At 70.5% G+C, this 55,547-nt stretch carries 52 protein-coding genes and 1 tRNA gene (1 of these 53 running past the window's edge); 28 read left to right on the forward strand and 25 right to left on the reverse strand.

The genetic code is table 11. The annotated features are described in order from the left end of the window. Positions 1–161: the 5' portion of an ArsR/SmtB family transcription factor gene (locus JAP66_RS07060; protein ID WP_199430790.1), read on the reverse strand. It extends 184 nt beyond the left edge of the window; 161 of the gene's 345 nt are visible here — the first part of the coding sequence; it begins with the start codon at positions 159–161; the stop codon falls past the left edge of the window. Further along, positions 158–592: an SRPBCC domain-containing protein gene (locus JAP66_RS07065; protein WP_199430791.1), complete on the reverse strand. Its 435-nt coding sequence runs from the start codon at positions 590–592 to the stop codon at positions 158–160. The genes JAP66_RS07060 and JAP66_RS07065 overlap by 4 nt, the downstream gene beginning before the upstream one ends. A 100-nt stretch (positions 593–692) precedes the next feature. Between JAP66_RS07065 and serS the strand changes: the two genes are divergently transcribed. Further along, entirely contained in the window at positions 693–1,955 is a 1,263-nt protein-coding gene (serS, locus tag JAP66_RS07070) for a serine--tRNA ligase (RefSeq protein ID WP_199430792.1), read from the forward strand. Here serS and JAP66_RS07075 read toward each other — a convergent pair. Beyond that, positions 1,942–2,706 (reverse strand): maleate cis-trans isomerase family protein, encoded by a 765-nt coding sequence (locus JAP66_RS07075; protein WP_199430793.1) that lies wholly within the window; start codon positions 2,704–2,706, stop codon positions 1,942–1,944. The two genes, serS and JAP66_RS07075, sit on opposite strands and share 14 nt — an antisense overlap. A 174-nt stretch (positions 2,707–2,880) precedes the next feature. Here JAP66_RS07075 and JAP66_RS07080 point away from each other — a divergent pair, with 174 nt between their 5' ends. After that, on the forward strand, positions 2,881–3,867 hold the full coding sequence (locus JAP66_RS07080; RefSeq protein WP_199430794.1) for a DUF3558 family protein: 987 nt from the start codon (positions 2,881–2,883) through the stop codon (positions 3,865–3,867). A gap of 27 nt (positions 3,868–3,894) precedes the next feature. Here JAP66_RS07080 and lhgD read toward each other — a convergent pair whose 3' ends face one another. Beyond that, a complete protein-coding gene (lhgD, locus tag JAP66_RS07085) occupies positions 3,895–5,103 on the reverse strand; it encodes an L-2-hydroxyglutarate dehydrogenase (RefSeq protein WP_199430795.1) in 1,209 nt (402 codons plus the stop codon). Positions 5,104–5,222: 119 nt separating this feature from the next. Between lhgD and JAP66_RS07090 the strand changes: the two genes are divergently transcribed. Further along, positions 5,223–7,178, forward strand: coding sequence for a DUF6541 family protein (locus tag JAP66_RS07090; RefSeq protein ID WP_199430796.1), 1,956 nt, complete (start codon positions 5,223–5,225; stop codon positions 7,176–7,178). 6 nt (positions 7,179–7,184) lie between these two features. Here JAP66_RS07090 and JAP66_RS07095 read toward each other — a convergent pair whose 3' ends face one another. Genes JAP66_RS07095 through JAP66_RS07105 form a run of 3 tightly spaced genes read right to left on the reverse strand, consistent with a single transcriptional unit; the run spans position 7,185 to position 9,182 of the window. Then, positions 7,185–8,084 carry a glycosyltransferase family 2 protein gene (locus JAP66_RS07095; RefSeq protein ID WP_235998831.1) on the reverse strand — a complete coding sequence of 300 codons (900 nt, stop codon included), beginning with the start codon at positions 8,082–8,084 and terminating at the stop codon, positions 7,185–7,187. Further along, positions 8,081–8,497, reverse strand: coding sequence for a DUF2304 domain-containing protein (locus JAP66_RS07100; RefSeq protein ID WP_199430797.1), 417 nt, complete (start codon positions 8,495–8,497; stop codon positions 8,081–8,083). The genes JAP66_RS07095 and JAP66_RS07100 overlap by 4 nt, the downstream gene beginning before the upstream one ends. Before the next feature lie 4 nt (positions 8,498–8,501). Further along, positions 8,502–9,182, reverse strand: coding sequence for a glycosyltransferase family 2 protein (locus JAP66_RS07105; RefSeq protein ID WP_199430798.1), 681 nt, complete (start codon positions 9,180–9,182; stop codon positions 8,502–8,504). 148 nt (positions 9,183–9,330) lie between these two features. Between JAP66_RS07105 and JAP66_RS07110 the strand changes: the two genes are divergently transcribed. Further along, entirely contained in the window at positions 9,331–10,608 is a 1,278-nt protein-coding gene (locus JAP66_RS07110) for a lipopolysaccharide biosynthesis protein (protein ID WP_199430799.1), read from the forward strand. Between the two features lie 38 nt (positions 10,609–10,646). On the opposite strand, the gene JAP66_RS07115 is transcribed toward JAP66_RS07110, so the two are convergent. Continuing rightward, the gene (locus JAP66_RS07115; RefSeq protein WP_199430800.1) at positions 10,647–11,585 is read right to left on the reverse strand and encodes an NAD-dependent epimerase/dehydratase family protein; all 939 of its coding nucleotides are present in this window, start codon (positions 11,583–11,585) and stop codon (positions 10,647–10,649) included. A 1-nt stretch (position 11,586) separates the two neighbouring features. Further along, positions 11,587–13,581 carry a glycosyltransferase gene (locus tag JAP66_RS07120; RefSeq protein ID WP_307849471.1) on the reverse strand — a complete coding sequence of 665 codons (1,995 nt, stop codon included), beginning with the start codon at positions 13,579–13,581 and terminating at the stop codon, positions 11,587–11,589. A gap of 256 nt (positions 13,582–13,837) precedes the next feature. On the opposite strand from JAP66_RS07120, the gene JAP66_RS07125 reads away from it, so the two are divergent. Continuing rightward, entirely contained in the window at positions 13,838–15,526 is a 1,689-nt protein-coding gene (locus JAP66_RS07125; protein WP_307849496.1) for a DUF8728 domain-containing protein, read from the forward strand. 32 nt (positions 15,527–15,558) lie between these two features. Further along, the gene (locus tag JAP66_RS07130; protein ID WP_199430801.1) at positions 15,559–16,284 is read left to right on the forward strand and encodes a lysophospholipid acyltransferase family protein; all 726 of its coding nucleotides are present in this window, start codon (positions 15,559–15,561) and stop codon (positions 16,282–16,284) included. Positions 16,285–16,333: 49 nt separating this feature from the next. Here JAP66_RS07130 and JAP66_RS07135 read toward each other — a convergent pair whose 3' ends face one another. Next, positions 16,334–17,149 (reverse strand): HAD family hydrolase, encoded by an 816-nt coding sequence (locus JAP66_RS07135; protein ID WP_199430802.1) that lies wholly within the window; start codon positions 17,147–17,149, stop codon positions 16,334–16,336. A 66-nt stretch (positions 17,150–17,215) separates the two neighbouring features. On the opposite strand from JAP66_RS07135, the gene JAP66_RS07140 reads away from it, so the two are divergent. The 5 genes from JAP66_RS07140 to JAP66_RS07160 all read left to right on the forward strand — a co-directional run bounded on the left by JAP66_RS07140 (position 17,216) and on the right by JAP66_RS07160 (position 23,128). After that, on the forward strand, positions 17,216–18,097 hold the full coding sequence (locus JAP66_RS07140; RefSeq protein WP_199430803.1) for an LLM class flavin-dependent oxidoreductase: 882 nt from the start codon (positions 17,216–17,218) through the stop codon (positions 18,095–18,097). Positions 18,098–18,323: 226 nt separating this feature from the next. Further along, entirely contained in the window at positions 18,324–19,547 is a 1,224-nt protein-coding gene (gene glf, locus JAP66_RS07145) for a UDP-galactopyranose mutase (protein WP_199430804.1), read from the forward strand. After that, positions 19,540–20,070, forward strand: a complete 531-nt coding sequence (locus tag JAP66_RS07150) for a phosphatase PAP2 family protein (RefSeq protein ID WP_199430805.1) — start codon at positions 19,540–19,542, stop codon at positions 20,068–20,070. The genes glf and JAP66_RS07150 overlap by 8 nt, the downstream gene beginning before the upstream one ends. Continuing rightward, positions 20,067–20,993 carry a decaprenyl-phosphate phosphoribosyltransferase gene (locus JAP66_RS07155; protein ID WP_199430806.1) on the forward strand — a complete coding sequence of 309 codons (927 nt, stop codon included), beginning with the start codon at positions 20,067–20,069 and terminating at the stop codon, positions 20,991–20,993. The genes JAP66_RS07150 and JAP66_RS07155 overlap by 4 nt, the downstream gene beginning before the upstream one ends. Before the next feature lie 17 nt (positions 20,994–21,010). Then, complete coding sequence (locus tag JAP66_RS07160) at positions 21,011–23,128, forward strand: DUF8728 domain-containing protein (RefSeq protein ID WP_199430807.1); 2,118 nt, start codon at positions 21,011–21,013, stop codon at positions 23,126–23,128. Positions 23,129–23,141: 13 nt separating this feature from the next. Here JAP66_RS07160 and dprE2 read toward each other — a convergent pair whose 3' ends face one another. Together dprE2 and dprE1 are read right to left on the reverse strand one after the other, a co-directional pair. Next, entirely contained in the window at positions 23,142–23,897 is a 756-nt protein-coding gene (gene dprE2, locus JAP66_RS07165; RefSeq protein ID WP_199430808.1) for a decaprenylphospho-beta-D-erythro-pentofuranosid-2-ulose 2-reductase, read from the reverse strand. Continuing rightward, positions 23,894–25,282 (reverse strand): decaprenylphosphoryl-beta-D-ribose oxidase, encoded by a 1,389-nt coding sequence (dprE1, locus tag JAP66_RS07170; protein ID WP_199430809.1) that lies wholly within the window; start codon positions 25,280–25,282, stop codon positions 23,894–23,896. The genes dprE2 and dprE1 overlap by 4 nt, the downstream gene beginning before the upstream one ends. An 82-nt stretch (positions 25,283–25,364) precedes the next feature. On the opposite strand from dprE1, the gene JAP66_RS07175 reads away from it, so the two are divergent. Both JAP66_RS07175 and JAP66_RS07180 read left to right on the forward strand, forming a co-directional pair. Then, complete coding sequence (locus tag JAP66_RS07175; RefSeq protein ID WP_307849472.1) at positions 25,365–25,808, forward strand: GtrA family protein; 444 nt, start codon at positions 25,365–25,367, stop codon at positions 25,806–25,808. Between the two features lie 81 nt (positions 25,809–25,889). Continuing rightward, a complete protein-coding gene (locus tag JAP66_RS07180; RefSeq protein ID WP_199430810.1) occupies positions 25,890–27,824 on the forward strand; it encodes a glycosyltransferase in 1,935 nt (644 codons plus the stop codon). Between the two features lie 4 nt (positions 27,825–27,828). Here the strand turns inward: JAP66_RS07180 and JAP66_RS07185 are convergent, their stop codons facing one another. Further along, the gene (locus JAP66_RS07185; protein WP_199430811.1) at positions 27,829–28,080 is read right to left on the reverse strand and encodes a hypothetical protein; all 252 of its coding nucleotides are present in this window, start codon (positions 28,078–28,080) and stop codon (positions 27,829–27,831) included. Positions 28,081–28,192: 112 nt separating this feature from the next. On the opposite strand from JAP66_RS07185, the gene JAP66_RS07190 reads away from it, so the two are divergent. From JAP66_RS07190 to JAP66_RS07205, 4 genes are all read left to right on the forward strand, one after another. Next, positions 28,193–28,966 carry an ESX secretion-associated protein EspG gene (locus tag JAP66_RS07190; protein ID WP_199430812.1) on the forward strand — a complete coding sequence of 258 codons (774 nt, stop codon included), beginning with the start codon at positions 28,193–28,195 and terminating at the stop codon, positions 28,964–28,966. Positions 28,967–29,085: 119 nt separating this feature from the next. Further along, positions 29,086–29,553, forward strand: coding sequence for a hypothetical protein (locus tag JAP66_RS07195; RefSeq protein WP_199430813.1), 468 nt, complete (start codon positions 29,086–29,088; stop codon positions 29,551–29,553). A 2-nt stretch (positions 29,554–29,555) separates the two neighbouring features. Further along, positions 29,556–30,137, forward strand: a complete 582-nt coding sequence (locus JAP66_RS07200; RefSeq protein WP_199430814.1) for a DUF3558 family protein — start codon at positions 29,556–29,558, stop codon at positions 30,135–30,137. A gap of 5 nt (positions 30,138–30,142) precedes the next feature. After that, entirely contained in the window at positions 30,143–31,681 is a 1,539-nt protein-coding gene (locus JAP66_RS07205; protein WP_199430815.1) for a hypothetical protein, read from the forward strand. A 42-nt stretch (positions 31,682–31,723) separates the two neighbouring features. On the opposite strand, the gene glfT1 is transcribed toward JAP66_RS07205, so the two are convergent. From glfT1 to wzm, 3 genes are read right to left on the reverse strand one after another with little or no spacing between them, the layout of a single operon-like run. Next, complete coding sequence (gene glfT1 / locus JAP66_RS07210; RefSeq protein WP_199430816.1) at positions 31,724–32,632, reverse strand: galactofuranosyltransferase GlfT1; 909 nt, start codon at positions 32,630–32,632, stop codon at positions 31,724–31,726. A gap of 1 nt (position 32,633) precedes the next feature. Further along, positions 32,634–33,449 (reverse strand): galactan export ABC transporter ATP-binding subunit Wzt/RfbE, encoded by an 816-nt coding sequence (gene wzt / locus JAP66_RS07215; RefSeq protein WP_199430817.1) that lies wholly within the window; start codon positions 33,447–33,449, stop codon positions 32,634–32,636. A 6-nt stretch (positions 33,450–33,455) separates the two neighbouring features. Continuing rightward, positions 33,456–34,388 (reverse strand): galactan export ABC transporter permease subunit Wzm/RfbD, encoded by a 933-nt coding sequence (wzm, locus tag JAP66_RS07220; protein WP_199430818.1) that lies wholly within the window; start codon positions 34,386–34,388, stop codon positions 33,456–33,458. 129 nt (positions 34,389–34,517) lie between these two features. Here wzm and JAP66_RS07225 point away from each other — a divergent pair, with 129 nt between their 5' ends. From JAP66_RS07225 to pseI, 4 genes are read left to right on the forward strand one after another with little or no spacing between them, the layout of a single operon-like run. Continuing rightward, on the forward strand, positions 34,518–35,147 hold the full coding sequence (locus JAP66_RS07225; RefSeq protein ID WP_199431114.1) for a glycosyltransferase family 29 protein: 630 nt from the start codon (positions 34,518–34,520) through the stop codon (positions 35,145–35,147). Between the two features lie 29 nt (positions 35,148–35,176). After that, on the forward strand, positions 35,177–35,644 hold the full coding sequence (locus JAP66_RS07230) for a hypothetical protein (RefSeq protein ID WP_199430819.1): 468 nt from the start codon (positions 35,177–35,179) through the stop codon (positions 35,642–35,644). Between the two features lie 3 nt (positions 35,645–35,647). Next, a complete protein-coding gene (locus JAP66_RS07235) occupies positions 35,648–36,148 on the forward strand; it encodes a GNAT family N-acetyltransferase (protein WP_199430820.1) in 501 nt (166 codons plus the stop codon). Beyond that, positions 36,145–37,206: a pseudaminic acid synthase gene (pseI, locus tag JAP66_RS07240; protein WP_199430821.1), complete on the forward strand. Its 1,062-nt coding sequence runs from the start codon at positions 36,145–36,147 to the stop codon at positions 37,204–37,206. Before JAP66_RS07235 ends, pseI begins: the two co-directional genes overlap by 4 nt. Before the next feature lie 41 nt (positions 37,207–37,247). On the opposite strand, the gene JAP66_RS07245 is transcribed toward pseI, so the two are convergent. Then, entirely contained in the window at positions 37,248–38,384 is a 1,137-nt protein-coding gene (locus JAP66_RS07245; RefSeq protein WP_199430822.1) for a DegT/DnrJ/EryC1/StrS family aminotransferase, read from the reverse strand. Continuing rightward, the gene (pseB, locus tag JAP66_RS07250) at positions 38,377–39,360 is read right to left on the reverse strand and encodes a UDP-N-acetylglucosamine 4,6-dehydratase (inverting) (protein WP_199430823.1); all 984 of its coding nucleotides are present in this window, start codon (positions 39,358–39,360) and stop codon (positions 38,377–38,379) included. The genes JAP66_RS07245 and pseB overlap by 8 nt, the downstream gene beginning before the upstream one ends. 40 nt (positions 39,361–39,400) lie before the next feature. Between pseB and JAP66_RS07255 the strand changes: the two genes are divergently transcribed. The 3 genes from JAP66_RS07255 (at position 39,401) to JAP66_RS07265 (ending at position 42,975) form a co-directional block, all read left to right on the forward strand. Then, complete coding sequence (locus JAP66_RS07255) at positions 39,401–40,147, forward strand: cytidylyltransferase domain-containing protein (protein WP_199430824.1); 747 nt, start codon at positions 39,401–39,403, stop codon at positions 40,145–40,147. Then, the gene (locus JAP66_RS07260; RefSeq protein ID WP_199430825.1) at positions 40,144–41,118 is read left to right on the forward strand and encodes a spore coat protein; all 975 of its coding nucleotides are present in this window, start codon (positions 40,144–40,146) and stop codon (positions 41,116–41,118) included. The genes JAP66_RS07255 and JAP66_RS07260 overlap by 4 nt, the downstream gene beginning before the upstream one ends. Before the next feature lie 876 nt (positions 41,119–41,994). Further along, positions 41,995–42,975 (forward strand): DUF8728 domain-containing protein, encoded by a 981-nt coding sequence (locus JAP66_RS07265; protein ID WP_199430826.1) that lies wholly within the window; start codon positions 41,995–41,997, stop codon positions 42,973–42,975. Here JAP66_RS07265 and JAP66_RS07270 read toward each other — a convergent pair. Then, positions 42,972–43,541 carry a bacterial proteasome activator family protein gene (locus JAP66_RS07270; protein ID WP_199430827.1) on the reverse strand — a complete coding sequence of 190 codons (570 nt, stop codon included), beginning with the start codon at positions 43,539–43,541 and terminating at the stop codon, positions 42,972–42,974. The two genes, JAP66_RS07265 and JAP66_RS07270, sit on opposite strands and share 4 nt — an antisense overlap. 165 nt (positions 43,542–43,706) lie before the next feature. On the opposite strand from JAP66_RS07270, the gene JAP66_RS07275 reads away from it, so the two are divergent. After that, complete coding sequence (locus JAP66_RS07275; protein ID WP_199430828.1) at positions 43,707–44,906, forward strand: cysteine desulfurase-like protein; 1,200 nt, start codon at positions 43,707–43,709, stop codon at positions 44,904–44,906. A 57-nt stretch (positions 44,907–44,963) separates the two neighbouring features. Here JAP66_RS07275 and JAP66_RS07280 read toward each other — a convergent pair whose 3' ends face one another. Continuing rightward, positions 44,964–45,938, reverse strand: a complete 975-nt coding sequence (locus JAP66_RS07280; protein WP_199430829.1) for an NAD(P)H-quinone oxidoreductase — start codon at positions 45,936–45,938, stop codon at positions 44,964–44,966. 121 nt (positions 45,939–46,059) lie between these two features. On the opposite strand from JAP66_RS07280, the gene JAP66_RS07285 reads away from it, so the two are divergent. The 3 genes from JAP66_RS07285 to JAP66_RS07295 all read left to right on the forward strand — a co-directional run bounded on the left by JAP66_RS07285 (position 46,060) and on the right by JAP66_RS07295 (position 48,721). Next, a complete protein-coding gene (locus JAP66_RS07285) occupies positions 46,060–47,592 on the forward strand; it encodes a M28 family metallopeptidase (RefSeq protein ID WP_199430830.1) in 1,533 nt (510 codons plus the stop codon). A gap of 547 nt (positions 47,593–48,139) precedes the next feature. After that, positions 48,140–48,616, forward strand: coding sequence for a MarR family winged helix-turn-helix transcriptional regulator (locus tag JAP66_RS07290; RefSeq protein ID WP_199430831.1), 477 nt, complete (start codon positions 48,140–48,142; stop codon positions 48,614–48,616). A gap of 20 nt (positions 48,617–48,636) precedes the next feature. Continuing rightward, positions 48,637–48,721: transfer RNA gene (locus JAP66_RS07295), tRNA-Ser, on the forward strand. 81 nt (positions 48,722–48,802) lie between these two features. Here the strand turns inward: JAP66_RS07295 and JAP66_RS07300 are convergent. The 5 genes from JAP66_RS07300 to JAP66_RS07320 form a co-directional block, all read right to left on the reverse strand. Beyond that, positions 48,803–50,059: a tyrosine-type recombinase/integrase gene (locus JAP66_RS07300; RefSeq protein WP_199430832.1), complete on the reverse strand. Its 1,257-nt coding sequence runs from the start codon at positions 50,057–50,059 to the stop codon at positions 48,803–48,805. Between the two features lie 8 nt (positions 50,060–50,067). Continuing rightward, entirely contained in the window at positions 50,068–50,358 is a 291-nt protein-coding gene (locus JAP66_RS07305) for an excisionase family DNA-binding protein (protein ID WP_199430833.1), read from the reverse strand. A gap of 164 nt (positions 50,359–50,522) precedes the next feature. Further along, positions 50,523–51,941, reverse strand: a complete 1,419-nt coding sequence (locus tag JAP66_RS07310) for a DUF3631 domain-containing protein (RefSeq protein ID WP_199430834.1) — start codon at positions 51,939–51,941, stop codon at positions 50,523–50,525. Next, positions 51,941–52,810, reverse strand: a complete 870-nt coding sequence (locus tag JAP66_RS07315; RefSeq protein ID WP_199430835.1) for a bifunctional DNA primase/polymerase — start codon at positions 52,808–52,810, stop codon at positions 51,941–51,943. Before JAP66_RS07315 ends, JAP66_RS07310 begins: the two co-directional genes overlap by 1 nt. Positions 52,811–53,215: 405 nt before the next feature. Continuing rightward, positions 53,216–55,516: an ATP-binding protein gene (locus tag JAP66_RS07320; protein WP_199430836.1), complete on the reverse strand. Its 2,301-nt coding sequence runs from the start codon at positions 55,514–55,516 to the stop codon at positions 53,216–53,218. Between the last annotated feature and the right edge of the window lie 31 nt (positions 55,517–55,547).

The raw sequence follows: 55,547 nt of genomic DNA on the forward strand, positions 1-55,547 counted from the left end.
ACGATCGCCTGCCGGGACACCGGCAGGTCGGCCGCGAGCGCCGACGCGCTGGCCGCACCGCGAGCGGCCAGCGCGTCCAGCAGCGCCCGCCGGGTCGGGTCGGCGAGGGCGGCCAGCACGTCGTCGACAGGCTCGGCGGCCTCCGTGGGTCCCACCGTCATCCGGCGGGCCGCTCCACTCGCCGCCGCAGTGCGTCGAGCTGGTCCGTCCAGCCGTGCGTGTTGTCGTCGAACGCCGGCCGCCTGCTCGCCTCGGGCAACGCCGCGAACCCGCTCTCCAGCAGGTGCAGCCGGGTGCGGCCGGCCTCCTCGGTCAGCGTGAACTCCACTCGCGTCGAGTTGCCCTCCACCGTTTCCTGGCCGGGGAACGCGCTCGCCCAGCGGTAGGCGAGATAGCGGCTCGGCTCCACCTTCTCCACCAGCATCGGGAACTTGCCGTACCGGCTGTGCTCGGCGACCAGCACCTCTCCCTCCCTCGGCTCGAAGGCACCCGGCGCGGTGTCGTTGACCCAGGCGAACTCGACGAGCTTCGACCACACGCGCTCGGCGGGTGCGTCGATCATTATCTCGCGCTCGATCCGGTCGATGTCCATGTTCTCTCCTCCGTTTTTCAGTGCAACCCAATGGTTGCACGAGGATCGACTCTGATGCAACCCGCTGGTTGCACTATCGGGCCGACTACCCTCGACGACCGTGATCGACCCCAGGACACTGCGCGAAGAACCCGGCATCGTGCGCGCCTCCCAGCGCACGCGCGGCGAGGACGAGGGAGTGGTAGACAAGCTGCTCTCCCTCGACACCCGGCGCAGGTCCGCCATCGCGACCGCCGACACGCTGCGGGCAGAGCAGAAGCAGCTCGGCAAGCAGATCGGCAGGGCGGCCGGTGCCGAGCGGGAGGAACTGCTCGCCAAGGGCAAGGAACTCGCCGCGCGGGTCAAAGCGGCCGAGGCCGAGCAGGCGCAGGCCAGCCAGGAGTTCGACGAGCTGCACCAGCGGGTGCCGAACATCGTGCACCCGGCCACGCCCGCGGGCGGCGAGGACGACTTCGCCGTGCTCGAACACGTCGGCACCCCGCGCGAGTTCGGGTTCACCCCGCGCGACCACCTCGACATCGGCGAGCGCATCGGCGCGATCGACATGGAGCGTGGCGCCAAGGTCTCCGGCGCGCGGTTCTACTTCCTCACCGGGGTCGGCGCGCAGTTGCAGCTCGCCCTGCTGAACATGGCGGCGGCGCAGGCCACCGCCAACGACTTCCAGCTGATGATCCCGCCCGTGCTCGTCCGGCCGGAGGTGATGGCGGGCACCGGCTTCCTCGGCGCGCACACGTCCGAGGTGTACCGGCTCCGCGACGAGGACCTGTACCTGGTCGGCACGTCGGAGGTGCCGCTCGCGGGTTACCACGCCGACGAGATCCTGGACCTCACTAACGGTCCGCGGCGCTACGCGGGCTGGTCGTCCTGCTTCCGCCGCGAGGCGGGCTCGTACGGCAAGGACACCCGCGGCATCATCCGCGTGCACCAGTTCGACAAGGTCGAGATGTTCGTCTTCTGCCGCCCGGAGGACGCGGAGGCCGAGCACGAGCGGCTGCTCGGCTGGGAGAAGGAGATGCTCGACAAGATCGAGGTTCCCTACCGGGTGATCGACACGGCGGCGGGCGATCTCGGCACCAGCGCGAGCCGCAAGTTCGACTGCGAGGCCTGGGTGCCCACCCAGCGGGCCTACCGCGAGCTGACGTCGACGTCGAACTGCACGACGTTCCAGGCGCGCAGGCTGGGCGTCCGGTACCGCGACGAGAACGGCCGCCCGCAGACCGCCGCCACGCTGAACGGCACGTTGGCGACCACCCGCTGGATCGTGGCGATCCTGGAGAACCACCAGCAGGAGGACGGCTCCGTGCGGGTGCCCGAGGCGCTGCGGCCGTTTCTCGGCGGCCGCGACGTGCTCACGCCGCGGTAGGCGCCTCGTTCACACCGACATCGTCGAAGAGGCGCTGACCCACGCCGCTGACCTCGACCCCGGCCAGTCGCAGCGCGGCCCACATCGTCACCTGGTTCGCGGTGAGCACCGGCACCGACAGGTGCCGCTCCAGCGGCGCGATGAGGTCGTAGGTGGGTACGTTCGTGCAGCTCACGAACACCGCGTCGGCACCGGTGGTGTCGATCCCGGCCACCGCGCCCAGCACGTCGGAGTAGGACATCTTCCAGATGTCGCCGAGCAGGCCCAGCCCGATGCTCGCGGTGACCGTGACGCCGAACTCGGCCAGGTAGGCGTGCAGCCGCTCGGTCACCTCGTCGACGTACGGGGTGATCAGCGCCAGCTTCCGCACACCGAGCAGTTCCAGGGCGCTGACCAGCGCGCCCGACGTGGTCACCGCGGCGGCGGCGCCCGCGTCGAGCATCCCGGCCACGAGTGCGGCCTCCCCCGCGGCGCCGTCGACGAAACTGCCCGACGTGCAGGAGTAGGCCACGACGCGGGGCTCCGGAACGAGCACGTCCCGGGTCGCCCTGCGCACACCGTGCGGGTCGCCCAGTGCCTCCGCCAGTTGCACCGTCACCGGCTCCGGCAGGTAGGGCAGCCGGGTGGTGTGCAGTGAGACATGGCCGGGCAGCCACCGCCACAGCTCCCGGTCCAGTGCGAAGTCGAAGGGCGCCACGAGGCCGATCCCGGTCTGCTCCACCGCGGAAAACGCGTACGGGCCATCGAACATCGCGCCGCTCCTCTGCTGAACCCCGGCTGTCAAGCTAGGTTTCGCTCGCGGGCCGGTAAACGTTTCACGAGCAGGCTTCACAGGTGGGAAATGCGATGTAACACTCACGACCAGCGGCGGCACACTACGCTGACACGCGTTCATCGGCGGGAAACAAGACGATGGGGGACGTGCGTGCGCGGGAACGTGCTTGGCCTGCTGGCGGTGTGTTTGTTGCTCGCCGCCTGCGGAACCACGGTGGGCGGTACCGCGCAGCCGGTCGCGGCGCCGACCACGAGTGCGAGCGGGGTCGAGTCGGGCGAGCCGTGCGCGCTGCTCACCCCGGAGGAGGCCACCCACCTCGAACTGCGGCCGGAGGGCGAGTTCACCCCCGGTGAGCCGGCGAACCTGCTGCCGCCCAACTGCTACTGGGGCCCGGCCGAGACCGCGGAGGGCGTCGACTCGCTCACCGTCTCCCTCGCCACCGGGATGTCGGTCGCCGAGTACGTCGACGGTGTCGAGCCCGTGGAGACCGGGGAGTTCGGCGGGCTCACCTGGAGCCGCTACCTGGACCCGGTCGGCGGCGAGTCGATGTGCCTGCTCGTGACCGAGCTCTCCGAGACGTCGTTCGTGGCAGTGAGCAGCATGAACGTCACCGAGGAGGCCAAGGCGTGCGACCTGGCGAAGAAGGGCGCGCCGTTCGTCGCCGGGCACCTGCCGGGCGGTGCGCCTGCCGAGGTGCCGACCAGCACGGCACCGGAGCCGAGCGCGCTCGCCTCGATCGACCCGTGCACGCTGCTGACCCCCGAGGAAGCCGAGCAGCTCGGCCGCAGCGGCTCGGCGAAGCCGCTCGACGGCACCGGTGACGGGCCGCCCGGCTGCCAGTGGGACGACACCGACGGGGACGCGGGGGAGAAGGCGCTCGACCTCTACGCGGGCGACCGGCCCGCGGAGGAGTGGTACTACTACGAGGACGAGGGGGAGCCGCTGGAGGTCGGTGGTTTCACCTGGAAGGTCCAGCCCGGCGCCGGCGGCTACGAGTCGGTGTGCCAGGCGATCATGAGCTTCACCGACACGTCGTCGGTCTACATCACCAGCGGCAACCTGGACGACCCCGCGAAGATGTGCGACACCCTCCGCGCGGCCATCCCGCTGATCACCGCACACCTGCCGGAACCATGACGCCGGGGTCGTGAGTGTTGCCGCGAGTTAGAACTCGTGTGCGCACTCACGAGGCCGGTGCACCTGGTCGGCCACGTACTTCGCGATTTCCAGCGCGCCGGTGGCCGCCGGGGAGGGCGCGTTGAGCACGTGCACCTGGCCGGGTGCCGTCTCGATGAGGAAGTCGTCCACCAGGGAGCCGTCCGGTAGCAGAGCCTGCGCCCGCACACCGGAGCCGTGCCGCACGATGTCCGCGGGCCGCACGGCCGGAACCAGCCGCGCCAGGCTTGCCGCGAACCGCCGGGTGGACAGCGAGCGGCGCACCTCGTCCAGCCCGGCCGGGACCGCGTACCTGCGTGCGAGCCGCCAGGTGCCGCGGAACCGGGCGACCTCGGCCAGGTCCCTCGGCGAGATGTCCGACCAGCGGTAGCCCTCGCGGCGCAGCGCGAGCACCGCGTTGGGGCCCGCGTGCACGCTGCCGTCGAGCATCCGGGTGAGGTGCACGCCGAGGAACGGCAGCGACGGGTCGGGCACCGGGTAGACGAGGCCGTGCACGAGGTGCCTGCGCTCGGGGCGCAGCTCGTAGTACTCCCCGCGGAAGGGCACGATCCGCGCCTTCGGTGCCAGCCCCGCGAGCCGCGCGATGCGGTCGGAGTGCAGGCCGGCGCAGTTGACGAGCGCGTCGGCCCGGACCACGCCGTTGCCGGTGGCGACCTCGACGCCACCCCGCGCGCCGGGGCGAATGCCGAGTGCGGGCGTGCTCAGCCGCAGGTCGGCGCCGGCCTGTTCGAGCAGCCGCGCCAGCGCCTCGCAGACAGCGGGGAAGTCGATGATGCCCGTGGACTCCACGCGCAGCGCGCGTACGCAGGAGACCTCCGGTTCGTACTCGCGGGCCTCGGCCGGGCCGACCAACCTGGCCGGAACGCCGTTGGCCTCCGCGCGCTCGGCGAGCACCCGCAGCGCGGGCAGCTCCCGCTCGTCCGTGGCGACGACCAGCTTGCCGCAGACCTCGACCGGGACGCCGTGCTCGCGGGCGAACCCGACGATCGAGCGGTTGCCTGCCACCGACATCCGCGCCTTGAACGAGCCGGGCCGGTAGTAGAGGCCGGCGTGCACCACGTTGGAGTTGTGCCCCGTCTGGTGCGCGGCCCAGCGGTCTTCCTTCTCCAGCACGGTCACGGCGGCGCCCCGCCCGGTCAGTTCCCGGGCGACGGCCAGCCCGATGATTCCGCCACCGATGACGACGACTCGACGCACGAGAGCCGAGCCTAGCGGCGCGCCGGAGGTGCGCGTAAGCAGGCACGACGCGACCCAGTAGCCTACGCGTCAGGTCAGGGGAGTCGTCCTTTTCGTCGTACGAGGCGGTCAATGCCACGATGAACGCTGTTCTCGTCCTGGCTGCCTTCTGGCTGCCGGGCCTCGCCATCGGTGCCGCCATTCGCCTGCGCGGCTGGACCCTCGCGGCCGCGGCACCGGCGCTGACCTTCGGTGCCGTCGCCGTCGGGGTGGCCGTGCTCGGCAGGCTCGGCATCGCGTGGAACCTGCCGAACGCGCTGCTGTGGACGCTGGCGCTCGCGGTCGTGCTCGCGCTCCTGTCGTGGATGCGGGTCCGGCGGTGGCCGGCCCGTACCGAGAGCGAGGAGGACCCGGCGGCACCGCGGCGCCCGCCGCGGGAGCAGCTGCTGATCGGCGGCGGTGTCGCCGCGGGCATGCTCGTCGGCACCGTCACGTTCCTGCGCGGGATCGGCGGGCTGAACAGGATCAACCAGGACTGGGACGCGCCCTTCCACGGCAACCTGGTGCGCTGGATCGCGGAGCACGAATCGGCGCTCTCGTCCACGTTCGCCGAGGTCGGAGCTCGCCCGGACGCGGAGAACTTCTTCTATCCCGGCACCTACCATGCCCTGCTGGCGCTGGTGCTCGACCGGGCGGGCCTGACCATGCCCGAACTGCTCAACCTGGCGGCGCTCGCCGTGGTCCTGGCACTGCCGCTCGGGGTCGCCGCGCTGGCCGCCGCGTGGCGCATGCCGACGCTGGCCGTCGCCTCCGCCGCCGCGGTGTGCACCTGGTTCAGCGCGTTCCCGTACGACTCGCTCTGGCGCGGGCCGCTGTGGCCGTACGTGGCGGGGGTGGCGATGATCCCCGCGGTGCTGGCGATGGCCCGCCACCTCGTCCGGCCGAGGGGTATCGCGGGGGTCGCCGGAGTCCCGATCGGGCTGGCCGGACTCGTGGGGCTGCACACGAGCATCGCCGTTGTCGCCGCCGTCTACGCCCTGTTCCTGCTGGCGGCCCTGGCGCTGCGGTTCGAGCCCGTCGACTGGCGGCTGTCCTGGCCGTACCTGGCCGGCGCCGCCGTACTGGGCGCACTGCTCGTGGTGCCGCTCGTGCTGCCCGCACTCGGCACGGCCGGGGAGGTCGCCGACTTCGTCTGGCCCTCCAAGGAGTCGGTCGCGGGCGGCTTCGGCCAGATGATCACCTTCACGCCGAACTGGCCGTTGCCGCAGTGGTGGCTCGGCCTGCCCGCGATCGCGGGCATCTTCCTGCTGGTCAGGCACCGCAGGATGCTGTGGATGGTCGGCGCCTACGTCGCTCTCGGCGGCCTTTACGCGGCCACGGTGTCCATGGAGAGCCCGCTGATCCACGCGCTCACCAGCCCGTTCTACAACGACCACTGGCGCCTCGGTGCCCTGCTGCCGCTTGCCGGGGCGATCGCGTTCGGCGAGTTCGTGGCCACCGCGGGCGGCGGGCTCGGTGACTGGGCCCGCCGCCGGTGGCCCGGCTGGTCCCCCGCCGCGGCGGCGACCACGGGCGTGGTCGTGGTCGGGCTGGTGCTCGGTCTGCTCGGCAACGGTGCCTACATCGGCCGCAACGCGGGCGAGCTGGCCACGCGGTACACCGACGGCCCGACCGTGACCACCGGCGAGCGGGAGGCGTTCGCCTGGCTGGCTAGCCGCGTCGGCCCCGACGAGCACGTGATGAACGGCCGGACGGACGGCACCAACTGGATGTACGCGCTCGCCGGGGTCAAGCCCGTCGAGTGGGCGTACGCAGGCCCGCTCAGGGGCAGCCCGGCGCAGGTGCTGACCGCCAGGCTCGACGAGCTCGGCAACGGCGGCCCGGACGCCCGGGTACGCGAAGCGCTGAACGAGCTGAACGTCCGCTACGTCATCCTCGGCGAGGGCTTCGTCCGCAAGTTCAGCGTGCGCGGCCGGGGGCTGCGCCAGCTGGCCGACAACCCGAGCTTCCGCGAGGTGTATCGCAACCCGGACGCCGTCATCTACCGGATCGAGAGCAGGCGGATCGCCCCGGCGGCCGCCATCGGGCCCGGCTGACCGGATTCAGGGGCCGCCGACTCCGAGCACGTGCCTGGCCAGGTTGCCGACACCGGTGCGGTGGTTGGCGCGGATCGCCGAGGGCAGCAGGGTCAGCGCGTTCAGGCGGGACGACAGGTGGGTCCGCGCCACCCTGGCCGCCCGCGTCCAGCCCAGTTCCGTTGCCCGCTCGGCGGTGTCGAGAAAGAACTTCCGCTCCTCGATGAACCTGGTGCCCTCCAGCGCGCGCCAGGACGAGTCGCTGGCACTGTGCCGCCGGTACTGGAAGCAGATCTCGGAGTCCACGAGCAGCGATTCGCCCTTGTAGACCAGGTCCATCACCAGGCCCAGATCCTGGATGACGTCGAGGCCCTCGCGAAACGACATGCCCTTGAGTGCGCTCGATCGCCAGCACAGCGACGGGAAGTAGAGCCAGTTGCCGCGCAGCAGGCTGATCGCCGCCCGCTCGCCGGACATGGTGAGCCTGTCGCTGACCCTCGGCGCGTACAGGCGCCGCTTCGCGCCGTCGACGAGGCCGCGCGCCGGCTCGCCGCGCTCGTCGATCACCTGCACGCCCGGTTGCAGTACCGCGGCCTCCGGGTACTCGTCGTAGGCGGCGCGGACGGTGTCGACGTAGTTCGGGAGCATGACGTCGTCGGCTCCCATGATCACGGTCAGCTCGTGCTCGATCAGGCCGAGGCACTTCTGATAGTTGCGGTTCGCGCCGAGGTTGCGCTCGTTGCGCAGGTAGCGGATCCGCGAGTCGCCCAGCGAGTCGAACCAGCCGGGGACGGACTCGTCGGGAAAGCCGTCGTCGACGACGGTGAGCCGCCAGTCCTGGTCCCGCTGGGCGAGCACGCTGCGTACGGTGGCCTGCATCAGCTCGACCGGCCCGTAGTACGGCAGCATGATGTCGATCGTGGTCAAGACCGGAGTCCCTCCGGGTCCACCGGAGCGGTGGCGGCCACTGGGGAGTGCACGTCCTCGGAGGTCAGTACGCCACGCTGGTGGTTTATCAGCTCGGCCTCGCGGATGGCGAGCGTGCGCGCCAGCTCGGTGATCTGCTGGTTCGAGCCGCGGAAGCGCAGGTAGGTGTTCAGCATGCCGAAGATGAACGCCACCACGAGCAGGTAGAGCAGCATGTCCGCGCCGCGGCCGATGCCGAACTGGTTCGCCAGCCAGGTGGTGTGGTTGGGCAGCAGCACCGCGTAGACGTTCAGTGCGAGGAAGAGGAAGAACGCGATGCGCTTGCCGGCCTGCATCCGCACGTTGTGCTTGCGGCTGGCGAAGTACAGCAGCATCCCGGCGACGGCGAGCAGTAGCAGAACCTGTGCCAGCATCAGTTCACCCCCGGTCGCGCAGCGAGATGTCGAAGAGGATGTTCACGCCGTTCACCAGCGACTGCCCCTTGGTCTTCGAGTAGTCGGTGTAGAGGATCGTCACCGGTACCTCCTGGATCCGGAAGTCGCCGTGGGCCAGGAACGCCACGATCTCCGACGCGTGCGCCATCCCGTTCATGGTGATGTGCAGCCGTTCGGCAACCGGCCGGGTGAAGACGCGAAGGCCGTTGTGCGCGTCGGTCAGCTTCAGCTTCCGCGCGGTGCGGCTCATCGCCACGGCGGTCCGCAGCACCGCGCGCTTGAGCCACGGCACGCCCTGCGCCTGCTCGAGAAAGCGGGAGCCCAGCACCGCGTCGGCCGCGCCGGAGCGCGCCACCTCGACCATGCGCTCGGCGTCGCTGGTCTGGTGCTGGCCGTCGGCGTCGAAGGTCACGAAGTACTTGGCGCCCGGCCGGGCGAGTGCGTAGGACAGGCCGGTCTGCAATGCCGCGCCCTGCCCCAGGTTGATCGGATGGCGCACCAGGTGCGCGCGTGTCCCGGCGATCCGGGAGGCCGACTGGTCCGCCGAGCCGTCGTCGACACACACCACGTTCGGGAATGTCTCGCGCACCCGCTCGACGACGTCGGCGATGACCCGGTCCTCGTTGAAGACAGGAATCACCACCCAGACGTCTTCGTTGGCCACTGCCCCGCTCCCAAAGTCCGGCCGAAACGTCGGCTCATCGTATCGAGACCGAACGGCCGGCCTCGCGATGAGGAGGGTACGCGGGTGTGCTCCGGACCTGCTCAGCGCATGCCGCAGCCCGTTCCGGCGCAGCCTCTACGATGCTCCGGTGTCCGAGACCGGAAGCCGGCTCACCTCCGGCGTCGCGATGGCCGTCGGCCTCGGCCTCGTCGGTCTCGCCGGCTACGTGCTGCTGGCGGTCGCGGGCAACACGCTGCCGCCGGCCGACGTCGCCACCGTCGCGTCGGTCTACCTGCTGCTCAACATCCTCGGCCCCGGGCTGTACGTCGCGCTGGAGCAGGAGACCAGCCGGGCCGTGGCGGCGCGGCCCGGCGCCGAGCTCGTCCCCACCGTGCGCACCGCCGCGCTCGTCGGTGCCGCGCTCGTCGCGACGGCCTCGGTGGTGCTGGCGGCCACTTCACCCGTTCTGGTGCCCCGCGTGCTCGGCGGTCACTGGGGGCTGCTCGGTGTCCTCGTGCTCAGCACCGCGGCCGCGGCCGGGCTGTTCCTGCTGCGTGGCGTGCTCGGTGGCCGGCGCCGCTTCTCCGCCTACGCGGGCACGCTCGGCGCCGAGGGCGGCGGCAGGCTCGCGGTCGTGCTCGCCGTCGCCGGGCTCGGCGCGGCGTCGGCGACCGGCTACGGGCTCGCATTCATGGCCGGTTACGCGCTCGCGCTCGTGGTGGCGCTGCCGTGGGTGTGGCCGCGGCGTTCCCCGCGTCCGGCGCGCAGCGGTGGCGGGGAGCCGGCCCGCACGCTGGCGCGCGGCGTAACGCTGCTCGGGGTGGCCACGCTGTTGTCCTTCGCCGTCGCGAACATCGCCCCGGTCGTGGTCACCGGCCGGCTGCCCGGCGAGCCGGCGGTCGCCGCGGCCTTCGCCCAGGCGTTCGTGCTGGCGCGGGCTCCGATGCTGGTGTTCGCGCCGGTGCAGGCGATGCTGCTGCCCGGGCTGACCACGGCCGCGGAGCGCGGCGCGCTGGACCTCATGCGCACCCGGGTGCGGCAGATCCTGCTGGCGGTCACCGCCGTCGGCGTGCCCGGCGCGATCGCGGCGGCGGTCTTCGGCCCGTGGGTGCTCCGCACGTTCTTCGGTGTCGGCGAGCCGCCGTCCCCCGCGGTGCTGGGCCTGCTCGGCGGCGGCACCGTGCTGCTGATGGCCGCGCAGACACTGCAACCCGCGCTGGTGGCGCTGCGCCGGCATCGCACGGTGACCACGGCGTGGACGCTCGGCACCGTGCTGCTGGCCGGCCTGCTCGCGTTACCGGTGCACGCCGTTGCCGCCGCCCTGATCGCCCAGCTCGCCGGGTCGGTGGTCGTCGCGAGCGGTTGCCTGCTCGGCCTGCGCTCCGAACTCCGCAGGAGGGCCCTGGTCGACGCTCGTGAGTGTTGACCCGAGTTAGAACTCGCGCGCGCACTCACGAGGGTTGATCAGCGGCGGGCGCGGAAGTACTCCACCGTGCGCCGCACACCCTCGGCGACGTCCACCACCGGTTTCCAGCCGAGCTCCTCCCGGGCGGCGGTGGAGTCCAGCGCGGAGGCGCGCAGGTCGCCCAGCCTTGCCGGCGCGTACTCGGGGGCGTCCTCCGTGCCCACCGCGGCCGCGACCAGGCGGTGCAGCTCCCGGTCGGAGGTCTGGACACCGGTGCCGATGTTGAACCGGCGCCCGCTGCCCTGCTCGCCCGCCGCCGCGACGAAGGCGGACACCGCGTCGCCGACGTAGACGTAGTCGCGCGTGTTGCCGCCGTCGCCGAACACCTTGGTCGCGCGCCCGGCGAGCAGCGCGGACGCGAAGATCGCGACCACGCCTGCCTCCCCGTGCGGATCCTGCCGGGGACCGTACACATTGGCCAGGGCCAGCGTGGTGAAGTCGAGGCCGTGCAGCTGCCGGTACGTGCCGAAGTAGACCTCGCCGGACACCTTGCTCGCCGCGTACGGCGATTCCGGGCCCACCGGCGCCGACTCGGCGACCGGAAGCTGTCCGGGTGAGCCGTAGATCGAGCCGCCGGAGGAGGCGAAGACCACCTTCCGCACCCCCGCCGCGCGTGCCGCCTCGGCGACGTTGATGGTGCCGAGCACGTTCTTCGTCGCGTCGCCCAGCGGGTCGGCGACGCTGTGCCGCACGTCGATCTGCGCGGCCAGGTGGAAGACCACCTCCGGCTCGGCCTCACCGACCACCCTGGACAGCTCCGGCGCGGTGATGTCGAGCCGGTGCAGTGTCATCCGGTCGCTCTGCCGCGCCTGGTCGAGGTTGCCCTGGGTGCCCCGGCTGAAGTCGTCGACGACATGGACCTCGTGCCCGTCCGCGAGCAGCCGGTCGACGAGCGTGGAACCGATGAAGCCGGCGCCACCGGTGACGAGAGCGCGCATGTCAGGAGGTGCTGTCGTAAAGCTTGCGCCACGCCTCGGTCGAGGTCATCCGGGGCAGTGCCGCCCGGTACTCCTCCTTCATCCGGGGGAACTCCCTGGCCAGCCGGCGGTAGTTCGCCGTGACCTCGCGGACCAGCTTGCGGAACGCCTCCGGGTCACGCTTGCGGAACGCGACCGAGGCACCGTCCGGACTGGACACCGTCGCGGAGTCGAAGTTGCCCAGCACGAACCACAGCGCCTTGTCGGCGGGCACGTTGAGCTGCGGACGTTCCTGCGTGCGGGGGTTGGTCCCCTTGACGTTGTGCACGAGAGCCTGCACCGCCCGGACCGCGATCTTGGCTGGGTGCACCGGCGGCGCGAGCAGCGGCTCCGCCGCCCGCATGTCGAGAATCGGCTGCGGGTAGTCCTGCAGCGACGGCCTGAACTGGGCGTCGTCGTAACGCTTGCGGATCGCCTGTACGTCGCTCAGCGCCGTGGGCAGCTGGGCGAAGAAATGGTCCGGACCGGCCAGGAAGTCCTCGATGGCCTTCTGCTCGATGGCGATCGCCGAGTACTGCATCGAGAACAGCCTGCGTGCCGCGTCCTTCGCCGCCTGCTTGAGCACCGTGGAGCTGATTCCCTCCGGGCTGTGCAGCGCCATCGCGACGAGCTTGTTGCGCAGGTGGAAGTACACCGTCCAGTCGGCGGTGTCGTCCTTGTCCGTCCACGGCATGTGCCACACGCCCGCGCCGGGCAGCGTGGCGGTCGGGTAGCCCATCTCCCCGGCGCGCAGGCCGTACTCCGCGTCGTCCCACTTGATGAACATCGGCAGCGGCAGCCCGCAGTGCTCGATGACCTCGCGCGGGAAGAGGCACATCCACCAGCCGTTGTAGCCGACATCGATGCGACGGTGCAGCCAGGGCTCCTTGCGCAACGGGGTCTTGGCGAAGTCGTGCCCGCCCTTGGCGCCGGGTGCGGGGCCCCAGCGGAACGCGGTCAGGTCCACCGACTCGCCCATCGAGTGCAGTCGCGCGCGGGCCTGGAGATTGAGCATCTGGCCGCCTGCGATGATCGGTTGCGTGGCCGCCGCGCTGAACCGGCTCAACCGCAACACGGTGTCCGGTTCGAGCACGATGTCGTCGTCCATCAGCAGGATCTGGTCGCAGTCGGTGCGCTCCATCGCTTCGAGCATCGCGCGGGTGAAGCCGCCGGAACCGCCGAGGTTGCCCTGCTCGATGACCTCCAGCCTGCCGTCGAGTGCGGCGACGGCCTCGCCGTAGCGGGCATGTGCGCTGATCTTGTTCGTGCCCTGGTCGGCGACGAACACGCGGCCGATCGTCTCCAGCACGGCCGGGTCCTCGCCGAGCGCGAGCAGCGCGGCGACGCAGTCGGACGGCCGGTTGAAGGTCGTGATGCCGACCGCCATCGACTTGGCAGGCAGCACGCTGTCGGTCATCCACGCCGCCTCGGAGATCTCCAGCTCCGCGCTGTCGGTGAACGCGTCGAACCAGATCCAGCCGCCGTCGCCGAACGGGGCGAGGCTCACCCGCAGCTCCACGGTCGCCCACTCGCCCGACGAGTGCACCGGCTGGCCCTGCAGGTGGATGACGTCGCCGTTGACCCGTGAGCGGTAGACGTCGACGCGGCCCTCGCCGCGGACGTAGAGCCGCAGCACGACCTCGTTGAGCACCGACCAGCGCTTCCAGTAGCTGGCGGGGAAGGCGTTGAAGTACGTGGCGAAGGAGACCCGCGCGGACTTCGGGATGACGACGTTGCGCCGGGACGCGACGTGGCTGTGCACGTTCTGCGGCTCGTCGAGGTAGAGCGGGCGGACGTCCAGCGGATCGCTGTCCCTCGGCAGGATCACCCGCTGCAGAATCTGCGTGCTCGTCACCTCGGTGCGGCCACCGGCGATACCCGCCTGCGCGGCGTCGTGCACCTTGCTGTCCTCGGCCGCGTGGGTAGCGGCCCCCGTGCCTGTCGCGCCAGCCTTCGCCTCGACCGCCTGCTCCGCCACGTCACTCCTCGAATAGCTCGGCGGCGCGCTGCCGCATACACCGTTAGCGTCCCCGTTCAGCGTAGAGCGTGCCCGGTACGGGCGACCCGGGGGCCGGGAACGGCGGCGCGCCAGTGGTTGCCGACGGTGTTTCGACTCGGTTTGACTGCATTTGCCCGCTTCGCTTGGGCCGTTCGGGTTCGCTCACCGTGTCGGGTTTGATCCCTCGGCGGCGGCCCGGAAGGCTGCGCATGGAGGTGCGAGCAGGTTGATCTACGTGATGACGGGGGCGTGGCTGGCGCTGGCCGTGTTCGTGCTGGCCGCGTGGCGGCGGATCAACGCGGCTACGGGCTGGCGGACGGCGGCCATGTTGCTCACGTTGGGCTTCTCCCTCGTGCACCAGCTGGTCTTCTCGACGGTCGTGGGCGACGCCTATGTCACTTTCCGCTATTCGCACAACCTGGCCGAGGGCGTCGGCCCGGTGTTCAATCCGGGCGAGCGGGTCGAGGGCTACGCCAACTTCGCCTGGATGGTGCTGCTCGCGCTGCCGAGGGCGATGTTCGGCGCGGATGTCGAGGCGACCGCGGTGTTGTTCGGGGTCGCCTGCGCGCTGACGTCGGTGCTGCTGTCCTACTTCCTGGTGGACCGGATCGTTCGGGTGGCGGAGCCGGAGGGGCCGGGGCTGCCCGCCCTCGGTGTCGCGGGCGCGGTCCTCACCGCGGGCGTCGGCTCGGTCGCCGCCTACGGCCCCTCGGGGCTGGAGATCCCGCTGTTCCTGCTGCTCGTGCTCACCATCTGCTCCGCGGTGGCCGCCCGCAGGCCGGTGGTCGCCGGGGTGTTCGCCGCGCTGGCGATGATGACCAGGCCGGACGGCGCCCTCGTCGCGATCGTGGTGGGGAGCTGGCTGCTGTTCGCGGCACTGCGCGGCCGGGAGAACGGCTGGGCGCCCGCGGGATTCGCGCTCGGCGCGCTCGTGCTCGTCGTGCCGTGGATCGCGTGGCGCGTGACGTACTACGGGTACCTGCTGCCGAACACGGTCGCCGCGCGGCCCGACGGCCCGCTCGGCCGGCAGCTCGAACGCGGCTGGACCTACCTGTCCGGGTTCGCCGTGGCCTACCAGGCGTTCCTGCTGCTCGCCGTGGCGGCGGTCGCGGCCCTGGTGCACCGGCGACGTCCGGGGAACGAGCCGGTCACCCGGGCACGCTCACTGGTGTGGCTGCTGCTGGTGCTCATGGCCGGTTATGTCGTGCTGACCGTGTTCGCCGGTGGTGGCGAGATGCCCGCCTGGCGGCTGCTGGCCGTGGTCCCGCCGCTGCTGGCCGTCGCGGCGACGGCGGCGTACGGCGTGTTCGTGGTGACGGGCACGGCGGACGGCCCTTCCCCGGTGCCGCGGACCCGCAGGCTGGAGCGGCGGCGCGTGCTGCCCGCCGTCGCGGTCGGGGTCTGCGCGCTGTCGTTGCTGGTCAGCGCAACCCACCCGCGGATGCTGCCCGCCATGGAGGAGGAGCGTGCGCAGGCGCGGGAGCTGGGCGAGATCGGCGCGTGGCTCGGTGAGCGGCTGCCCGCGGGCTCCGTGGTCAGCACCTACACGAACGGAGCGCTGGCGTACCGGGCGGGCCCCGGGCTGATCGTCGTCGACGTGCGGGGCCGGACCGACGAGCACATCGCCCGCAAGGGCGAGCCGGACGCGGCCGGGCTGGCCACGGCCGACTACGACTATGTGGTGAACGTGCGCAGGCCTTCGGTGGCCGTGACCTCCGCGAGCGGCTACGCCGACCGGCAGCGGTGCGGCGCGGACCCGGCCTACGCGGGCCTGTACGAGGTGGCGAACTTCAAGCGCGCCGGCTCGCAGGAGTGGGTCGCGCTGTACCTGCGGCGCAACCGGGCGAGTGCGCTGATCGAGGCACTCGACGCCGATCCGGCGTTCGGCTACGAGCCGTGTGCCGACGAAGATACGCAACCGTAGGTTCGGCCGTTACCGTCCGGTAGCGTGGGAGTGTGGCTGAACTCGTGTACCCGCCCGTCGTGCTGGCGGCCAAGACCATGTTCCGGGTGCTGGACAACCGCCTGCGGATCGACGGCACCGAGCACATCCCGCGCACCGGGGGCGCGGTGATCGCCTGCAACCACGTCAGCTACCTCGACTTCATCTTCTGCGGGATGGGCGCGCAGCCGGCGAAGCGCCTGGTGCGGTTCATGGCGAAGCGGGAGATCTTCGCCGACCGGATCGCCGGTCCCCTCATGCGCGGCATGCACCACATCCCGGTGGACCGCACCGCGGGCCGGGCCTCCTACGACGAGGCGGTCGAGCGGCTGCGGGCGGGCCAGGTCGTCGGGGTGTTTCCGGAGGCCACGATCAGCCGGTCGTTCACGGTCAAGCCGATCAAGTCGGGCGCGGTGCGCATGGCGGCCGAGGCGGGCGTGCCGGTGGTGCCGATGGCGCTCTGGGGAACGCAGCGGCTGTGGACGAAGGGCAGGCCGCGCACGCTGACGAAACGGCACGTGCCGGTCCTCATCCGAGCGGGCGAGCCGTTCCGTCTTGGCGCCGACGACGACCCCGAGGTGCTGGCGAAGGACCTGCGGCAGCGGATGTCGGCGCTGCTCGAACGCCTGCAGGCGGAGTACCCGGAGCAGCCGTCGTCGGCCGAGGACCGCTGGTGGCTGCCCGCCCACCTCGGCGGCACCGCGCCGACCCCGGAGGAAGCCGCCGACCTCGACTCGTGAGTGCGTACCCGAGTTAGAACTCGTGTAGGCACTCACGAGCCGGGACCAGCTAGAACCAGCGTTCGAGGACCTGCGCCACGCCGTCCTCGGAGTTGGGAGCCGTGACCTCGTCGGCCGCGTCGAGCACGTCCGGGTGGGCGTTGGCGACGGCGACGCCGTGCCCAGCCCAGCGCAGCATCTCCAGGTCGTTGGGCATGTCACCGAACGCGATGGTGTGCTCGGCATCGACCCCGAGCCGGCGACCGACCTCCGCGAGGCCGGTCGCCTTGGTGACGCCACGCGCGGCCAGTTCGATCAGGCCGCCGCCGGAGGAGAACGTGATGTCCACGGCGCCGCCGAGTGCAGCCCGCGCCGCACGTGCCATCTCGTCCGACGTCATCCGGCCGTGGCTGACCAGCAGTTTCACCGCCGGATGGCCGAGGATCTCCGCCCTCGGCGCCGTCGAGCCCTCGCCGTCGCCCCACGGGTTGCTGTAGTGGGGCTCGATCACGAAGTGCTGGACGTCCGGGTCGATGGCGGACCTGCCGATCCGCTCCGCCGCGAGCCGGCAGCCGGGGAGCGCGTGTTCGAGTGCCTCGGCGACGTCGTTCAGCAGCACCGGGTCGAGCAGTCCGTGCACGTCGAGCACCCGGTCGTCGCCGATGTCGTAGAGCACCGCGCCGTTCGCGCACACCGCGTAGCCGGTCAGCCCGGCCTGCTCCGCGACCGCCGGGATCCAGCGCGGGGGACGGCCGCTGACCAGCAGCACCGGGACGCCGTCGTCGACGGCCCTGCCCACCACGTCGATGGTGCGGTCGGTGAGCCGCTCGAGCGGCGAGAGCAGCGTTCCGTCGACGTCCGAGGCAACCAGCCGGGGTTTCTCCACGCCTACAGTTTCCCAGAACAAACCCGTCCACCAGCGTGTCGTACGGCACCGCTAGCGTGGGGCGCCGTGCGTGTAGGCATTGTGATCCTTCCGGAAGACCGGTGGTGGGCGGCGGAACCCAAGTGGCGGGCCGCCGAGGAGTACGGCTTCGACCACGCCTGGACCTACGATCACCTGGGCTGGCGCACGCTCGTCGACAGTCCGTGGTTCAGCGCCGTGCCCACCCTCGGCGCCGCCGCGATGGTCACCTCCCGGATCCGGCTCGGTACGTTCGTGGCCTCGCCCAACTTCCGGCACCCGGTGCCGTTCATGCGCGAGCTGGTCACCCTCGACGACCTCGCGGACGGCAGGTTCGTGCTCGGGGTCGGCGCAGGCGGAGTCGGCTACGACACCGGCGTGCTCGGTGAGCCGGAGATCTCCACGCGGCAGCGGACCGACCGCTTCGCCGAGTTCGTCGAGGCGCTCGACGGTCTGCTCCGCATAGACCGCTACGACCACGAGGGTGACTTCTACACCGCGCGCGGCGCCCGGAACCTGCCCGGACCGGTGCAGCGCCCGCGGCTGCCATTCCTGGTCGCGGCGAACGGGCCGCGCACCATGCGGGTGGCGGCCGGGTTCGGCGCAGGATGGGTCACGACGGGCAGGCCGGCCGAGCGCCAGGACGACTGGTGGGACTCGGTCGCCGAGCTCGCGAAGACCTTCGACGAGGTGCTGGAGCGCGCGGGCCGGGACCGCGCGGACGTCCACCGGTACCTGTCCCTCGACGCCGCCCCGGTGTTCTCGCTTTCCAGCACCGAGGCCTTCGCCGACGCGGCGGGGCGGGCAGGCGAGTTGGGCTTCACCGACATCGTGGTGCACTGGCCGCGCAGCGGCACCCCGTACCAGGGCCGGGAGGCAGTACTCGAACAGGTCGTCGAGGAACAGTTGCCCGCACTGCAGGAGCGTTAGCCCGGACGGGTGGTGTTCCGCGGCCGTGGAACCGGGTCGCGCCGGGCGGCGTCGATCCTGTCGCAGGCGCGGGGAGGACGCCCGGGGGTGCTGAGGGCGGGACGGTCCTCGTGCGGCAGGCAGGGGCAGCCACGCCCTACGAGGACCGTCTCCCGAGTTCCTGGTCAGCGGCATTTGCGGATGGGCGGTGAAATGGCCGCCAGGCACGCCGGTAGCCTTTTCGCCCGTGAGCGCGCACACGAACTCCGCAGAGATCACCCGAGACGATTTTGCCGGATTCGACCTGATTGTGGTCGGTTCCGGTTTCTTCGGCCTGACAATCGCCGAAAGGGCCGCCACCCAGCTCGGCAAACGTGTCCTCGTGCTGGAGCGGCGGCACCACATCGGCGGCAACGCCTACTCCGAGCCCGAACCGGAGACCGGTATCGAGGTGCACAACTACGGCGCGCACCTGTTCCACACCTCGAACAAGCGGGTGTGGGATTACGTGAAGCAGTTCACCGAGTTCACCGACTACCAGCACCGGGTGTTCGGCAAGTACCAGGGCCAGGTCTACCCATTGCCGATGAACCTGGGGCTGATCAACCAGTTCTTCGGTAAGTCGCACAGTCCCGACGAGGCGCGTGCGCTGATCGCCGAGCAGTCCAGCGAGATCGACACCAGGGAAGCGCAGAATCTCGAGGAGAAGGCGATCTCGCTGATCGGCCGGCCGCTTTACGAGGCGTTCGTGCGCGGCTACACGGCCAAGCAGTGGCAGACCGATCCGAAGGAGCTTTCGGCGGCGATCATCACCAGGCTGCCGGTGCGCTACAACTTCAACAACCGTTACTTCAACGACACCTACGAGGGGCTGCCCGTCGACGGCTACACCGCGTGGCTGGAGCGGATGGCGGACCACCCGAACATCGAGGTGCGGCTCAACGTCGACTACTTCGACGTGCGGGACGCGATCCCGGAGGGCACGCCGACCGTCTACACCGGGCCGCTCGACCGCTACTTCGGTTACTCGGAGGGCAGGCTGGGCTGGCGCACGCTCGACTTCGAGCAGGAGGTCGTGCCGACCGGTGACTTCCAGGGCACCTCGGTGATGAACTACAACGACGCGGACGTGCCCTACACCCGCATCCACGAGTTCCGGCACTTCCACCCCGAGCGGAAGTACCCGGAGGACAAGACGGTCATCGTCCGCGAGTACTCGCGCTTCGCCAAGGACGACGACGAGCCGTACTACCCGATCAACACGACCGAGGACCGCGAGAAGCTGGAGCGCTACCGGGAGCTGGCGAAGGCCGAGGCCCGCGAGCACAACATCCTCTTCGGCGGCAGGCTCGGCACGTACAAGTATCTCGACATGCACATGGCGATCGGCTCGGCGCTGTCGATGTTCGACAACAAGATCGGTCCGCACCTGTCCGACGGCGCGCCGCTGGACGGGTCGATCGATGCTTGAGAAGGAGCCGCTCGCAGGCGAGGTCGCGCTGCTGGTCGGCGTCCAGCGAAGGCTCACCCGGCCCGCGACCGTGCGGGCCGCTCGCGGGCTGTCGCACTTCGGCGAGCACAGCGCGGGCTGGTTCGCCCTCGGCCTGCTCGGCGCCGCCATGGACCGGCCACACCGCAGGGACTGGCTCACCGCGGCGGCCGGGGTGGTCGGCGCGCACGCCGCGTCGATCGCCGTCAAGCGCGTGGTTCGCCGCGCCCGCCCGCGGCACCCGGGCATCGAGGTGGGTGTAGGCACGCCGAGCAAGCTGAGCTTCCCCTCGTCGCACGCGACGTCGACGACGGCGGCGGCCGTGCTGTACTCCGGACTGACCGGACACAACCTCGTGCCCACCCTCGTTCCGCCGATGCTGGCCTCCAGGCTCATACTCGGCGTGCACTACCCGTCCGACGTGCTCGCCGGAGCCGTCCTCGGCGGGGTGACCGGCGGTCTGTTGCGCCGCAAGCTCCAAACACGGAAGCCGAAACCACGATGAGCGAGACGACCGAGCGGGCTGAACTGCACGAAACCCCTGCCAGGCGGGGCCCTGTCGGCACGGTGCTCGGTGTCGGCAAGACGGCGCGCCCACGGCAGTGGGTCAAGAACGTCCTCGTCTTCGCGGCGCCCTTCACCGCGGGCCAGATCGGCAACGGCCAGGTCCTGCTCGACGCACTCGTCGCCTTCGTCGCGTTCTCGCTGGTCGCCTCCTCGGTCTATCTCATCAACGACGCGGTCGACGTCGAGGCCGACCGCGCGCATCCGACCAAGCGCAACCGGCCGATCGCGGCGGGCCTCGTGCCCGTCCCGCTCGCCTACGGCGCGGCCGTGGCGTTCTTCGCGGCCGGCGCGGCGGTCGCCCTGCTCGCCGACTGGCGGCTGCTGATCGTGCTCGCCGTCTACCAGGCCATCCAGCTCGGCTACTGCTTCGGCCTCAAGCACCAGCCGGTGGTCGACCTCGCCATCGTCGGCTCCGGCTTCCTGATGCGGTTGATCGCCGGTGGCGTGGCCACCGGCATCGCCCTGTCACAGTGGTTCCTACTGGTGACGGCCTTCGGCTCGCTGTTCATGGTCGCGGGCAAGCGCTACGCCGAGATCATGCTCTTCGAGCGAACGGGCGCGAAGATCCGCTCTTCGCTGAAGAAGTACTCGGCGAGCTACCTGCGTTTCGTGTGGGCGACCTCCGCGGCCATCCTGATCATGTCCTACTGCCTGTGGGCGTTCGAGCAGCAGCAGATCATGCCCGAGTCGATCTGGTCGGTCATCTCGATCGTGCCGTTCGTGGTGGCGGTGCTGCGGTACGCGGTCGACGTCGACGGCGGCAACGCGGGGGAGCCGGAGGAGATCGCGCTGCGCGACCGCGTGCTGCAGATACTCGGGGCATCATGGGTCGTCACCCTCGTGCTGTCGATCTACCTCTAGCCGGGCACGCCAGCCTCGTGAGTGCCGACACGAGTTCTAACTCGTCTGCGCACTCACGAGCCGGCCGGGGCACGCGGGACCGCACGGCCTGGCTGATCGCGGCGCTCACCCTGCTGCTCGGCGGCGTCTTCGTGGTCGTCGACCTGGCGTACAACCAGGGCAAGTTGATCGCCCCGCTGGACGATGTCTACATCCACCTGCAGTACGGCAGCAGGCTGGGCGCGGGCGATCCGTTCCAGTACCACCCCGGCGAGCCGGTCAGCACCGGTGCGAGCAGCGTGCTGTACGCGCTCATGCTCGGTGCCGGTCACCTGCTCGGGTTCCAGGGCAACCTGCTGCTGCCGTTCGCCGTGGTGCTCGGCATCGGCTGCCTCGCGGCGACGGCGGCCGTGGTGTACCGGCTCGGCCAGGCCCTCGTCGGCCGGGCGGTCGGCGTCTGGTCCGGCGTGCTCGTCGCGGTGAGCGGGCCCCTGCTCTGGGGTGCCGCCAGCGGCATGGAGATCGGGCTGACCGCCCTGCTGCTGATGACGACGCTGCTCGCGTTCGTCCGCGAGCGGCCCCGGCGACGTTTCGTGCTCACTCCGGTACTAAGCAGCCTGCTCGCGCTGGTCCGCCCTGAGGGGTTCGTCTTCGCCGTGCTGGTCTGCGGCGCGATGGTGTGGACCCTGCTCGCCGCCCGGCGGGCCGGGCAGGCCACCACCCGGCGGACCCTGCGCTCGGCGGCGCTGAGCCTGCTGCCGGTCGCGGCGGGTCTCGGGCAGTACCTCTTCTACCTGCTGGCCACCGGCACGATGACCGCCAACGGAGTGCGGGCCAAGTCGCACCTCTACGACCGCCCGCAGTTCTTCCTCGGTGACTTCGTCGACCGCACGACCGCGAACGTGCGCGGCTTCGTCGACGCGCTGGTGGGGCTGAACAACCAGGACTTCGCCTTCCCCGGCGCGCTGGTGCTCTGCGTCGGCGGGCTCGCCTACCTGCTCGTCACCCGCCCGGTGTGGCGCCCGCTGACCGTGGCCGTCGGGCTCGGCCTCGGCGCGGTCCTGGTGGCGGCCTCGACGCTGAACACCGCGCTGATCCACGAGATGCGCTACATCCAGCCGTTCCTGCCGCTCGTCGTGCTGCTCGCGGCGTGCGGCGTGTACGCGCTGACGCGACCGCTGGTCCGCGAGCGGACCCGGCGGATCGCCCTGCACACGATGCTCGTCGTCGCGCTGTTGTTCTCACTTCTGGCGCTGCCGGCGTGGGCTGTGAAGCTCGGCAGGCAGGCGGCCACGATCCGCGACACCGACGTGTCCGTCGGCGCCTGGATCAGCGGGAACCTGCCGCCGGATGCGGTGGTCGCGGTGAAGGACGTGGGAGCCATCGCCTACTTCGGCGAGCGCCGCACGGTGGACCTCATCGGGCTCACCACCAACGGGTTCGCCGAGCCGAGCAACCACGGCACCGGCGCACTGTACGAGGCCCTGCGGCGGCTTCCCGCCGACCGGCGACCCGGCTACTTCGCCGTCTACGCCGAGGAGCCGGGCCCGCCGATGCAGCCCCTCGTCGACGGTGGTGTGCTCAATCCCCAGCCGTTGATCACCTTCCCGGTGCGGACGCCTCCCGCGCTCGACGGCTTCAGCATCGTTCCCTTCACCGAGCTCCACGTGTACCGGGCGAACTGGGCGCTGGCGGGCAGCGGGGACCGGGCGCCGGTGGCCGGTGACGTCCGCGACTACCTGAACGTCGGTGATGTGGCCGCGGAGGAGGAGCACGGCTACGAGCCGCGGATGGCGCAGCCAGGGCTGCAACCGGACACGGTCCTGCGCAGGCAGGGCGACGTGCTCGACAGCGGCCGGATCATCGTCGGTGGCGAGCGGTTCACCGTCGACGGCCTGAAGCCCGGCGAGCCGCTCACGATCAGTTCCCGGACCCTGGCGCCCGGCGTCGAGCGCGAACTGCGCGTGCGCGTGAACGGCGCCGACGCGGGGATCTGGCGGCACGCGCCCGGCCACCGTGGCTGGACTCAGGACACGTTCACCGTGCCCGGCGACGCGATCACGTCGCCGGAGGTGAAGCTGGAACTCGAGCCCGTGCGCCCGCTGCTGAGCCCGTACCCGGAGTACACCTCGTTCGGGTACTGGCTCAGCCAGTGAGCGGCCCGGCTCGCTAGATCGGCAGCTTCCGGAAGATCGGCCGCGGCACGTGCCGCAGGGCCGACATCACGAACCGGAACGGTGCCGGAGCCCAGACGAGCTCCTTGCCCTTGCGCACGGCGTCCACCGCGATCTCGGCCACCTGCTCGGCGGTCTGCTCCAGCGGCGCCTTGCCCATGCCCTCGGTCATCTTCGTCCTGACCTGGCCGGGGCGGACCACGGTGACCTTGACGCCGTAGGGCCGGAGGGCCTCGCCGAGGCCGAGGTAGAAGCCGTCGAAACCGGCCTTGGTGGAGCCGTAGAGGAAGTTCGACCGGCGCACCCGCTCGCCGGCCACGGAGGACAGCGCGACCACCGCTCCGTGCCCCTGCTTCTTCAGCTTCTCGGAGAGGGCGACGCCGGCCGAGACCGCGGCGGTGTAGTTGACCGAGGCGAGCTCAACCGCCTTGGCGTGGTCCTGCCAGACCTCTTCGGCGTCACCGAGCAGGCCGAAGGCGACCACGGTGACGTCGATGTCACCGTCGGCGAACGCCTTGTCCAGCACCGCGGGATGCGAACCGGTGTCCGTCGCGTCGAAGTCCACTGTGGACACCGCGGCGCCCGCGTCACGGAGCCGCCGGGCGGCTGCGTCGAGCCGGTCCGAGGGGCGCGCGGCGAGCACGATCCGCAGCGGCCGCGCCGAAAGGTACTTCTCGGCGATCGCCAGCGCGATGTCCGAGGTGCCGCCGAGCAGTAGCAGCGACTGGGGGTTGCCCACCGCATCGATCACAGTTCCAGCCTCCTGGCCATGTCTGACTTGAAAATGCCGTCCGGATCGACGGAATGCCGGATCTTGCGCCACTCGTCGAGGCGCGGGTACATACGGGCGAACTCGGCGGGTCCGGTGCGGGAGTCCTTCGCGGTGTAGAGGCGGCCGCCCATGCCGAGCACGGCCTCGTCGAGCTCCCGGCAGAACCGGCCGAGACCGTCCTTGATGGGGAAGTCGACGCAGATGTTCCAGCCCGGCATCGGAAACGACAGCGGCGCTCGGTTGCCCTCGCCGAAGCGCTTGAATACGTTCAGGAACGACACGTGCCCTGACTCCGCGATCCGCCGCACGATCCGGCGGAACTCCGCCTCGGCGGCGAACGGCACGATGAACTGGTACTGCAGGAAGCCCTTCGAGCCGTAGGCCCGGTTCCACTCCCCGAACATGTCGAGCGGGTGGTAGAACTGCGTCAGGTTCTGGATCTGACCGCGCGCCCGCTTCGGTGTCTTGCGGTAGTAGAGCTCACCGATCGCACTGAACGTCAGCTTGTTGGCGAGCCCGTTGGGGAAGATGTCCGGCAGGGTGGCGAGCTGCGGTGCGTCGAACCTGAGCGGATCCGCCCGCAGCTTCGGCGGCAGGTCGTCGAGCTTTGCGAGCGAGCCGCGGCCGAACGCGGCGCGGCCCAGCTTCGGGCCGGTGGAGATCGAGTCGAACCAGGCGGAGGAGTAGTCGTACTCGTCGTCCGAGCCGTCGCTGAACAGCTCGATCGTCTCGTCCAGGTTCGCCGTGCGATCGAGATCGGCGACGAAGTACGCCGTCTCGGTGTGCGTCATCGCGATCGTGGCTCGCAGGATGATGCCGGTCAACCCCATGCCGCCGACGGTGGCCCAGAACAGGTCGGACTCGGCGCCCTCGGGGGTGAGCGTCCGCACGGCGCCGTCCGCGGTGAGCAGGTCCATCGACACGACGTGGTTGCCGAAACTGCCGGCGGTGTGGTGGTTCTTGCCGTGAATGTCCGATCCGATCGCGCCGCCCACCGTCACCTGCCGTGTTCCCGGCAGTACCGGTACCCACAGGCCGTGCGGCAGCGCGGCGCGCATCAGCGCGTCGAGGCTCACACCGGCGTCCACCACGACGTGCCCGCTGTCCGGGTCGACGGAGTGGATGGTGTCCAGCGCGGTCATGTCGATGACCAGGCCACCGGCGTTCTGCGCCGGGTCACCGTAGGACCGGCCGAGGCCGCGGGCGATCACGCCTCGCTCACCGGCCTCCGCCACGGCGCGCGCGATCACCTCCACCTCGGGGGTGCTCAGCACGTTCGCGATCGTCGGCGCGGTGCGGGCCCAGCCCGTCAGCGTCCGCCGCTCGATGTGGGGTCGGGAGGTCACCTGAGCCAGGGTAACCATCGCGAAATGTGGCCCGCCGGTGACCGCTTCTTCATATTTCCTAGACTCGACCCGAATAGTCCCCGGCCGATGAGGTAGTGCAGTGGTGACGACGGATCCACAGGCGAACGCGGCGGCCCGCCCGCCGAGTCCCGGCCTGCTCACCCAGGTCATGCGGTTCGTCCTCATCGGCGGTTTCTGCGCACTGGTGGACTCAGGGATCTACTGGGCGTTGCTGCAGGCAGGCACCTGGGTGCACCTGGCGAAGGCGCTCAGTTTCATCGCCGGAACCACGACGGCGTATTTCCTTAACCGGCGTTTCACATTCACCGGAGCCCGGAATGGCGGCGCTGGCCAGGTCGGCGGATTCATGCTGCTTTACACGGTGACGTTCTTTGTCAACGTGGGCACGAACGCACTCGCGCTGCACCTGCTGCCGGACCTCACCTGGCGGATCGCGCTCGCCTGGGTCATCGCGCAGGGAACGGCCACCACCATCAACTTCGTCATGCTGAAGTGGGTCGTGTTCCGCGAGCCGCGCGGGTGAGCGGTCCGTGCCGATATGCCGGAAGCCGACCGGTACCTTGCTGGCATCCCGCTGAACACTCCCCCGGAGGACTGAGGTCACATGCCCGGCAAAGCAGCATCGGCCACCACGCGGCAACCGGCGAAGAACGGCAGGGCCGTGGGCGGTGATCAGGCGCTGTTCTCCGAACGCGCGCCCGGCGCCGGGCTGCTCGCGCAGCGGGGGCTCTACGCCGGGCCGTCGGCCGTCGTCGGCAAGGACCTCTACGCCGAGGTGCTCGGCGGCGCGGTGGCTCGCAAGCGTGACAGCGTGACCCTGGAGCCCGCCGCCAGGGTGTCGGGCAACACCTACTTCGGCCGCTTCCCGGCCGCCTACTGGCAGCGCTGGACGAACGTCCGCGCGGTCACGGTCACGGCCGCCGTCGAGGGCACGGGACGGCTGGTGCTGCGAGCCTCCGACATGGACGGTGAGCCGCGGACGGTTGCCGTGCACTCGGCCGAGGAGGCCGACGGCGGCACCGTCACGCTGGAGGCCGCGCTGGACAAGTTCCTCGACGGCGGCGCGCTGTGGGTCGATCTGGAGACCGAGGCCGGTGAGCGGCTCACCGTGTCCGGCGTGCGCTGGACCGTCGAGCCGCCGGAGCGGCTCCGCCCGACCGCCGTGACGATCTGCACGATGAACCGCGCCGACGACTGCCTGCAGAACCTGCGGGCGCTGGCCGACTCGCTTTCGGCGCTGGAGACCGTGGACGCGATCTACGTGGCGGACCAGGGCACCGACACGGTCGACTCCCGGGACGCCTTCGCCGAGGTCGCCGAGCGGCTCGGCGACCGGCTGCACTACATCAAGCAGCCCAACCTCGGCGGCGCGGGCGGGTTCACCCGCGGGCTCTACGAGGTGGCGGGCCAGCCCGGCACCGAGCACGCCAACGTGCTGTTCATGGACGACGACGTGCTGCTGGAGCCCGACCTGGTGATCCGGCTGACCGCGTTCGCCAACCGCACGGCCGACCCGCTGATCGTCGGCGGCCAGATGCTCAACCTGCTACACCCGAACCAGCTCCACGTGAGCGCCGAGTACGCGAACCTGAACGCGCTGGAGCCGGGCAAGCCGGTGCCGCACAGCCTGTCGACGGCCGACCTCCTCGGCGTCGACGAGGAGACCGGCAAGCCGAACCGGCAGGAGCGGCGGCTCGACGCCGGGTACAACGGCTGGTGGTCGTGCCTGATCCCGTACGAGGTCGTCAAGGAGGTCGGCTACCCGCTGCCGTACTTCTTCCAGTGGGACGACGCGGAGTACAGCTACCGGGCGCGGGCGCACGGCTTCCCGACCGTCACCCTGCCAGGGGCCGGCGTGTGGCACGCCGACTTCCACTGGAAGGACTGGGACGAGTGGCACCGCTACTTCAACCTGCGTAACTCCATCATCACCGCGGCGCTGCACAGCCCGTTCGACCTGAACCTGCTCACGCGCGTGCTGCTGGCCCAGCTGGTCCGGTACCTGCTCGGCATGCAGTACGGGCTGGCGGCGACGCTCGTCAAGGCGGTCGAGGACTTCCTCGAGGGGCCGGAGATCCTGCACGACGGCGGGGTCGCCGCGATGAAGGAGATCCGCGAGATCCGCTCGCGCTACCCGGAGACCAAGCGGCACCCGGCCACCGAGGTGCCGGGCATCCCGTCCAACGACATCACGATCTTCAACACCGCGCCGCGGCCGTTCCTGCAGCGGTTCTACCTGGTCAAGCGGATCATCGACCGGATCGTCGGAAAGCACAAGCACGCGCTGGGCATGATCCCGCACGATGAGTCGAACTGGTGGCACGTGTCGCAGTTCGAGACGGCCGTGGTCACCGACGCCTCACAGGAGGGCGTGCGCGTGCGGCGCTACGACCGGCAGCGGATGTTCGAGCTGGCCAGGCGCGGTGCGAAGGTGATCAACCGGCTGCGGAAGGAGGGCCGCGGCGTGCAGGCCCAGTACCTGCGGGCCCAGCCGAAGCTGACCAGCCGCGAGAACTGGACCCGCCTGTACGAGCTGTGACCGGTCAGCGCAGCCCGAAGGTCTTGCCCCTGCGCTGGAGGTCGTCGACGTAGGCGACCGCCACCTTGCCGAAGTCGATGTTCACGTCGAAGCCGTCCTTCGTGCGGACGGTCTCCACGGTGCCGTCGCCCAGCAGGCCGTGGAGCCGTCCGGTGAGCACGGCGTTCTGCTCGGTGGCCTCCGGTGGGAGCTGGAAAAGCAGCGGGTCCCCGCCCGTGGCGAGGTGGATCACGAGTGCGGGTTTCTCATCGGCCATGCGCTCAGAACAGCAGCCGTTGATCGGCCGGGCAAGCGGGTTCGCTCAGGGCGGATGCCGCTGAGCTGCTAACGTGCGACTCCGACGTTCTGGTCATCCGGGGGGATCGGCGATGCCGTACTCGTTCTCGCTGTCGTTGGCGGCGGTGGACATCTTGTTGGAACACGCGCGGCTCGGCCGCGCCCCGTTTCCGTTCGAGGTGCCGCACATCGGCACCACCCACGAGCAGCGTGCCCAGGTCAGGGAGGCGGTTTTCCGCGATCTGGAAGGCCGGGGACTGCTGCGGGGCGGCCGGCTCGACGGGGACACCGAGCTCGCCCTCCAGACCTTCGTCCGCTCGCCGGTGGCCATCACGGCCGCGGCGCAACTGGAGGGCGAAGACCGGTTGTTTGCCCGGGCATGCTCGAACGGGCAGTTCGCGGTGGTCGTCCGCCAGAACCGAAACCTGCTCGTGTTCGAGGAGGCCCGGCCGACCGGTATCGTCAGCGCGATAGTCGACCTGCTGCCACTGACGCCCGCCGCGGCGGGCCAGTCGGTGACCATCGCGAAGCCTGCCCGCCGTGCCCGGCACGCCGCCGCCGCTAGCGGCTACGACCCTTTCGCGGGCGTCTCGGCGCCACGCTCGCAGTCGTCGTCGCAGCTACGGGCCGTCGAACGCATCTTCGAGAAGCCGAAGCGGCGCATCGGCCAGTTCAGCGCGTTCGTGCGCGGCCAGGACGGCAAGGAGGGCGGGTTGGACCCGATCGCGTGGTTCGACACCGAGGACGGGCGGTACTTCTGCACGATGCGTGCGGCCGAGGACGGTCAGCAGTGGCTCACCTACGCGCCCGCCGACAACGCACGGATCGCCCAGCAGCTCTACGCGCAGCTCGAGGGCTACCTGTAGGAACCGGCCGGAGGGCGGCCGCGTCATAGCGGCGGGCAGTTCTTGGTGAAAGAGTCATCCGGGCCGTTGATCGGCTAGTAAACTGCCCACCGGATGACAGGCGAGGATGTGGGGTAGCGATGCCATTCGTACCGGACTCGGGGGCCGCTGGCGCGGGTGCCGGCGCGGCCGTCGGCGCGGGCATTGGGCAGCTCATGCCCGCCATGAGCAAGCAGGCGATCGCGGCGACGGCGGCGGAGACGCGGAAGCTCGTCGAGGCGGCGAAGTCGGGCGGCTTCCGGATCAGCGAAGAAGGTATGAAGCCGTTGCGCGACGCCGTCATGAAGATGCAGGGGCAACTCGACGAACTCGGTTACACGATCGACGCGCTCGAACACGAGCCCAAACTGGGCAGCCACGACTACGGGCGCGAGGTGGCCGCACACGACCAGAAGGCCGCGAACGCGGGTGCCGGATCGGCGACGGCGGTGGTGGACCAGTTCCGGCAGGTTCTCCGCGACGCGGACGAGGCACTGCAACGGGCGGCGGGGATCTACCAGGAGAACGAGGGAAACACGGCGGGCAACATCGGGTCGGTGCAGATCTGATCATGCGAACGCACCTGATCCGGGGCGCACTGCTACTGCCTGCCGCCCTCGCCCTCGTCACCGCCGGCGCGTGTTCCGATGCCGAGCCCGGTGCGGCCGCGCCTGCCACGAGCGCCCCGGCCGACGGCGGTGAGTCCGTGCCGAACACGGCTCCGAGCTCGCCCGGGGATGCGGCGGCGCCGACGGCTTCGCTGGACCCGTGCACGCTGCTGGAGGCCGGGGAACTGGCGGAGTTCGCCACGTTCAAGACCGGCGAACAGAAGGACATCGCTTCGGCCAGGGCGTGCGTCTGGCTACCTGAACGCGAAGGCGGAGAGAGCCTGCCGACGATCGGTCTCAACGTACGGGACAGCCAGGGCATCGACAGTGTCAACGACACGGGGCAGGGCACGACCGCCGGCGAGCTCGAGGGCAGCGGCCGCAAGGCCGTCCAGGCTCCCACCACCGGAGGCTGCACGCTGGCGCTGGCCGTGGGTGAGACTTCCCGGGTCGACGTCCAGGTCTCCGGCGTGGACACCGATCAGGCTTGTGACATCGCCGGCAAGGTCGCCGATGTCGTCGATCCAAGACTTCCCGAGGGGTGAGCGAGATGAGCAGTCCTGATGCGACGCCGCCGCGAGAGCTGAGCGACGAGGAGTTCCTGTCGCTGTCACCGTCCGACCGCCAGGACTACCTCATGGCGCGCGCCGAAGCCGGTGTCGACAACACGGGTTTCATCGGCCTGCTGCAGCGGGCGGTGGCGCGCTCCGGCGCCGACGCGCGAGCGGACCAGGTCGGTCAGGAACGCGTGCAGGAACTGTCGTCGAGCGGAATCGAACGGCAGGAGGGCCTGAACCCGTCCAACGCCGACTACCAGGGCCACGATCACGCATCGCTCACCCGGTACGTCACCGAGGATCTCGAGCCGGCACAGGTGACTGAGGCGTCGGACGCCTACCACAAGCTGCACCTGGCTTTCGAGGAGTTCTCCAAGGAGCTGAGCTCCGCGGTCTCCAGGTCGAGGAACGAGTGGGAGGGCGACGCGGCGAACAGCGCGCACGGCTACTTCTCGAGCCTGACCACGTGGGCCGACGGGAACTCGCAGAACGCGCAGCTCGCCTCCGAGGTCATGTTCCAGCAGGCGGAGGCGGGTAGCACCGTCAAGAACAGGATGCCGGAAGAGATCCCGTTCAACTGGGAAACCGAGATGAAGAAGTGGGGGAGCAACCCACTCGACATCGTCGACAACATCAACAACACGATGGAGACCCATCGGGCGAGCCAGGAGGCGCACGCCCAGGCCGCCAGCGTGATGACCCAGTACGACAACGACCTCTACACCGCGGCGTCCAAGCAGCCGGTGTTCGCCGAGCCGCCGAAGTTCGGCGAGGGCGACGGCCGGGCCGGGATAGTCGGCGGCCCGATGCCCGGTCCTGCGGCGCCGGCAGGCAACGGCGGTACCGACGCCTCGGGGTACGTCGGCGGCGGCGTTCCCGGCGGCTCGGTTCCGGGTGGCGGCGGTAGCGGGTCGATACCTGGTGGCGTCGGGTCCGTTCCGGGAGGTGGCGGGTCCGTTCCCGGTGGTGGCGGGTCCGGCGGAGTCGCTCCGGTACCGACGCCGTTGCCCGCAGGCCGCGGAACCGGGTCCGGCTCGCTGCCCGGCGACAGTGGCACGCGTCCCTCCGGATACCGCCCGCCGACCACCGGCGTGCCGCGCGGTTCGTCGCCCGGCGGCCAAGGGCCCATGGGAATGGGCGCCATGCCGATGGGCGGGATGGCCGCCGCGGGCGGCGCCGGCGGTGGCAGTGGCGGTGACTACAGCAGCAAGATGGGCCGTGGGATGGGCGGCTTCGGCCCCGGCGGCAGCGCCGGAGCGGGGGGCGCGGGCACGCCCGGCGCCGGAACGGGTTCGGGCGCGGCCAAACCGGGTGGCGTCGGCGGTGTCGGCCCCGGTGCGGCCGGTGGTGCCGGTGCGGCGGCCGCCGCAGGTCGCGGTGGCATGGGCGCCGGAATGGGCGGCGCAGGCCGCGGTGGGGCCCAGGGTGGTGGCGACGAGGAGCACCAGCGTCCCACCTACCTCGTCGAGGGCGATCCCGACGAGGTCTTCGGCACCGACCAGCGCACCGCGCCGCCGGTCATCGGGGAGTAGCGCGCTCGGCCTCCACCCTCGCCGAACGGCCGGGGTGGAGGCTCAGTAGCGGTAGAATCGCTCCTTGCGGCCCTGCCGGACGAGTCGCAGCCAGCGCACGAACGCCTTCGGGTCGCGCTTGACGCCGACGAAGTACAGGCCGAAGCGCAGCACCTCCAGTGCGCCGATCTTGCGCATGCCCGGCTGGGACAGCAGGTAGCCGCGGTTGCGGTAGGTGTAGTACCGCTTGACCTCGTTCTCCGGGTCCTGCGCGTGAAACCGGCCGCCGAGCATGGGCTTGAACTCGTCGGACCCGTTCGGATGCAGGTAGGCCGTCTTCAGCGACGTGCCGAACGGCAGGCCGGAACGGACCAGCCGCCGGTGCAGCTCCACCTCGTCACCGCGGAAGAACAGCCGCAGGTCCGGCACGCCGGTCACCTCCAGCGTGGACGCCCGGAACAGGGCGCCGTTCATCAGCGAGGCGATACCGGGCAGGAAGTCGGTGCCCAGCTCGGCCGACGAGCGTTTCCAGGTCAGCCCGCGGCGCAGCGGGAACGCCAGTTTGTCCGGATCGTCGATGTTGGCGACCACGGGAGAGACCTCGGCCAGCCCGCGCCGCTGCGCCTCCTCCAGCAGCACCGCGAGCACGTTCTCGTCGGCCGGCCGCCCGTCGTCGTCGGCGAGCCAGACCCACTCGGCGCCAAGCGCCAGCGCGTGCAGCATGCCCAGTGCGAACCCGCCCGCGCCGCCGAGGTTGCGGTGCGACGGGAGGTAGGTGAACGGCAGCGGAAACGCCTCGACGACGTCCCTGGCAGGCTGGTCCGGGCCGTTGTCGACCACGACGAGGTGGTCGACGGGATGCGTCTGCGTCCCGATGATCTTCAGCGAGTCGGCGAGCAGGTCCCGCCGGTGCCGGGTGACCACCACGGCCACCACGGAGTTCTCGCCCAGCGGTGCCCGCTCGTTGCTCATGTCATTCGCCGCCCTTGACCGACACCGGACGTTCGATCCCGAGCCGTGCGGCGGTCTCGGGGCTGATGTTCTGGAACGGGTCCTTGCCCTTGTACGCCTTGAGCACGTCCCGCAGCGAGCCTTGCATCCTCATGTGGCCCTCGTCCATCCAGATCGCCGAGGTGCACAGTTCGAGGAGCAGGTCGTCCTGGTGCGAGGCGAAGACCAGCAGGCCCGAGCGGCGCACCAGGTCCACGAGGCGGTCCCTGGCCTTGTTGAGGAACCGGGAGTCCACCGCGCCGATGCCCTCGTCGAGCAGGAGGATCTCCGGGTCGATCGACGTCACCACGCCCAGCGCCAGCCGCACCCGCATACCGGTGGAGTACGTGCGCAGCGGCATTGAGAGGTAGTCGCCGAGCTCGGTGAAGTCGGCGATGTCGTCGACCCGCTTCTCCATCTGCTTGCGCGTCATCCCCAGGTAGAGGCCCCGGATCATGATGTTCTCGTAGCCGGAGATCTCCTGGTCCATGCCGACACCGAGGTCGAAGACCGGGGCGACGCGGCCCTGGATCTTCGCCGAGCCGCGGGTCGGCTCGTAGATGCCCGAGAGCAGGCGGAGCAGGGTCGACTTGCCCGCACCGTTGTGCCCGACCAGGCCGACCCGGTCGCCGGCGTGCACGGAGACCGTGATGTCGTGCAGCGCCTCGATCACCGGCACCTTGCTGTCGGTGCCGATCTTGCCGCCGACCTTGCCGAGCACCTTCTTCTTCAGCGAACGGCTCTTCGCGTCGAAGATCGGGAAGTCGACGGAGGCGTTCCACACTTCAATGCTGGTCATCAGTTCTCACACCCAATAGGACACGCGGGACCGGTAGTTGCGCAGTACCACCAGTGCCAGGCTCCAGCCGACGACGGCGATCCCGGCGACGATCACCCAGTGGTGCCAGCTCTGCTCGTTGCCGATCAGCGGCGCGCGCACGATCTGCAGGAAGTGGTACAGCGGGTTCAGCTCCACGACCCACAGGTCGCGCCAGCCCGCCGACTCGCCGAACTTGGACTTGAGGATGTCCGTGGTCCACACGATCGGCGTCATGAAGAACATCAGGTTGATGAGGCTCGTGATGACCTGCGGGATGTCCCGGAACCGGGTGGACACGATGCCGAGGAGCAGGATCACCCAGCCGGCGTTCAGCGCGAGCATCGCGAAGCCGGGGATGGCGAGCAGCGCGCTCCAGCCGAGGCCGGGCTGCGGAATACCGGCGTCAGTGAGGACGTAGCCGGATTTCGTGAGGCTGCCCCAGAAGATCGTGACCACGATGAAGTAGATGATCATGTTGTGGGCGAACAGGATCGTCTGGCGCCACAGGGTGCGCAGCACGTAGACCGAGAGCGGCGCGGGCAGGTGCTTGATGAGCCCCTCGTTCGCAATGAACGTGTTGGTGCCCTCGGTCAGGCTGCCCAGCATGAACTGCCAGACGATGAAGCCCGTGGTGATGTAGGGCAGGAACGTCCCGATCGACGCGTCGAACAGCTGCGAGTAGAGCAGGCCGAGCCCGAGGGCGGTGACGCCCATGCTCAGGGTGATCCACAGCGGGCCGAGGACGGAGCGACGGTAGCGCTGCTTGATGTCCTGCCAGCCGAGGTGGCTCCACAGCTCGCGCTGCGTGAAGCCGTCTCTCAGGTCGGCGAAGGCGCGTTCCCAGGAACGGCGGTCCGGGGTTGGCTTGGCTGTCGCGGCGGACTCGTCCGCGGCATCAACGGTGCTTGTGGCGTGCACGGGAACGAGGGTACTGGCGGCCGATCCCGCCGCTTCCGCGCGTCCGGTTAACCGGTGACGCGGACGGTGACCTGGGCAGCCCTGATAACTTCCACCGCTATGGATTCTGATGTCCTGGCGCCGAGCCTGATGGTGAGTCTCCTGCAGGCTTACGCCGACCGGCCCGATCCGCGGGCCGTTGCGGTCGTCGGCAACCAGCCGCTGCCGCCGGATGAGCAGCGAGCCAAGGCGGTCGACGCCTGTGACCTCGTCATCCGGGTGAACGGCTTCGTGCGCGACGACCCCGGCGCGCCGCCGACGGTGGGCAGCAGGACCCATGTCGTCGTGTTCAACCGGGCACTGCGAGCGACCAGGTACGTCTTCGAGCACTACCGCTCGCGGCTGTACCTGATGGTCGAGCCGGGCAGGCTGCACTGGGAGCCGGAGCCGATCCCGGAGTGGTGGCCCGCGGACCTCGGCCTCGTGCCCGTGTCCAACCGCGAGGTGACGCTGCCGCTGTCGGAGGCGATGGGACTGCCCTCCCGCGAGGCCGCGACCTGGGCCACGACCGGCACCATGGCCGCCTGGATCGCGCGGACCTCGTTCCCGGACGCCGACCTGGTGCTCACCGGGTTCTCCTTCATCGACGATCCGCATCAGACGTCCTGGGAGCACGCCGCAGGCGATTCGTGCAAGGTGGGACCCGAGCACCAGATCGCCGCCGAGGGCAGGCTGCTGGACTCCTGGACGAAGACCGGCAAGACCAAGCTGCTCCGCTAACCCCCGGCACGGACCCGAAGGAACGTTCAATGACGTCAGCCAACCCGTTCAGACTTCTCCGCGAGGGCGCCGCGGCGAGACTCGCCCGGCTCGTGGACTTCCGCATCGACGACCGTGTCGCGGGCCACGTCCGGCGTATCGACGAGCAGGGCGAGCGCCTCGCGGAGCAGCAGCGCTGCACGGCGGAGCATCGCCGCAGGCTGGACGAGCTCCAGAAGCGGCTTGACAAGCTGAACCAGGACCTGCACTGGACGGCAGGCGAGGTGAAGCGGCTGATCCCGGCCGTCGCCGCGCAGGAGGGCGAGCTGGAGACACTGCGCGAGAAGATCGCGCTGACGCCGCCCGCCGACAAGCCGGAGCTGGCCGAGGCGAGGTCGCTGATCGAGGAGGTGCAGCGGCAGCACGCCCGGATCCGCGTGCGTCTCACGGGCATCGCCCGCTACGAGGACCGGCTGCGCAAGCTGGAGGAGCGGGCCGGCGCCACCGCCGGGGACTGAGCGGTGCTCCGTCCCGCCACCGAGGCCGACCTGGAGTCGATCCGGCGCTGGCGCAACCATCCGAAGGTCCGCCGGGCGAGCTTCACCACCCACGAGATCGGGCCGGAGGAGCATCGAGCCTGGTGGAACGCCGTCTCCGGCGACCCGGCCCGGCGGGTGCTGGTGTACGAGCGGGCGGGTGAGCCTGCCGGTGTCGTCGTCTTCACCGGCATCGGTTCCGAGCTGGTCGAGTGGAGCAAGTACGTCGACGTGGCCGGTCTCGGCGACCAGCGGGCCGCGGCATGGGCCGATCTCGAACACGAGGCCATCGCGTACGCCTTCGACGTGCTCGGCGCCCCCCGGATCGGAGCGGCCACGCTGGCGGCCAATACGCCGGTGCTGAGCCTGCACGAGCAGGTCGGCTTCACCGAGGTGCGCCGCTTCACCCGCGAGGTCGACGGGCAACCGCGCGAGGTCGTGTGGAACGAGCTGAGCGCAGCCGACTGGAAGGGAGGCGGAGCATGACGGCGCCCCGCCCGCAGGTGCGCTTCGGCGCACACCACATCGGCCCCGATCACCGGCCGTTCGTGATCGCCGAGATGTCCGGCAACCACAACGGCGACCTCGACCGCGCGCTCGCCATCGTGGACGCGGTGGCCGACAGCGGCGCGCAGGCGCTGAAGTTGCAGACCTACCGCGCCGACACGATCACCATCGACGTGGACACCCCGGAGTTCCGGATCACCAACCCCGACTCGCTCTGGGACGGCGAGAACCTCTACGCGCTCTACGACCGGGCACACACCCCGTGGGAGTGGCACGAGCCGATCTTCCGCCGGGCCCGCGAGCGCGGGCTCGAAGCGTTCTCCAGCCCGTTCGACCCGACCGCGGTGGACCTGCTGGAGTCGCTGGACGCCCCCGGCTACAAGATCGCCTCTTCCGAGATCGTGGACCTGCCGCTGATCGAGCTGTGCGCGCGCACCGGCAAGCCGCTGATCATCTCCACCGGCAAGGCGACGATCGCCGAGATCGACGCGGCCGTGCGGACCGCCCGCGAGGCGGGCAACGACCAGCTCGTCGTGCTCGGCTGCACCGCCTCCTACCCGGCCCCGGCGCGGGACAGCAACCTCCGTGCCCTGCCCGTGCTGGCGCAGGCGTTCGGCGCCGTGGTGGGGCTCTCCGACCACACGATGGGCATCGGCGTGCCGCTCGCGGCGGTCGCGCTGGGCGCGTGTGCCGTCGAGAAGCACGTGACGCTGTCCCGGGACGACGGCGGGGTGGACTCGGCGTTCTCCCTCGAGCCGCACGAGCTGGCCGCCCTGGTGACCGAGAGCGGGCGCGCCTGGGAGGCGCTGGGGGAGCCGAGCATCGGTCCTCGCGAGAGCGAACGGGGTGGCCTGCGGATCCGCCGCTCGCTCTACGTCGTGGAGGATGTGCGGGCCGGTGACCTGGTGACCGAGCGCAACGTGCGCTCGATCCGGCCTGCGGGCGGCCTGCCGCCCGCGGACATCGGGAAGGTGCTCGGCCGTACCTTCCGCACCGACGCGGCGAAGGGCACCCCGCTCAGCTGGGACCTCGTCTGACGCTCGTGAGTGCCTACCCGAGTTCTAACTCTGGTAGGCACTCACGAGCCGAAGAACGCCCGGATCTCCTCGATCACCCGGTCGACGTCGGCGTCGGTGAGGTCCGGGAACAGGGGCAGCGACAGCTGCTCGCGATAGAACCCCTCGGCGGCAGGGCAGAGGCCACGCCGGTACCCCAGGTCCTCGAACACCGGATGCCAGTACGCCGGGATGTAGTTGACCTGCACGCCGATCCCGGCGCCGCGCAGATGCTCGTACAGCGCGCGCCGCCGGCCGTCGAGCACCCGCAGCGCGTACAGGTGCCACATCACCTCGGCACCGGGGCGGGTCACCGGCGTGCGCACCTCGGCGACGTCGGCGAGGCCCCCGTCGTAGCGGGCGTGGATCTCCGCCCGCCGCCGCCCGAACTCCCCCAGCCGCCGCAGCTGGCTGCTGCCCAGCGCGCAGAGCACGTCGGGCAGCCGGTAGTTCAGCCCGAACTCGTGCACCTCCTGGTGCCAGGCGCCCTCGTCCGGGTGGCGCTGCGCGGCGCGGTCCCGGACCAGCCCGTGGTTGCGGAACGCCCGTGCCCGCTCCAGCAGCGGGCCGGCCGGCGTCACCACCGCCCCGCCCTCGGCGGTCGTCAGGTTCTTCGTCGGGAAGAACGAGAACGTCGTCAGGTCCGCCATGGAGCCGACCGGCCGCCCTTGCCAGGAGCCACCGACCGAGTGGGCGGCGTCCTCCAGCAGGAGCGCACCGGAGGAGTCCGCGACCGCGCGGAGCTCGTCCAGCTCGGCGGGGTGGCCCGCGTAGTCGACCGCCGCGACGACCTTGGTCCGCTCGGTCAGTGCCGCCCGTGCGGCGGCGGGAGCCAGGTTGCCGGTGTCGGGCTCGACGTCGGCGAACACGACCTCGGCGCCCTGCAGCGCGGCGGTCGCCGCGGTGGCCACGAACGTCATCGGGCTTACCACGACCTCGTCACCGGGGCCGACACCGGCCGCCGCGTAGGCCACGTGCAGCGCGGCGGTGCCGGAGGTCACCGCGACGGCCGGGTTGCCGCCGGTGTGCCCGGCGAGGTCCGCCTCGAACCGCGTCACCGCAGGTCCGGTGGTCAGCCAGTCGCCCCGCAGCACCTCGGTGACGGCCGCGATGTCCTCTTCGGTGACCGACTGCCGGCCGTACGGGAGAAACTCACCCATACTGTGCGATCAGCTCCTGCAACTGGTCCGTGTCCAGCCACAGGTCGTTCGAGTCGGAGCGGTAGGCGAAGCCCTCCGGCACCGGCAGGCCCTCGGCGGGCGGCTCGTAGCCCCAGCCCGCGATGTGCGGCTGCACGACGTAGCGGTCGGCGAGCTGCAGGGTCCGGCGCGAGTCGTCGGGCGCGATCATCTCCTCGTGCAGCTTCTCGCCGGGGCGCACCCCGACCTCGTGCATCGGGCTGCCCGGCGCGACTGCCTGGGCCAGGTCCACCAGCCGCATGCTGGGAATCCGCGGTACGTACAGCTCGCCGCCGTTCATCAGGTCGAACGAGTCCACGACGAACCGCACCGCCTGCGGCAGCGTGATCCAGAAGCGGGTCATCTCCTTGTGCGTGATCGGCAGTGACTCGCCCCGGTCGGCCAGGGAGCGGAAGAACGGGATCACGCTGCCGCGCGAGCCCATCACGTTGCCGTAGCGGACGACCGAGAACCTCGTCGGATGCGTCGCGGCGTAGTGGTTCGCGCTGATGAACATCCGGTCGGCGCACAGCTTGGTGGCGCCGTAGAGGTTGATCGGGCTGGACGCCTTGTCCGTCGACAGCGCGACGACCTTCCGCACGCCGGTCTCGATCGCGGCCTCGATGACGTGCTGCGAGCCGACGACGTTGGTCTGCACGAACTCGAACGGGTTGTACTCCCCGGTGTCCACCTGCTTCAGCGCCGCCGCGTGCACGACGTAGTCCACCCCGTGCATCGCGCGCTCCAGCCTGCGGCGGTCTCGCACGTCACCGATGAACCACCGCAGCCGCGGGTCGTCGCCGAACAGCTGGCGTGCCTCGTACTGCTTGAGCTCGTCCCGCGACAGCACCACGAGCCGCCGCGGGCCGAGCTCGGCCAGGGCATGGGTGATGAACGCCTTGCCGAAGGAACCAGTTCCCCCGGTGAGCAGGATGCTCGAGCCCTCGAGCTCGGCCATCGATAACCTCCGCACTTGGACGTCGACGTCGCAGGCCATCATGTCACTCATGGCCGAGTCACCTGTCGTGAGCGCCGTCATTCAGGCGCGCTCCTCCTCCACCCGGCTGCCGGGCAAGGTACTGCGCCCGCTGGCCGGCCGTAGCGTGCTCGGCTGGGTCGTCCGTGCCGCCGCCGCGACACCCGGCATCGACCGGGTCGTGGTCGCGACCTCCGAGTCACCGGACGACGACGCGGTGGTCGAGGAGGCGCTGCGCCGTGGCGCGGAGGTGGTGCGCGGGCCGCTCGACGACGTGCTCGCGCGGTACCTGCTTGCGTGCGAGCGGTACCCGGCCGACGCGGTGGTGCGGCTCACCGCCGACTGTCCGCTGCACGATCCGGAGCTGCTCGGGCAGATCGTGGCCCTGTGGCGGGCGCAGCCACACCTCGACTACGTCAGCACCACGCTCGTGCGGACGCTGCCGCGGGGGTTCGACGCCGAGCTGGTGCGCGCGCCGGTGCTTTTCGAGCAGGGTCGCGAGCCGGCAGGCCCGCATCGCGAGCACGTCACCCCGCGCATCAAGAACCAGCCCGACCGCTACACCTGCTCGGGCGTGGTCGTCGCCCCGGCGGCCGACGACCTGCGCGTGACCCTGGACACGGAGGCGGACTGGGCGGTGCTGGAAGGCGTCGTGGCGCGGCTCGGGGACGCGGCGCCCCGGTGGCGCGACGTCGTGACGCTGCTGCGGTCCCGTCCTGACCTGGTGGCCCTCAACGCACACGTGGAGCAGCGGAAGGTCGGCCGGTGACGCGGTTGCTGCTGCGGGCCGACGCGTCGGGCACGATCGGCATCGGGCATCTCGCCAGGGTCGTCGCGTTCGCCGAGGAGGCCGCAGGCCGGGGCTGGGAGACGGCGGTGTCCGGCACGCTCGGCGACGCGGGCTGGTTCGCCGACCGGCTGGACGAGCTCGGTGTCCGCCGCCTGCCCCCGGCCGACGAGACCGGGCTCGGCGAGCTGGCCGCCGATGCCGATGCCGTCCTCGTCGACCACTACGGCCTCGGCCAGGTGCGCGCCCAGGTCAACGCCGCGGGTGCGGTGCTGGTGTCCATGGAGGGCAGGACGTTCGGCAGGCGGGCGGCCGACATCGTGGTCGATGCCGGTCTGCACGGCGAACAGCGACCGGCCGACGGCTCACCGGTGGTGCTCGCCGGGCCCCGCTACGCGCCGATCCGGCGTGCGGTGGTCCGGGCGCGGGAGCAGCGGAACCCGCAGGGCGACCCGCCGCGCGTGGTCGTCGTCCTCGGCGGGGGCACGGTGTGGCGGGACACGGTGACCCGCCTGCTGTGCGCGTTGCGCGACACCGGGCGGCCCTTCGTCGCCGACGTACTCGCCCACGGTGACCCGGAGATCCCGGATCCCGCACCGGGCCAGCGGTTCGTGCCGGCGAAGCCCGGCACCGACCTGCCGCGCAGGCTCGCCGAGGCCGACCTCGCCGTGAGCGCGGCCGGGGTCACCCTGCTGGAGCTGTGCTGCATCGGGGTGCCCGCGGCGCTCGTGCGACTCGTGGACAACCAGGCCGCCGGGTACCGCGCGGCGATCGAACGCGGGTTCGCCGCCGGGCTCGGCACTGCCGGGGCGCTTGAGGACGCCACCCCGGTGCTGGCTCGCCTGCTCGCGGACCGCCCGGCACGGGAGCGCATGGCGGCGGCGGCCGCGGCCGCCGTGGACGGCCGGGGTGCCGCCCGCGTGCTGGACGTTCTGGAAGGATCCCTTCGATGACCACTACGGCGACGGCGCCGGCGCCCCGGCTGCCGCGGCTCCGGCTCGGCACGGTGGCTCCGCTCGCGGGGCTCGCGTTGGTCTTCGTGGTGGGTTGCTGGGCGGCGTGGTCGTTCACGGTGGATGACGCGTATATCACGTTCCGGTACAGCGCGAATCTGGCGGCGGGGCATGGGCCGGTGTGGAACGTGGCCGGTGATCCGGTGGAGGGGTTCACGAATTTCGGGTGGATGGTGTGGCTGGCGCCGTTCGCGGCGCTGGGGCTGGAGCTGGCGTTCGTGGCGAAGGTGACGTCCTTCCTCCTCGGCGCCGCGATCATCGGCATGCTGCTGCACCACGCCAACCGCACCGCGGGCCGCGGCCCGGCCGTCGTCGCCGGTGCCTGCTTCGTGCTCTTCCTGCCGATGTACTTCCACGTCACCGCCGGGCTGGAGACCGTGGCGTTCGCGGCCGTGGTGCTGCGGGTGGCGATCGTCGGGCTGAACGTGGTGCGGGGTCGGCCGGTGCGGGACTGGGAGCCGCCGCTGTTGCTGCTGGTCGCGGGGCTGCTCCGGCCGGAAGGCGTGCTGGCCGCCCTGCCGGTTTTCGCGGTGTGGCTGTGGCGCGAGCGCAGGCGGGCGGCGGCGCTGTTGTGGACGGGCCTGTTCGTCGCCGTGGGGCTGGCGTACTTCGGGTGGCGCTGGGCGTTCTACGGCCAGCCGCTGCCCAACACCTTCTACATCAAGTTCGGGAACCTGGACGCTGGCCTGGTGTGGGTCGAACAGACGGCGGCGGTGTTGGCGCCGCTGTTGCTGCTGACGGCCGTGCTGGTGTTCCGGCGGGGCACGCGGGCCGCGGGTCTGCTGTTGCTGGCGACGGTGGCGTTCACCTACGGNCGTGGTCGGCTACTGGTTCTGGCAGGCACGGGGGCGGTGGGTACCGCGCCTGTGGGCCGGTATGGCCGCTGCCGCGGGGCTGGCGTACTTCGGGTGGCGCTGGGCGTTCTACGGTCAACTGCTACCGAACACCTTCTACGTGAAGTTCGGCAACCTCGACGCCGGATACGCCTGGCTGGAGGAGACGGTGGCGGTCTTCGCACCGCTGCTGTTGCTGACGGCTGTGCTGGTGTTCCGGCGGGGCACGCGGGCCGCGGGTCTGCTGTTGCTGGCGACGGTGGCGTTCACCTACGGCACCTATGCGGTGTCGGGGCCGACGATGGACTACGTGCACCGCTTCGCCTTCCACGCCTTCCCGGTGCTCTGCCTCGGCGCGGGGCTGGGCGCGGCCGCGCTGGACCGCCGCTGGCTCAAGGTGTCGGCGGCCGCGCTGACCGTCGCCTGGACCGGCCTCGCCGGACTTCTGCACACGGGCCTGCCGGTCGTCGCCAACTACGGGCATGACCTGCACCGCGCGCACGTCCCGATCGGCGAGGGTCTCGCCGCGGCCGAGGTGCCCGCGGAGTCCCGAACGCTGGCGGTCAGCGACGCGGGCGCGATCCCGTACTTCAGCGGGTGGGAGACGATCGACTACATCGGGCTGAACGACGAGGCCATCGCGCACGGCGCCGACCCGACCGACGTGGTGCGCGAGGCGAACCCCACGGTGATCGTCGTGACCGCGGCCGGACCGCGGATCCCACCGGTCGTCTACGGCATGCGGGTCGGCGAGGCGACGGCAGGCTACGTCCACGTGGCCCAGGCCCGGATGCGGGAGAACTACTGGCAGCACGTCTTCGCGCTGCCGGAGTGGGCACCCCAGGTGGGAACGGCGGTGACGACGAGCGTCGAGCGGGCGCAGCGGACCTACGACCCCGGCCGGTACGGGCTCACCTTCGACCGCTGGCTGGACCGCCTGCGCGGCCAGCTGCCGGGGACCTAGAGGTACTGGCCGGTGTTGCCGATGCCGGGCGCGGGCTGCTCGCCGCCACCCGTACCCGGTGGCAGGCCGCGCCGCATGTGCTCTAGCTGCACGCGGGCCGCCATCTGCTGGGCGAACAGCGCCGTCTGGATGCCGTGGAACAGGCCCTCCAGCCACCCGACGAGCTGAGCCTGCGCGATCCGCAGCTCCGCGTCCGACGGTGTGGTGTCCTCCGTGAACGGCGCGACCAGCCGCTCCAGCTCGTCCTGCAGCTCCGGCGCGAGCGCCTGCTCCAGCTCCTTGATCGAGGTCTCGTGGATCTCCCGGAGGCGGTTGCGGCTGGCGTCGTCCAGCGGTGCCGCACGGACCTCTTCGAGCAGCTGCTTGATCATCGTGCCGATCCGCATGACCTTCGCCGGCTCTTCGACCATGTCGCCGACGGTCTCGTTCTTCTCCGCCTCCTCGCTCGGCGCGATCCGCGCCGTGCCGACCGGGGAGCCGTCGGGGCCGACGACCACCACGTGGTGTGATTGTTCGCCCTCACGGTTACCGGCTGTGTTGGAATTGGGGGAATTCGGCTCGGTCATGTGCTCCATCCTGGCCTATTTTCGAACTGACTCGCAGCGTCGAGTTGCCCGTTCTCCGCGTGCACCGCTCGATTCCGACACAGGGTAGCGGGAACGGTCGCTGGGCGTGTTCACCAGGCCAACCCCGAACGCACAGCACAAGTCCACCTCCGTACGGTGTCTCCCATGGCATTCGACGTCGCTCGGATACGCGGGTTGTTTCCCGCGCTGGGTGATGGCTGGATTCACTTCGACGGCGCCGCCGGAATGCTCGTACCCGAACAGGTCGCGTCGGCCGTTTCCACGGCGATGCGTGCACCGGTTTCCGGGCCGGGTGGCGCGTTTCCGGCCTCCCAGCGCGCGGAGAGCATCGTGGCCGCCGCCAGGCGCGCGGTGGCGGACCTGGTCGGCGGTGAGCCGGAGGGCGTCGTACTCGGCCCGAGTGCGTCGGTGCTGCTGAGCAGGCTCGTGGACGCCCTCTCCGACCGGTGGACGCTCGGCGACGAGGTCGTGGTGTCCCGGCTCGACGAGCCGGCCAACCTGGCGCCCTGGCAGCGGGCGGCCAAGCGGGTCGGGGCGAACGTCCGGTGGGGCGAGATCGACATCGAGACCTGCGAGCTGCCGGCGTGGCAGTACGAGAACCTGGTGTCGGCCAGGACCAAGGCGGTGTCCGTCACGTGCGCGTCCGGTTCGGTCGGCACGCGACCCGATGTGGCCACCATTGTCGAGTTCGCCAACCGGGTCGGCGCGACCGTGGTCGTGGACGCGACGTACGCGGCGCCGTTCGTGCCGCTGGACCTGAACGCGCTGGGTGCCGACGTGGTGGTGGTGTCGGCGCAGTCGTGGGGCGGCCCCGCCGTCGGCGCTCTCGTCTTCCGTGACCCGGAGATGCTGGAACGGCTGTCGTCGGCGTCGCTGGAGCCGAACGCGCGCGGCCCGGCCCGGCTGGAGCTGGGGCCGCATGCCTACCCGCTGCTCGCCGGGCTGATCGCCTCGGTCGACTACCTGGCCGGCCTGGACGACGCGGCCACCGGCTCGCGCCGGGAGCGGCTGGTCACCTCGCTCGGTTCGGCGAAGTCCTACCACGCCGGCCTGCTCGCGCAGCTGTCCACGGAGCTGCGCTCACTGCGGCACGTGATGGTCATCGGCGACGCGATGCGGCGAATCCCGGCGCTCGCGTTCACCATCGCCGACCGCAAGGCACCCGAGGTCGCCGAGTACCTGGCGTCGCAGGGACTGTGCGCGTTCGCCGACGAGGGCGCGAGCGGGGTTTTCGCCTCGCTCGGGGTGGGCGAGGTCGGCGGCGCGGTGCGCATCGGCCTCGCGCATTACTCGAACGTGTTCGAGATCAACCAGCTCATCCGCGTGCTCGAAGAGCTCGGCTAGGCGACCCGGCCCTCGTGAGTGCGCACACGAGTTCTAACTCGTGTCGGCACTCACGAGTCAGCGGGCGGCCAGCAGGAGCTTGCCGAACACGCCGCCTTCCTCCAGCCTGCGGTGGGCATCGGCGGCCTTGGCGAGCGAGACGACCTGGTCGATGACCGGCCGTACCGATCCGCGCTCGACGAGCGGCCACAACTCCTCGCGCACGGCGGCCACGATCCGGCCCTTCTCCTCGACCGGTCGGCCCCGCAGCCCGGTCGCCGCGACGCTGGCGCGCTTGCCGAGCAGCTTGCCCAGGTTGAGCTCACCCTTCACGCCGCCCTGCATCCCGATCACCACCAGCCTGCCGCCGGTGGCGAGCGCGTCGACGTTCTTGCCCAGGTACTTGGCGCCCATGTTGTCCAGGATGACGTCGGCGCCGCCGGTCTCCCGCCGCAGCTCCTCGACGAAGTCCTGCTCGCGGTAGTTGATCACGATGTCGGCGCCGAGCTGGCGGCACCTTTCGAGCCGCTCCGCCGAGCCCGCGGTGACCGCCACCGTCGCGCCGAGTGCCTTGGCCACCTGGATGGCGTGCGTGCCGATGCCTCCGGCGCCGCCGTGCACGAGCAGCAGGTCGCCCTCGGCCAGCCCGGCGTGCATGACGACGTTCGACCACACCGTGCACGCGACCTCGGGCAACCCGGCCGCGGCGATCAGCTCGACCTCTCCCGGCACCGGCAGCAGCTGCACCGCGGGCACGACGACCTTCTCCGCGTAGCCGCCGCCGGCCAGCAGCGCGCACACCTCGTCGCCTTCCCGCCAGCCCTCGACGTCCGGGCCCAGCCCGGCGACGGTGCCGGAGCACTCCAGGCCGAGAATCTCGCTGGCGCCCGCGGGCGGCGGGTACTTGCCCTGCCGTTGCAGCAGGTCCGCACGGTTCACCGCGCTCGCGGTGACGTCGATGAGCACCTCACCGGTGCCGGGTACGGGGTCGGGCACTTCGGTCCATTCGAGGTTCTCCGGGCCGCCCGGCTCGCGGATCATGATCGCGCGCATGAGGCGACTGTATGCCACCGCGCAAGAGCTGCCCCGGGCGATACCTACGAACGGACCTTGACCAAGCGGGGCGAAACGAACAAAGGTGACCGTCTCTCTCTCACGAAGGGGAAACGTGCCTATGTCATCCCTCAGACGGAAGCTTGTACCCGGCGTCGCGATCGCGGCGTGTGCGGGACTGGCGCTGACCACGGCTCCGGCCGTTGCCGCACAGCCCGACCCCGGCGACAAGCTCGCCCGGAAGCTGGTGAAGAAGGTCGACGTCGGTAACACCAACCGGCATCTCATCGCGATGCAGCGGATCGCCGACTCCAGCGGCGGCGATCGCGCGGCGAGCAGCGAAGGTTACAACCGCTCGGCCGAGTACGTCGCGAACAAGCTCGAGGCCGCTGGCTACGACATCACGCGCCAGGAGTTCCCGTTCGTCTACACCGAGACGCTGGCCGAGCGTCTCGAAGTGGGCGGCGAAGACGTTCCGATCATCATCATGAGCTACAGCCCGTCCACCCCGGAGGGCGGCATCACCGCGCCACTGGCCGTGATCGAGCCGGACGAGACCCCCGGTTGCGAGGTCGCCGACTTCGGCGACGTGACCGGAGAGATCGCGCTCATCCAGCGTGGCGCCTGCACGTTCGCGCAGAAACAGCAGTCGGCCGCCGAGGCCGGTGCCGTCGGCGCGATCGTCTACAACAATGTCGACGGCCCGGTCAACGGCACTCTCGGTGACCCGGACGCCGGTGTGATCCCGACCGGCGGCATCTCGAAGGCGGCCGGCGAGCAGCTGGTCGCGGAAGACGGCACGACGACGACCCTGGAGTTGCGGGCTCTGGAGGAGGAGCGCACCACTTACAACGTCATCGCGGAGACCAAGACGGGCCGCGACGACAACGTCGTGATGGCCGGGGCGCACCTCGACAGCGTCACCGAGGGAGCGGGAATCAACGACAACGGCACCGGCTCGGCCGCGCTGCTGGAGACCGCGCTGCAGCTCGGCGGCAGCCCGAAGGTCAACAACACCGTGCGGTTCGCCTGGTGGGGTGCGGAGGAGTTCGGCCTGGTCGGCTCGACGCACTACGTCAACTCGCTGTCGTTCGAGCAGCAGCTCGACATCGCGCTGTACCTGAACTTCGACATGATCGGCTCGCCGAACGCCGGGTACTTCGTCTACGACGGTGACGACTCCGACGGCGTCGGCGCGGGTGAGGGCCCGTACGGCTCGGCGCAGATCGAACAGCGGTTCGTCGACTACCTCGAGAACCGTGCGGGCGTGCCGACGGAGGGCACGGACTTCACCGGCCGTTCGGACTACGGCGAGTTCATCGAGGTCGGTATCCCCGCCGGTGGCCTGTTCACCGGCGCTGAGGTGGTCAAGACGGAGGAGCAGGCCGCCAAGTGGGGCGGTGAGGCGGGTATCTCCTACGACCCGTGTTACCACCAGGCCTGCGACAACCTCGGCAACGTCGATCGCGTGGCGCTGGACCGCAACAGTGATGCGATGGCGTGGGTGACCGCGCAGTACGCCATGAGCACCGAGGACGTCAACGGTGTGGCGCCGCAGGCGAGGAAGGACAGGGCGAAGCTGGCGCAGCAGCGCTCCGCGCAGCGGACGCTGATGGCCTCGGTGGACGAGCACCACCACGGCGACGCCGCCTGACGAAACTGCCATGAACGACCCGTTACTGGCACTTTTTTGCCAGTAACGGGTCGTTCATGGCAAAGGGTGTTGAAAAAGCCCGGGTGCGGGCTGCCGGAACAGCACCGCACCCGGGTCTACCGAGGTTGTCCAGTTATCGGCGGTCGGCCGCGTATCGGGCCGGCGAGGAGCGCTGCGGCACGGTCATCGAGGCCGCGCCGAGACAGGCTCGAGACGCCGTCATGCGCGAGAAAACGCTTGAACACCCGCGCTGCTCACAGTCGCGGCCGGGTTGGAACCATGCCACCCCAGCCGTGGGTACACAGCGGGCGGTCAACCGCAAGCAAACCATTCGTCACGGCATCACCTGACCCTTCCCGGCGAATGACCGAACCGGTACTCCGGGGCGGAGTTCCGAAGCTCAGCCGAACTCCTCCGTCACCTTCAGGATGCGCCTTTCGAGGCCGAGTCACAACCATCTCGTAACCCACCATCCGGTGAAGTCGGGCCTCCGCCACATACAGCACCACGTGAGCCCGCCCGGGCGAAGCGGCCTACTCTGCGGGGCATGAGCGAGAACCCCGGCGAAGTGCGCTGGTTGTCCGATACGGAGATGCTCGCCTGGCGCTCCTACATCGTCTCGACGCTCCGGCTGCGACAACGACTGCACCGCGAGCTCGTCGAGAGCCGCGACGTCTCGCTGATCGACTACGAGGTGCTGGTGTGCCTGTCGTCGGCGGAGGACAACCGGCTGCGCATGACCGAGCTCGCCAGCATGCTCGGCTCGACGAAGAGCCGGTTGTCGCACCAGGTCGGCCGCATGGAGCTCGCCGGATACGTCCGGCGCGGCAGGGACCCGGAGGACAAGCGAGGCGTCACCACCGAACTGACCGAGAAGGGCGCCGCGCTGCTCACCACGTCCGCGCCGACCCACGTCCGAGGCGTCCGCGAACATCTGATCGACCTGCTCACGTCCGAGGAGCAGGTGATGATGGGCACGGCGTTCTCCCGGGTGCTCGCACACCTGGCGGACCTCGACGACTGAGGCGTTACCCTGATCGGCAGGGAAGCGTGGCAGAGCGGCCGAATGCACTCGCCTTGAAAGCGAGCGTCCCGCGAGGGACCGGGGGTTCAAATCCCTCCGCTTCCGCGTCTGTGACCAGGGCGAACCGTCGAGCGTGGTACTCGAACCACATAGCGACGGTTTGCCCTGGTCTCATTCTTGGTCTCATTAGCTCGCGATCGGCGGCTCCTCTGGCCGGTCCTTGCCCTCCGCTTGCTCCCACAGATGGCTCCCGACCTGATCGGCGATGGAGCGCCTGACTTCATCCGTCACGTGCTGGTAGCGGGCAGCCATGCTGGCGTTGGACCAACCCATGACATCCATCGTCGCGCGCTGGTTGATGCCCAGCTCCAGAAGAACGGTCGCCGCTGTGTGCCGAGCGTCGTGCAGCCGTGCATCCCGCACACCGGCAGCTTCCAGGAGTCGCTTCCAGTGGAACTGATCGGTGCGTGCGTTGAGCTTCCTGCCGAGCGGGTCAGCGAAGATCCAGCCTTCGTCCTGCCAGAGCTCTTGCGCGGTGGCTCGCTCGATTTCCTGCTCTTCGCGGTGCCGCTGCAGCTCGGCTGCCAGCGGAGTCGGTAGTCCGATTGTCCGTTTGCTCGCCTTCGACTTCGTGTCCTTGGTGTCCTTCCTGGTGTTGATGCGAGCGGGGCAGTGCCCGGCGTGCTTCCTCCCGCACTCCGTCTTGCAGCCGTGCTTGTACTTCGGTCGCAGTCGAGACCTCCGCACTCGCAGAGTTTGTTCCTCGAAATCGAGGTCACCCCATTGCAACCCAAGTGCTTCTCCTTGGCGGAGTCCAAGTGCGATCGCGACGATCCAACGGGTCGAGTTCCGATCCTTGCGTGCCGCTGTGAACAGCGAGCGGACTTCATCCTTGGTGAGTGGCTCCACTTCTTCCTCGTCCGGCGTGGGAGTCTTGGCGATCGTTGCTACGTTCTTGGTCACGAAGTCTCGGTTCTTCGCCTCGTTGAGTGCAGCTCTCACCGTTCGATGAACCCCGTGAACAGTGCCCTTCTTCGCTCCTTCGGCGAGCATCCTTCGGTAGAGGCTTTCCAGGTGGTTGGGAGCAAGCTTATTCAGTTTGTGCGCGCCGACCCCGCGCTTGAGGTGCTTCACTGCGTAGAAGTAGGCGTCCCATCCGTTCTCAGTCGTCGTCATGACGGCGATGTTGTGCAGCCAGTGGTCGAGCCACTGTTCTACGGTCCACTTCGTGCCCGCTTCCTGAACAGTTCCGGCGTCTCGCATCTTCTCCAGATCGCGGACCTTGCGCACAACGTCCGGTCGTTCCTTGGCGCTGACGTGGCGACGATCGGGCTTGCCGTTGTCCTTGACTCCGACAGTTACGCGACCGTGGTAGCGCCCGTCAGTGCCGAGATAGATTGACGACTCTCCGTTGGAGTTTCGTCCTTGCTTGGTGCGCGGCATTTCGTCTCCTAAGCGACGTTCTGCGCTGCGCAAATGCGAGCGGCGTAGGTGTCGACTGCCTCGCGCGGAACACGGCGGAGGCGGTGAATCTGGACTGTGGCGATCTCCCGGGTCTTAATCAGCTCGTACATGAGCGTTCGGCCGACGCCGAGGTACTCGGCGGCTTCTTCAACGGTCAGTAGCGCTCGTCCAGGTTTCGCCCGTGCCGGTTCAGGACACTCGGACTCTTGCGAGGCGAGGGCTTCGGCGAGCTTGGCGAGGTTCGCGGCGAGTTCGGCGATTTGGTGTGCGGTAGCCATGCGGGTGTGGTCCCCTCGGTCGCGGTGCGGCGGCTGGCGGGTACGGGCATGGGTCGGGCTCCGTTCGTTGGCTGGCTGGTGTGTGCCGCGACTTCCGCGACTGGCGCGACTTGCCTGGTCAGGGTGGTCGCGGTTGGTCGCGTGGTCGCGCTTGTATCCGCGACCTACGCGGCTCTGCTCGGTCGCGAGGGCGGGTCGGTCGCGCTTGTATCCGCGACCGCGCTTGTATCCGCGACCGGTGTGACCTGCGTGGTCGCGGAAGTCGCGGCAGTCGCGCCAGCAGGCAGGTAGCGGCTCCACGCGTCGGCGAGGCCGCCGTCGCCGTCGAGGCGGTAGCCCTTGCGGGCGGTGGTGTCGCCGGGTTGTTTGATGTCGCGGGACTTGACGCCGTACTTGGCGAGCAGACTGCCCAGCCTGCGGGCGTCGAGTGGCTTGCCTTGTAGCTCGGCCCAGGGTGCTTCGTCCAGCTCGCAGAGCGCGGCGAGCATGTCGGCGGTGCTCATGCGGTCGGTGTCGCGGGTGGTGAACAGCTCGCGCAGGTCGGCGAGCAGGCGGATGCCGAGGCTGTTGGGTTGGGTGGCGGCGTGGGCAACGAAATGCGAGCAGGCGGCGCGAGCGGTGGAGGGCCAATGGCCACCTGCTTCGTCGGCGAGGGCGAGTAGGGGTTCCCAGATTTCGGCGGCGCGGTCGGTGACTCCGTCGGGCATGTCAGGCAGCGCGTCGGCGAGCCGGGCGCTGATCGAGGCGACCCAGGCGGCGAGGGTTTCGCGCACCGGTGTGGCTTGGCGGGCGACGTGGCGTTCCTTGAACGGCTCCACGGTTTCGTCGGGGCGGCGGCGTTTCATGTGCACGGTGATGGCGCGGGTGGTGATGGTGGCGGGCATGTGCCCGGCGATCCCGGCGAGCACGGCGGGCGCGTACACGGGGAACCGTTCGACCTTCATGGCGCGGGCGTCGCCGACGCAGCGGGCGATGGTGGCGGTGCGCTTGTACCCAGCGTTGAGCAACGCCCGCAGGTCTTCGTAGTTGCCTCCCGCCTTGGGGTTGAAGATCGCGTCGACCTCATCGAACAGGATCGTGATGGGCCCGTCGGTGACCATGCGAAACAGCGCCGCCGTGGTCACCGAGATCGTCATCTCCGGGGCACACACCAGGTGTTGCGCTACTTCCAGGACGCGGGTCTTGCCGCTGCCGGGCTCGGCCGAATCCAGGATCAACCTCGGGGTGACGTAGAACGACTCGGCGGCGTGCGTGTGGGCGTACCACAGCGCCAATGTCGGTACGCAGTGCTCGCTCGGGAACACGTTGAATCGCGCGATGAACGCGGCCACCTGGTCGAGTACCTCATGCCCGGGCCGGTCGACGGCCCCGGGCGGCGGGCCGAGCCAGGCCAGCGACCGCACGGGCGCGGCCTCGGGCACGTCCCGGTCGGGTGCCCGGCCGCCGTCGTCGGCAGTGGCGTGGCCGGCCTGCTCGGTGTGCCACAGTCCTTGGCAGACCTCGGTGCAGAAGTCGGGAGAGGGTGAGGCGCCCAGCTCGGACCCGCACACGACGCACCGGCCGGGCGTGGTGTCGGTACTCATCAGGCGGCGTCCTTCCTGCCGTGCCCGCGTGGATGCCGGGCACCGGCCGCGAGTCCGGCGTCGGTGACGCGGGCGGTTTCGGTGGGTGTGCAGTCGCAGTCGGCCGACACGAGTGCGGTGGCGGCGTCGAGCAGCGCGGAGCGGGTGGGCGTGTGCTCCAGCAGTCCGGCGCCGATGAGTTGGCCGAGGTTGAACGCGGCACTGGCGAGGGTGGCGTTGTGTTGCCCCCTGGCTGCCTCGCTCACGCGCTGGCATTCGCCGCGCAGCGCGGCGGCGGCGTAGCCGGTGCGCCGCTCTACGGTGATCTCACGGGGCGCTGAGATGGCCGCTGCGGGCCTGACGGCCAGTGCCTGGACTAACCAGGCCGGGAGTTCGGCGGGCTCGGTGTCGTCGGCGAGTTCGTAGCCGCCGCTCGGCAGGATCGAGCCGGGGGCGACGACGTAGCCGCCCTCGGCGCGGGTGTCGACGCGCGGCGCGAGGTGGCTGGCGGTGTTGCGCAGGTGCACCCCTTCTGGTGCGCGGTAGTAGCGGTGGGTGCCGCCGGACGGTGTGGTGACGGTGTAGGTGGGTGCCAGCTCGACGCCGCGTGCGGCGGCCAGCTCGGCGAGCGCGACGGCGCCGTCGTGGCCTGCCTCGCCTTCCTCGAGGGTGTCGAGGTCGAGTACGACCAGGCCGGAGGGTCCGGTGGCGAGTCCGATGTTGTAGCCGCCGGTGGCCCAGCAGCGAGCGATGCGGTCGGTGTCGGTGGTCGCGCGGGTCTCCCACTGGGACACGGCGGGCCGCTTGCTGCCCGGCTTGAGCGGGAACACGCGCCAGCCCTGCCCGGCGAGGTAGAGGGCCCAGTCTTGAAGTGCGTTGCTGCTACCCATTGCGGGCGGTCCTTCCAGTCGATGTGCTTCGGTGGTTGGGGGCTGCCGGGCCGCGCGGAGTCGGTGTCGGCGCACGGCCCGGCAGCGGTCGAGGGGGCGGCTACTGTCGGTCCTTGCGTCCCATTCCGGGTCCCTCCGGTTGTGACGGTGAGTAGCTGAATGTGGGTGTGTGGTGCCGTGGCGAGAGCCGCGCGGGCATCTCGTCGAGGGCGGGTGTGTGGGTTAGCTCGGTGGGTTAGCTGGCCGGTTTCGGGTTAGGTTCCTAACTCCCGGCGTGAGTTCGGTGCGCTGACCTGCTGACCTGCGTGGAGTTAGCCAGTGAGCCGAGTGAGGTCCGGCCCGGAACGGGCCTCGCGAGCCCCGCAGGACGCGGGTTGCGCCGCGCGGGCCGGACCTCACTCGCACCTAGCCGTCGCCGTCCAGATCCTCGGTCGCGCGGACGGCGAGAACTTCACGCACGGTGACCGGGTCGACGGGCCAGCGGTTGCCTGTCGACGGCACCTTGATCCCGTAGTCGGCGGCCAGCACCTGCCGTAGGGCCTTACCGGTCAGCCGCCGGTACGGCGCCCACTCGGGCGCGTGCCGGGACAGCAGGGCGGGCACGTCGGCCGCCGGGACCGGCTCGGTGCCGAGCACCGCGTCCAGGTCGGCCAGCAGGTCCCGCGCCTCGGGTGTGGGTGCCTGCCGCCCGTTGCCGGGCAACTCTCCCCGCTCGCGGATCGCGGCCAACGCGCGGTCGATGATCGGGGTGATCTGGTCGTTTCGGCGGTCGACGTCGACGTAGTAGACCTGCACGATGTCCGAGCGCTCGCCGGTGAAGCCCTTGACCACGGCGGTGCCCTTGTCGGTGCCCGGGATCAGCTCCGTGGCGCGGTGCCCACCCTGGTAGGCGCCCTGCCCCAACAGGGCGTCGTTGGCCACGTGATCGCCCACGGCGAAGGCGATCCCGTTGGAACAGTTCCGCGTCACATCACGCGGCATCGAATCCTTCGTCGGCGCCTGCGTCGAGACGATCAGGTGAATCCCGCGCTTACGGCCGAGCCGCACGATGTCGACCAGCAGCTTGGCCACGTCCTTGCCGTAGGTCGGGTGCTGAATCGCGACGTGCGCCTCTTCCAGCAGGCACAACAGCGGATGCAGCCCGACGTTGCGGTTGGCCAGCTCGCGCGTGACGGCCGGGGTTTCGTACTGGATCAGCAGCTCACCGCGTGCCTGGACCTCGGCGTGCAGCTCCCGCAGGTGCTCGGTGATCTCGGCGATCCGCTCGTCCTCGGCGCCCATCACATACCGGCTACAGCGGGGCCGGAAGGCCTCGAAGTCGAAGTTCGCGTCCGGCACCCAGATCCGCAGCTCGGCCGCGGGGTCGAGGGCGGCCCCAGCCATGATGACCCGCGCCGCGCTCGACTTGCCCTGCCCGGGCATGCCGCCGGTGAGCGTGTTGCGCTCCATCAGCGGCGCGGTCAACGGCGCGCCGCGCAGGGTCTTGCCGAACGGCACACCCTTGAACACGTCCGTGCCGCCGTCCTCCAGCAGCGGGTACGCCCCGGCGCCTTCGGCGAGTGCGCCCTTGTCGGCGACCCACAAGTCGAGGATTCCGGCTTCGGGCCCGGTCGTGGGCCACACTTCCTTGGCCAGGCGGTGCAGGCCGGTGGCCAGGTCGGCGCGGCGGCGGGCGATCTTGTCGGCCGTGACACCCGCCGGCAACCGCAGCACCGCATGCGTGCCGCGCCCATCGATCCGGGCGGGGGTGAGGTACTGCAGCGGCAGGCCTTGTTTGATGTAGGCGGTGATCTGCGGGATGCGCAGCGCCTCCAACGCGCGGGCGATGGTGGTCTCATCGATGGCCACGTCGGCCTCAGCCTCGGCGCTCGTGGCCAGCCAGCCCGGCGCCTGGCCTCGGCGACGACCCTCCCGCCAGGCGGCGAGCATGAGTAGCCACGGGGTGGCCATCACCAGCGGTGTCCACGCGAACGCCACGGCGGTGAACACCCACCGGATCGCGTCCAGAACACCGGTGACGACGTTCACGAACTCGCCGGTGCCGGACAGTTGCACGAACAGCCCCACCAGCAGCACGAGAACGGTCAGCGCCGCCACCGAACCGACGGCGACCTTGGCCAGGCCGAACGCGAGCCCGGGTAGGTCCTTCAGCCGCTGGTGACGGCGCTCGGTCTCGGCCTCCTTGCGCTCGGTCCACTCCTGCAACTGCTCCCGATCGCCCGAGGCTTCGGCGGCCCGGATCTGGCGCCGGTACACGCCGAGCGTGCCCGCGTCCCACGCGCGTTTGGCCCAGGACTCCACGCCCTGCACCACCGTCACGCCGTGCCGGACCAGCGCCTTGCTGCTGGTCACGGTGTACTCATGCGTCGCGGCCGTGCGCACCAGCCGCCCGGAGACGACCGTGGCGCGCTTGGCCACCCGCGCCGACTCGGCAGCCCGGCGCTGCACCGCGCGGGCGGCCGCCCACCGCCGGTCCAGCTCGGCCGACTCTTCCTCGGTGACGAGTTCGCCCTCCAGGGCGTCTGGCACGACCTCGGTGCTCCACGGGGTCTGCGGCGGGATCTCGGCCGGGGTGCGGGCGGTGTTCGCGCGGAAGGTGAACGGCACCACCGTGCCGCCACCGGCACCGTTCGCGGGCGCGTCGTGCTCGGTGTTCGCGGACGGGCCCGGGTGCCCGTTCGTGGGCTCGTTGTCCGGGGTGTTCATCGACCCTCCCTGACGGTCGGTCTGTCGGTGT

Source organism: Qaidamihabitans albus, assembly GCF_016464705.1.
In the GTDB taxonomy this organism is placed as follows: Bacteria; Actinomycetota; Actinomycetes; order Mycobacteriales; family Pseudonocardiaceae; genus Qaidamihabitans; species Qaidamihabitans albus.

What these genes read in the sequence shown, in the direction of transcription:
- JAP66_RS07300 (WP_199430832.1), bottom strand. Translation starts at nt 50,059, where the DNA reads ATGCCGCGCACCAAGCAAGGACGAAACTCCAACGGAGAGTCGTCAATC.
- JAP66_RS07280 (WP_199430829.1), bottom strand. Translation starts at nt 45,938, where the DNA reads ATGCGCGCGATCATGATCCGCGAGCCGGGCGGCCCGGAGAACCTCGAA.
- JAP66_RS07275 (WP_199430828.1), top strand. Translation starts at nt 43,707, where the DNA reads ATGGCATTCGACGTCGCTCGGATACGCGGGTTGTTTCCCGCGCTGGGT.
- pseI (WP_199430821.1), top strand. Translation starts at nt 36,145, where the DNA reads ATGACGGCGCCCCGCCCGCAGGTGCGCTTCGGCGCACACCACATCGGC.
- JAP66_RS07090 (WP_199430796.1), top strand. Translation starts at nt 5,223, where the DNA reads ATGAACGCTGTTCTCGTCCTGGCTGCCTTCTGGCTGCCGGGCCTCGCC.
- JAP66_RS07290 (WP_199430831.1), top strand. Translation starts at nt 48,140, where the DNA reads ATGAGCGAGAACCCCGGCGAAGTGCGCTGGTTGTCCGATACGGAGATG.
- JAP66_RS07075 (WP_199430793.1), bottom strand. Translation starts at nt 2,706, where the DNA reads ATGTTCGATGGCCCGTACGCGTTTTCCGCGGTGGAGCAGACCGGGATC.
- JAP66_RS07320 (WP_199430836.1), bottom strand. Translation starts at nt 55,516, where the DNA reads ATGAACACCCCGGACAACGAGCCCACGAACGGGCACCCGGGCCCGTCC.
- wzt (WP_199430817.1), bottom strand. Translation starts at nt 33,449, where the DNA reads ATGACCAGCATTGAAGTGTGGAACGCCTCCGTCGACTTCCCGATCTTC.
- JAP66_RS07190 (WP_199430812.1), top strand. Translation starts at nt 28,193, where the DNA reads ATGCCGTACTCGTTCTCGCTGTCGTTGGCGGCGGTGGACATCTTGTTG.
- JAP66_RS07230 (WP_199430819.1), top strand. Translation starts at nt 35,177, where the DNA reads ATGACGTCAGCCAACCCGTTCAGACTTCTCCGCGAGGGCGCCGCGGCG.
- glfT1 (WP_199430816.1), bottom strand. Translation starts at nt 32,632, where the DNA reads ATGAGCAACGAGCGGGCACCGCTGGGCGAGAACTCCGTGGTGGCCGTG.
- JAP66_RS07270 (WP_199430827.1), bottom strand. Translation starts at nt 43,541, where the DNA reads ATGACCGAGCCGAATTCCCCCAATTCCAACACAGCCGGTAACCGTGAG.
- JAP66_RS07245 (WP_199430822.1), bottom strand. Translation starts at nt 38,384, where the DNA reads ATGGGTGAGTTTCTCCCGTACGGCCGGCAGTCGGTCACCGAAGAGGAC.
- JAP66_RS07205 (WP_199430815.1), top strand. Translation starts at nt 30,143, where the DNA reads ATGAGCAGTCCTGATGCGACGCCGCCGCGAGAGCTGAGCGACGAGGAG.
- JAP66_RS07310 (WP_199430834.1), bottom strand. Translation starts at nt 51,941, where the DNA reads ATGAGTACCGACACCACGCCCGGCCGGTGCGTCGTGTGCGGGTCCGAG.
- dprE1 (WP_199430809.1), bottom strand. Translation starts at nt 25,282, where the DNA reads ATGGTTACCCTGGCTCAGGTGACCTCCCGACCCCACATCGAGCGGCGG.
- JAP66_RS07305 (WP_199430833.1), bottom strand. Translation starts at nt 50,358, where the DNA reads ATGGCTACCGCACACCAAATCGCCGAACTCGCCGCGAACCTCGCCAAG.
- JAP66_RS07195 (WP_199430813.1), top strand. Translation starts at nt 29,086, where the DNA reads ATGCCATTCGTACCGGACTCGGGGGCCGCTGGCGCGGGTGCCGGCGCG.
- JAP66_RS07065 (WP_199430791.1), bottom strand. Translation starts at nt 592, where the DNA reads ATGGACATCGACCGGATCGAGCGCGAGATAATGATCGACGCACCCGCC.
- JAP66_RS07100 (WP_199430797.1), bottom strand. Translation starts at nt 8,497, where the DNA reads ATGCTGGCACAGGTTCTGCTACTGCTCGCCGTCGCCGGGATGCTGCTG.
- JAP66_RS07285 (WP_199430830.1), top strand. Translation starts at nt 46,060, where the DNA reads ATGTCATCCCTCAGACGGAAGCTTGTACCCGGCGTCGCGATCGCGGCG.
- JAP66_RS07185 (WP_199430811.1), bottom strand. Translation starts at nt 28,080, where the DNA reads ATGGCCGATGAGAAACCCGCACTCGTGATCCACCTCGCCACGGGCGGG.
- JAP66_RS07255 (WP_199430824.1), top strand. Translation starts at nt 39,401, where the DNA reads ATGTCACTCATGGCCGAGTCACCTGTCGTGAGCGCCGTCATTCAGGCG.
- JAP66_RS07180 (WP_199430810.1), top strand. Translation starts at nt 25,890, where the DNA reads ATGCCCGGCAAAGCAGCATCGGCCACCACGCGGCAACCGGCGAAGAAC.
- JAP66_RS07225 (WP_199431114.1), top strand. Translation starts at nt 34,518, where the DNA reads ATGGTGAGTCTCCTGCAGGCTTACGCCGACCGGCCCGATCCGCGGGCC.
- JAP66_RS07155 (WP_199430806.1), top strand. Translation starts at nt 20,067, where the DNA reads ATGAGCGAGACGACCGAGCGGGCTGAACTGCACGAAACCCCTGCCAGG.
- JAP66_RS07150 (WP_199430805.1), top strand. Translation starts at nt 19,540, where the DNA reads ATGCTTGAGAAGGAGCCGCTCGCAGGCGAGGTCGCGCTGCTGGTCGGC.
- pseB (WP_199430823.1), bottom strand. Translation starts at nt 39,360, where the DNA reads ATGGCCGAGCTCGAGGGCTCGAGCATCCTGCTCACCGGGGGAACTGGT.
- JAP66_RS07315 (WP_199430835.1), bottom strand. Translation starts at nt 52,810, where the DNA reads ATGGGTAGCAGCAACGCACTTCAAGACTGGGCCCTCTACCTCGCCGGG.
- JAP66_RS07115 (WP_199430800.1), bottom strand. Translation starts at nt 11,585, where the DNA reads ATGCGCGCTCTCGTCACCGGTGGCGCCGGCTTCATCGGTTCCACGCTC.
- JAP66_RS07200 (WP_199430814.1), top strand. Translation starts at nt 29,556, where the DNA reads ATGCGAACGCACCTGATCCGGGGCGCACTGCTACTGCCTGCCGCCCTC.